The 56,851-nt window shown below is 74.7% G+C and carries 47 protein-coding genes (2 of these 47 only partly in view); 19 read left to right on the top strand and 28 right to left on the bottom strand.

Translation table 11 applies throughout. The features are described 5' to 3' along the window. On the bottom strand, positions 1-440 hold the 5' portion of the coding sequence (locus tag C1N80_RS08620; RefSeq protein ID WP_103384781.1) for a hypothetical protein. 100 nt of this gene lie to the left of the window's left edge; 440 of the gene's 540 nt are visible here — the first part of the coding sequence; its start codon is at positions 438-440; its stop codon lies off the left edge, out of view. Between the two features lie 327 nt (positions 441-767). On the opposite strand from C1N80_RS08620, the gene C1N80_RS08615 reads away from it, so the two are divergent. Beyond that, entirely contained in the window at positions 768-1,760 is a 993-nt protein-coding gene (locus tag C1N80_RS08615; protein WP_137770385.1) for a LysM peptidoglycan-binding domain-containing protein, read from the top strand. Then, the gene (locus C1N80_RS08610; RefSeq protein ID WP_137770384.1) at positions 1,757-2,164 is read left to right on the top strand and encodes an Rv3235 family protein; all 408 of its coding nucleotides are present in this window, start codon (positions 1,757-1,759) and stop codon (positions 2,162-2,164) included. The genes C1N80_RS08615 and C1N80_RS08610 overlap by 4 nt, the downstream gene beginning before the upstream one ends. 88 nt (positions 2,165-2,252) lie before the next feature. Here C1N80_RS08610 and secA read toward each other — a convergent pair whose 3' ends face one another. The 7 genes from secA to mtrA form a co-directional block, all read right to left on the bottom strand. After that, positions 2,253-5,297 carry a preprotein translocase subunit SecA gene (gene secA, locus C1N80_RS08605; protein WP_137770383.1) on the bottom strand — a complete coding sequence of 1,015 codons (3,045 nt, stop codon included), beginning with the start codon at positions 5,295-5,297 and terminating at the stop codon, positions 2,253-2,255. A gap of 149 nt (positions 5,298-5,446) precedes the next feature. After that, complete coding sequence (locus C1N80_RS08600) at positions 5,447-6,805, bottom strand: winged helix-turn-helix domain-containing protein (protein ID WP_137770382.1); 1,359 nt, start codon at positions 6,803-6,805, stop codon at positions 5,447-5,449. 93 nt (positions 6,806-6,898) lie between these two features. After that, positions 6,899-7,558 (bottom strand): ribosome hibernation-promoting factor, HPF/YfiA family, encoded by a 660-nt coding sequence (gene hpf / locus C1N80_RS08595; RefSeq protein ID WP_137770381.1) that lies wholly within the window; start codon positions 7,556-7,558, stop codon positions 6,899-6,901. 224 nt (positions 7,559-7,782) lie between these two features. Further along, a complete protein-coding gene (locus C1N80_RS08590) occupies positions 7,783-8,688 on the bottom strand; it encodes a ComF family protein (RefSeq protein ID WP_137770380.1) in 906 nt (301 codons plus the stop codon). Positions 8,689-8,784: 96 nt separating this feature from the next. Further along, positions 8,785-10,518 carry an LpqB family beta-propeller domain-containing protein gene (locus C1N80_RS08585; protein WP_137770379.1) on the bottom strand — a complete coding sequence of 578 codons (1,734 nt, stop codon included), beginning with the start codon at positions 10,516-10,518 and terminating at the stop codon, positions 8,785-8,787. Next, positions 10,515-12,185, bottom strand: coding sequence for an MtrAB system histidine kinase MtrB (gene mtrB / locus C1N80_RS08580; protein WP_137770378.1), 1,671 nt, complete (start codon positions 12,183-12,185; stop codon positions 10,515-10,517). Before mtrB ends, C1N80_RS08585 begins: the two co-directional genes overlap by 4 nt. Before the next feature lie 56 nt (positions 12,186-12,241). Further along, entirely contained in the window at positions 12,242-12,937 is a 696-nt protein-coding gene (gene mtrA, locus C1N80_RS08575) for an MtrAB system response regulator MtrA (RefSeq protein WP_137770377.1), read from the bottom strand. 218 nt (positions 12,938-13,155) lie between these two features. Here mtrA and C1N80_RS08570 point away from each other — a divergent pair, with 218 nt between their 5' ends. Genes C1N80_RS08570 through C1N80_RS08550 form a run of 5 tightly spaced genes read left to right on the top strand, consistent with a single transcriptional unit; the run spans position 13,156 to position 18,449 of the window. After that, positions 13,156-14,346 (top strand): glycerophosphoryl diester phosphodiesterase membrane domain-containing protein, encoded by a 1,191-nt coding sequence (locus tag C1N80_RS08570; protein WP_137770376.1) that lies wholly within the window; start codon positions 13,156-13,158, stop codon positions 14,344-14,346. Further along, positions 14,343-14,978, top strand: coding sequence for a DUF4129 domain-containing protein (locus C1N80_RS08565; protein ID WP_137770375.1), 636 nt, complete (start codon positions 14,343-14,345; stop codon positions 14,976-14,978). Before C1N80_RS08570 ends, C1N80_RS08565 begins: the two co-directional genes overlap by 4 nt. After that, complete coding sequence (locus C1N80_RS08560; RefSeq protein WP_240811066.1) at positions 14,975-16,156, top strand: DUF4350 domain-containing protein; 1,182 nt, start codon at positions 14,975-14,977, stop codon at positions 16,154-16,156. Before C1N80_RS08565 ends, C1N80_RS08560 begins: the two co-directional genes overlap by 4 nt. After that, the gene (locus C1N80_RS08555) at positions 16,153-17,154 is read left to right on the top strand and encodes a MoxR family ATPase (RefSeq protein ID WP_240811065.1); all 1,002 of its coding nucleotides are present in this window, start codon (positions 16,153-16,155) and stop codon (positions 17,152-17,154) included. The genes C1N80_RS08560 and C1N80_RS08555 overlap by 4 nt, the downstream gene beginning before the upstream one ends. Continuing rightward, on the top strand, positions 17,151-18,449 hold the full coding sequence (locus C1N80_RS08550; RefSeq protein ID WP_137770374.1) for a DUF58 domain-containing protein: 1,299 nt from the start codon (positions 17,151-17,153) through the stop codon (positions 18,447-18,449). Before C1N80_RS08555 ends, C1N80_RS08550 begins: the two co-directional genes overlap by 4 nt. A 90-nt stretch (positions 18,450-18,539) precedes the next feature. On the opposite strand, the gene C1N80_RS08545 is transcribed toward C1N80_RS08550, so the two are convergent. Continuing rightward, complete coding sequence (locus C1N80_RS08545) at positions 18,540-19,535, bottom strand: stage II sporulation protein M (RefSeq protein WP_137770373.1); 996 nt, start codon at positions 19,533-19,535, stop codon at positions 18,540-18,542. A gap of 116 nt (positions 19,536-19,651) precedes the next feature. On the opposite strand from C1N80_RS08545, the gene C1N80_RS08540 reads away from it, so the two are divergent. Next, positions 19,652-20,497 (top strand): RDD family protein, encoded by an 846-nt coding sequence (locus tag C1N80_RS08540; protein WP_137770372.1) that lies wholly within the window; start codon positions 19,652-19,654, stop codon positions 20,495-20,497. A 14-nt stretch (positions 20,498-20,511) separates the two neighbouring features. On the opposite strand, the gene C1N80_RS08535 is transcribed toward C1N80_RS08540, so the two are convergent. Continuing rightward, positions 20,512-22,173, bottom strand: a complete 1,662-nt coding sequence (locus C1N80_RS08535; RefSeq protein WP_137770371.1) for a phosphomannomutase/phosphoglucomutase — start codon at positions 22,171-22,173, stop codon at positions 20,512-20,514. Next, complete coding sequence (locus C1N80_RS08530) at positions 22,166-22,552, bottom strand: DUF3499 domain-containing protein (protein ID WP_168198068.1); 387 nt, start codon at positions 22,550-22,552, stop codon at positions 22,166-22,168. The genes C1N80_RS08535 and C1N80_RS08530 overlap by 8 nt, the downstream gene beginning before the upstream one ends. Positions 22,553-22,671: 119 nt before the next feature. Here C1N80_RS08530 and C1N80_RS08525 point away from each other — a divergent pair, with 119 nt between their 5' ends. Continuing rightward, on the top strand, positions 22,672-23,127 hold the full coding sequence (locus C1N80_RS08525) for a metallopeptidase family protein (RefSeq protein WP_137770370.1): 456 nt from the start codon (positions 22,672-22,674) through the stop codon (positions 23,125-23,127). Positions 23,128-23,180: 53 nt separating this feature from the next. Here C1N80_RS08525 and C1N80_RS15520 read toward each other — a convergent pair whose 3' ends face one another. Genes C1N80_RS15520 through C1N80_RS08510 form a run of 3 tightly spaced genes read right to left on the bottom strand, consistent with a single transcriptional unit; the run spans position 23,181 to position 28,551 of the window. Beyond that, positions 23,181-24,902: a DUF5719 family protein gene (locus C1N80_RS15520; protein ID WP_168198067.1), complete on the bottom strand. Its 1,722-nt coding sequence runs from the start codon at positions 24,900-24,902 to the stop codon at positions 23,181-23,183. After that, the gene (locus C1N80_RS08515; protein WP_137770369.1) at positions 24,895-28,245 is read right to left on the bottom strand and encodes a glycosyltransferase; all 3,351 of its coding nucleotides are present in this window, start codon (positions 28,243-28,245) and stop codon (positions 24,895-24,897) included. Before C1N80_RS08515 ends, C1N80_RS15520 begins: the two co-directional genes overlap by 8 nt. 12 nt (positions 28,246-28,257) lie before the next feature. Then, the gene (locus tag C1N80_RS08510) at positions 28,258-28,551 is read right to left on the bottom strand and encodes a WhiB family transcriptional regulator (protein ID WP_137770368.1); all 294 of its coding nucleotides are present in this window, start codon (positions 28,549-28,551) and stop codon (positions 28,258-28,260) included. Positions 28,552-28,754: 203 nt separating this feature from the next. On the opposite strand from C1N80_RS08510, the gene C1N80_RS15945 reads away from it, so the two are divergent. Both C1N80_RS15945 and C1N80_RS08500 read left to right on the top strand, forming a co-directional pair. After that, complete coding sequence (locus tag C1N80_RS15945) at positions 28,755-29,825, top strand: coenzyme F420-0:L-glutamate ligase (RefSeq protein WP_137770367.1); 1,071 nt, start codon at positions 28,755-28,757, stop codon at positions 29,823-29,825. Then, positions 29,822-30,493: a TIGR03089 family protein gene (locus C1N80_RS08500; RefSeq protein WP_137770366.1), complete on the top strand. Its 672-nt coding sequence runs from the start codon at positions 29,822-29,824 to the stop codon at positions 30,491-30,493. Before C1N80_RS15945 ends, C1N80_RS08500 begins: the two co-directional genes overlap by 4 nt. An 81-nt stretch (positions 30,494-30,574) precedes the next feature. Here the strand turns inward: C1N80_RS08500 and C1N80_RS08495 are convergent, their stop codons facing one another. The 6 genes from C1N80_RS08495 to C1N80_RS08470 form a co-directional block, all read right to left on the bottom strand. Continuing rightward, positions 30,575-31,345, bottom strand: a complete 771-nt coding sequence (locus tag C1N80_RS08495; RefSeq protein WP_137770365.1) for an ABC transporter ATP-binding protein — start codon at positions 31,343-31,345, stop codon at positions 30,575-30,577. Between the two features lie 13 nt (positions 31,346-31,358). Continuing rightward, positions 31,359-32,291: an ABC transporter permease gene (locus tag C1N80_RS08490; RefSeq protein WP_137770364.1), complete on the bottom strand. Its 933-nt coding sequence runs from the start codon at positions 32,289-32,291 to the stop codon at positions 31,359-31,361. After that, positions 32,288-34,297 (bottom strand): glycosyltransferase, encoded by a 2,010-nt coding sequence (locus C1N80_RS08485; RefSeq protein ID WP_137771709.1) that lies wholly within the window; start codon positions 34,295-34,297, stop codon positions 32,288-32,290. The genes C1N80_RS08490 and C1N80_RS08485 overlap by 4 nt, the downstream gene beginning before the upstream one ends. Before the next feature lie 118 nt (positions 34,298-34,415). Beyond that, complete coding sequence (gene glf / locus C1N80_RS08480; protein ID WP_137770363.1) at positions 34,416-35,576, bottom strand: UDP-galactopyranose mutase; 1,161 nt, start codon at positions 35,574-35,576, stop codon at positions 34,416-34,418. Positions 35,577-35,711: 135 nt separating this feature from the next. Continuing rightward, entirely contained in the window at positions 35,712-36,560 is an 849-nt protein-coding gene (locus C1N80_RS08475; protein ID WP_137770362.1) for a glycosyltransferase, read from the bottom strand. Beyond that, positions 36,557-37,531: a glycosyltransferase gene (locus C1N80_RS08470; protein WP_137770361.1), complete on the bottom strand. Its 975-nt coding sequence runs from the start codon at positions 37,529-37,531 to the stop codon at positions 36,557-36,559. Before C1N80_RS08470 ends, C1N80_RS08475 begins: the two co-directional genes overlap by 4 nt. A gap of 279 nt (positions 37,532-37,810) precedes the next feature. Between C1N80_RS08470 and C1N80_RS08465 the strand changes: the two genes are divergently transcribed. Continuing rightward, positions 37,811-39,046, top strand: a complete 1,236-nt coding sequence (locus C1N80_RS08465) for an LCP family protein (RefSeq protein ID WP_240811064.1) — start codon at positions 37,811-37,813, stop codon at positions 39,044-39,046. A 58-nt stretch (positions 39,047-39,104) separates the two neighbouring features. On the opposite strand, the gene C1N80_RS08460 is transcribed toward C1N80_RS08465, so the two are convergent. After that, the gene (locus C1N80_RS08460; RefSeq protein WP_137770360.1) at positions 39,105-39,821 is read right to left on the bottom strand and encodes a glycosyltransferase family 2 protein; all 717 of its coding nucleotides are present in this window, start codon (positions 39,819-39,821) and stop codon (positions 39,105-39,107) included. A 156-nt stretch (positions 39,822-39,977) separates the two neighbouring features. Between C1N80_RS08460 and C1N80_RS08455 the strand changes: the two genes are divergently transcribed. The 4 genes from C1N80_RS08455 to C1N80_RS08440 all read left to right on the top strand — a co-directional run bounded on the left by C1N80_RS08455 (position 39,978) and on the right by C1N80_RS08440 (position 44,839). Continuing rightward, entirely contained in the window at positions 39,978-41,303 is a 1,326-nt protein-coding gene (locus tag C1N80_RS08455; protein WP_137770359.1) for a nucleotide sugar dehydrogenase, read from the top strand. 4 nt (positions 41,304-41,307) lie between these two features. Beyond that, complete coding sequence (locus C1N80_RS08450; protein WP_137770358.1) at positions 41,308-41,733, top strand: DUF2304 domain-containing protein; 426 nt, start codon at positions 41,308-41,310, stop codon at positions 41,731-41,733. Beyond that, positions 41,730-43,718, top strand: a complete 1,989-nt coding sequence (locus tag C1N80_RS08445; RefSeq protein ID WP_137770357.1) for a DUF6541 family protein — start codon at positions 41,730-41,732, stop codon at positions 43,716-43,718. The genes C1N80_RS08450 and C1N80_RS08445 overlap by 4 nt, the downstream gene beginning before the upstream one ends. Positions 43,719-43,837: 119 nt before the next feature. Next, positions 43,838-44,839, top strand: a complete 1,002-nt coding sequence (locus tag C1N80_RS08440) for an acyltransferase family protein (protein ID WP_240811063.1) — start codon at positions 43,838-43,840, stop codon at positions 44,837-44,839. Positions 44,840-44,887: 48 nt separating this feature from the next. Here the strand turns inward: C1N80_RS08440 and C1N80_RS08435 are convergent, their stop codons facing one another. Then, complete coding sequence (locus tag C1N80_RS08435; RefSeq protein ID WP_137770355.1) at positions 44,888-46,060, bottom strand: glycosyltransferase family 4 protein; 1,173 nt, start codon at positions 46,058-46,060, stop codon at positions 44,888-44,890. Beyond that, entirely contained in the window at positions 46,057-47,124 is a 1,068-nt protein-coding gene (wecB, locus tag C1N80_RS08430; RefSeq protein WP_137770354.1) for a non-hydrolyzing UDP-N-acetylglucosamine 2-epimerase, read from the bottom strand. The genes C1N80_RS08435 and wecB overlap by 4 nt, the downstream gene beginning before the upstream one ends. Positions 47,125-47,205: 81 nt before the next feature. Between wecB and C1N80_RS08425 the strand changes: the two genes are divergently transcribed. The 3 genes from C1N80_RS08425 to C1N80_RS08415 are packed head-to-tail and all read left to right on the top strand — an operon-like array spanning position 47,206 to position 50,779. Continuing rightward, positions 47,206-48,594 (top strand): glycosyltransferase, encoded by a 1,389-nt coding sequence (locus C1N80_RS08425; RefSeq protein ID WP_137770353.1) that lies wholly within the window; start codon positions 47,206-47,208, stop codon positions 48,592-48,594. Beyond that, positions 48,591-49,691: a glycosyltransferase gene (locus C1N80_RS08420; protein WP_137770352.1), complete on the top strand. Its 1,101-nt coding sequence runs from the start codon at positions 48,591-48,593 to the stop codon at positions 49,689-49,691. The genes C1N80_RS08425 and C1N80_RS08420 overlap by 4 nt, the downstream gene beginning before the upstream one ends. Continuing rightward, positions 49,688-50,779 (top strand): glycosyltransferase family 2 protein, encoded by a 1,092-nt coding sequence (locus C1N80_RS08415; RefSeq protein WP_137770351.1) that lies wholly within the window; start codon positions 49,688-49,690, stop codon positions 50,777-50,779. The genes C1N80_RS08420 and C1N80_RS08415 overlap by 4 nt, the downstream gene beginning before the upstream one ends. Positions 50,780-50,806: 27 nt before the next feature. On the opposite strand, the gene C1N80_RS08410 is transcribed toward C1N80_RS08415, so the two are convergent. From C1N80_RS08410 to C1N80_RS08390, 5 genes are all read right to left on the bottom strand, one after another. Next, a complete protein-coding gene (locus C1N80_RS08410; RefSeq protein ID WP_137770350.1) occupies positions 50,807-51,439 on the bottom strand; it encodes a Type 1 glutamine amidotransferase-like domain-containing protein in 633 nt (210 codons plus the stop codon). Further along, positions 51,436-52,563, bottom strand: coding sequence for a glycosyltransferase (locus C1N80_RS08405; RefSeq protein WP_137770349.1), 1,128 nt, complete (start codon positions 52,561-52,563; stop codon positions 51,436-51,438). The genes C1N80_RS08410 and C1N80_RS08405 overlap by 4 nt, the downstream gene beginning before the upstream one ends. Next, positions 52,560-54,398: an ABC transporter ATP-binding protein gene (locus tag C1N80_RS08400; protein WP_137770348.1), complete on the bottom strand. Its 1,839-nt coding sequence runs from the start codon at positions 54,396-54,398 to the stop codon at positions 52,560-52,562. Before C1N80_RS08400 ends, C1N80_RS08405 begins: the two co-directional genes overlap by 4 nt. 79 nt (positions 54,399-54,477) lie before the next feature. Then, on the bottom strand, positions 54,478-56,481 hold the full coding sequence (locus C1N80_RS08395) for a DUF6541 family protein (protein ID WP_137770347.1): 2,004 nt from the start codon (positions 56,479-56,481) through the stop codon (positions 54,478-54,480). After that, positions 56,478-56,851: the final stretch of a glycosyltransferase gene (locus C1N80_RS08390; RefSeq protein WP_137770346.1), read on the bottom strand. 1,120 nt of this gene lie beyond the right edge of the window; the window shows 374 of its 1,494 coding nt (coding positions 1,121-1,494); its start codon lies beyond the right edge, outside the window; its stop codon occupies positions 56,478-56,480. Before C1N80_RS08390 ends, C1N80_RS08395 begins: the two co-directional genes overlap by 4 nt.

Genomic DNA, 56,851 nt, shown 5'->3' with positions numbered 1-56,851 from the left:
AGGGCGTCGGCGCCGACGGTCGAGATGCGTCCGGTCACCTCTCCCGCGATCGTGGTCACCCGGACCACTCCGCGGTCCCGCGCGAGCGCGCGCAGCACTGAGGTGAGGGACTGCTCCGGCGCCGCTCCCTCGGCGCGGGGACGAGCTCGCGCGCCGAGCCCCTCGACCATGCCCACGGCGGGCAGCGGGACGAGCCGTCGCGCACCTCCCTCGGTGAGGAGGACCCATCCGTCGGTGGCCTCGGTGAGGCGGCCGCCGATCCTCCGGCCGCCGCGGAGATGGAGCACGAGCTGCGCCCCGATCGCCGCGCGCATCCTGTCCGCGAGCAGCAGCTGCGAGCGCTCGGCACGGGTGAGGTCCTCGGCGAGGGCGCGCATCTCCTCCCGCTGCTCGTGGGCATGACGGCCCTCGATGTCCTCGAAGATCCGCTCGAACCGCATGGGCTCACTGTACGGAGGCGGCGCCCCGGCGGGAACGGGTCAGTCCCTGACGGCGACCGTACCCGCTGCTGCACCCATGACACCCGATACGGACGTTCCCCTCAGAGCGTGAGGCATCACCCATTCCGGTCGTACCTAGGGACGAACGATCACGCGCCCCTCGTCCTTTGGTGCTGTTGACCTGCGGTGATGGGGCCGGATTTTCGTACCGATGACCGATTGTGCGCCGTGTCGCCCGTCCGTAGATTCCTGGACTACGACGTCATCGACACCAAACGGCATCAAACGCACGGGTCGAGGGGAACCGGCCATCAGAGGAGAAGAACCATGGGGGAATCGCAGGTCGCCGAGGCGGCACCGGGACGGACGGGAGCCGTCCGCACCGGGCTGACGGCGGTGCTCGCCGCGGCCGGCACCCTCGCCATGGCGGCGGCGGCACGCACCCTGGTCGAGCCGGCCCTCACCGGCAGCGGGGAGCAGGCGCTCCTGAACGGTGTGCTGCTGGTGCTCGCGGCCGCCGGCGCCCTGCTGTGCCTCTACCTCACGGTCGTGTGGGCCCTCGCCACGCTCGTCCTCGTCGCCGGGCCGGCCACCGCCCTGGGCCGCACCCTGCTCGGCGCGCTCCGTCTGATCGCTCCCCAGCTGGCGCGTCGGATCACCGTCGCCGCCGCTCTCGGCACCGCCGCGACCGCGATGGTGCTGGGTCCCGCGAGCGCCGCGGACCAGGGGACGGGGTTCCTCGACCTCTCGGGCGTCGGGGCCGGCGCCGCGCAGGAGCTCACCGCTCCGGTGGACCCTGCCCCCTCCGACGGCGGAGGCGAGGCCGGGGGCGCAGCACCCACCGAGGAGGGCGAGCTGCCCCCGCTCGGCTGGGAGAGCGCTCCGAGCTCGCAGGATCCGGGCACCACCGAGGACGAGGCGCCCGTCCAGCACGAGGCGCACGAAGGCGACGACACGTCCGATGCCGACCCGGAGCCCTCCGACGCCCCTGTCCCCGCCGACCCCACCGCACCGGCGGAGGGTGCGAGCGACCCTGCGGACGGCGCCGACTCCACCGACGCCACCGACGCCACGGATTCCCCCGGCGCCACCGATGCCACGACCCCGCCGCACACGATCGTCGTCGGCGCCGGGGACTCGCTGTGGACCCTCACCGACGAGGCCCTCGGCCCGGGAGCGGATTCGCCCCAGGACATCGCCAGCTCCTGGCCCCTTCTCTACGAGGCCAATCGACATGAGATCGGGTCCGATCCCGATCAGCTCACCCCCGGGCAGGTCCTCACCGTGCCCTCCGCCCTGACCGACGAGGAGTCGTCATGACCACCACCGACCAGCGACCCCTGCCCGCCGCCACGCTCACGGACGGCGCGGCGCTCGCCCCGGAGGACCCCCGCAGCGTCGAGCGGATGGTCGAGCCCGTCGCCCGGTTCGCCGTCGAGATCGTGCGGGACATGCGGCCCGAGAACGCGCTCGCGCGGGTGGTCACCCCGGAGGTCGCGACCATGCTCGCGCGGCGTGCCCGGCTCACCCGGCGTCTCCGCGACTCCACCGGGCACACGCCCTCGCGCCGGATGCAGGTCACCGGTGTCCACACCTGCATCGTCAACGAGACCACCGTCGAGGCCAGCTGCGTGATCCGCGACCTCGACCGCGCCCGCTTCCTCGCCATGCGCTGGGAGCTGCGGCACACGGGCTGGCGGGTGACCGTCCTCGAGATCGGCTGACCGAGCGGCGCACACGAGAACGAGGCCCGTCCTCCCCGAGGGGAGGACGGGCCTCGTCGTCAGCGGCGGGACCGACCCCGCGCCCTGCTCAGGCCTTGCGGCGGCGTCGGCGCTCCGCACGGTTGGGCTTGTCGCGGTCCTTCGGACCGTGATCCGCCTCGGTGTGGTCCGCACCGTGCTTGGCGTCATGGCGCGCCTGGCGACGACGCTGCGCACGGGACATGGTCCCGGGATCCGTCCGGCCCGAGCCCTCCGCGGAGCTGTAGCTGAGCCGGCGCGGATCGGGCCCGTCACCGAGGCCCTTCGCGGTCACCACGACGCTCCGCTCGGCGGCGAGCTCGTCGGCGTCCTCGAGCTCCGCCTCCTCCGAGCCGGCCTCTGAGTCCTCGCCCTCCCGGTCGTCCAGGAGGCTCTCGAGCTCGCCCTCGTCCTCGGCGGTCCCGTCGTCGGCGGTCCGGTCCCCGGCCTCGGCGCTCTCGCGATCGACGACGGCCTCGTTGGCCGATCCCCCGGCCTCCTCGGTCTTCCCGGCCTTCTCGTCCTCCCGCGCGGCCGAGGCGGTCGCCGCCTGGGCGGCGGCGGAGGTCGTGCGCAGGAGCTCCGAGACGGCCTGCGGCACCACGGGCGAGGCCTGCTGCACCTGCACCTCGAGGTTGAAGAGGTAGCCGACGGCGTCCTCCTTGATGCCCTCCATCATCTCGTTGAACATCAGGTGGCCCTCGCGCTCGTACTCGACGAGCGGATCGCGCTGGGCCATCGCCCGCAGCCCGATGCCCTCCTTGAGGTAGTCCATCTCGTAGAGGTGCTCGCGCCAGCGACGATCCATGACGGAGAGCAGCACGCGCCGCTGCAGCTGGTGGACGGCCGCCTCGCCGAGCTCGTCGGCTCGACGGTCGTAGGCCAGCCGCGCGTCGGAGAGGATCTCCTCGCGCAGCATCGCCGCGGTGAGGTCCTCCTTGCCGCCGGCCTCCTCGATGAGCTCCTCCGCGGTGACCGAGATCGGGTAGGCGCTGCGCAGCGCCCCCCACAGCTCCTCGAGCTCGAAGTCCTCGGGGTTGGATCCCTTGGTGTGCTCGGTGACGATCCCGCCGATCACCTCCTCGATGAAGCGGTCCACGTGCTCGTCGAGGTCCTCGCCCTCGAGGATCCGCGAGCGCTCCTCGTAGAACTTCTTGCGCTGCTTGGTCAGGACGTCGTCGTACTTCAGGACGTTCTTGCGGATCTCGGCGTTGCGCGACTCGATCGAGTTCTGCGCGCGCTGGATCGCGCCGGAGACCATGCGGCCCGTGAGCGGGATCGCCTCGTCCACGCCGCCGCGGGCGAGCAGCGCCTCGGCCGCTCCCGCGTTGAACAGGCGCATGAGGTCGTCCTGCAGCGAGAGGTAGAACCGGGACTCGCCCGGGTCGCCCTGACGCCCGGAGCGGCCGCGCAGCTGGTTGTCGATGCGCCGGGACTCGTGGCGCTCCGTGCCGAGCACGTACAGGCCACCGAGCTCGGTGACCTCGTCGTGCTGCTCCTCGACGGCCGCCTTCGCGCGCTCGAGCGCCTCGTCCCAGGCGGCCTCGTACTCCTCGGCCTGCTCCTCGGGGTCCAGCCCCGACTCCTGGACCTCGGCGTGCGCCATGAACTCGACGTTGCCGCCGAGCATGATGTCGGTGCCGCGGCCGGCCATGTTGGTCGCGACGGTGACGGCGCCCTTCGCGCCCGCCATCGCGACGATCGCGGCCTCACCGGCGTGGTTCTTCGCGTTGAGGACCTCGTGGGTGACGCCCTGTGCGGTCAGCAGCTTCGAGAGGTACTCCGACTTCTCGACGCTCGTGGTGCCCACGAGCACGGGCTGGCCCTTCTCGTGACGGGCGACGATGTCCTCGACGACCGCGTCGAACTTGGCCCGCTCGGTGCGGTAGATCCGATCGGCCTGGTCCACGCGCTGCATCTCGCGATGCGTCGGGATGGGCACCACGCCGAGGCCGTAGGTGTTCATGAACTCGGCGGCCTCGGTCTCCGCCGTGCCGGTCATGCCCGAGAGCTTCTCGTAGAGCTTGAAGTAGTTCTGGAGGGTGATCGTGGCGAGGGTCTGGTTCTCCGCCTTGATCTTCACCCCCTCCTTGGCCTCGATGGCCTGGTGCATGCCCTCGTTGTAGCGGCGACCGGCGAGGATGCGGCCGGTGTGCTCGTCGACGATCATGACCTCGCCGTTGAGGACGACGTAGTCCTTGTCCTTCTTGAACAGCTCCTTGGCCTTGATGGCGTTGTTGAGGAAGCCGATCAGCGGGGTGTTCAGCGACTCGTAGAGGTTCTCGATGCCGAGGTGGTCCTCCACCTTGTCGATGCCGGCCTCGAGCACGCCGACGGTGCGCTTCTTCTCGTCGACCTCGTAGTCGCGGTCGCGGCGCAGCTTCTGCACGACCTTCGCGAACTCGGAGTACCACTTGTTCGCGTCGCCGGAGGCGGGGCCGGAGATGATCAGCGGCGTGCGGGCCTCGTCGATGAGGATCGAGTCGACCTCGTCCACGATCGAGAAGAAGTGGCCGCGCTGCACGCGGTCCTCCGGGGTGAGCGCCATGTTGTCGCGCAGGTAGTCGAAGCCGAACTCGTTGTTCGTGCCGTAGGTGATGTCCGCGGCGTACTGCTCGCGGCGCTCCGCCGGGGTCAGGCCCGCGGTGATCACGCCCGTGGTCAGGCCCAGGGCACGGAAGACGCGGCCCATGATGTCGCTCTGGTAGGTCGCGAGGTAGTCGTTGACGGTCACGACGTGGACGCCCTTGCCGGCGAGCGCGTTGAGATAGGCCGGCAGCGTCGCCACGAGGGTCTTGCCCTCACCGGTCTTCATCTCCGCGATCCGGCCGCGGTGCAGGGCCGCGCCGCCCATCACCTGGACGTCGTAGGGGCGCTGGCCCAGCGTGCGCTCGGCGGCCTCGCGGACGGCCGCGAAGGCCTCGACCTGGATGTCGTCGAGGGTCTCGCCGTCGGCCAGGCGCTCACGGAAGCGGGAGGTCTCCTCCCTCAGCTCCTCGTCGCTCAGCTCGGTGAAGACGTCACCGGCGGCCGTCACCCGCTGGGCGATGGACTCGAGCCGACGCCGCTCGCGGCCCTCGCCGGCGCGCAGGATCGTATCGAAGAGGTTTGCCACACGTGCTCCCGTTGCTGTCGTCTGCGCCCGGGTGGGCGCGTCGTGCCGGACCCATCGTAAGCGCCGCGCCCCTGGACGGCGCCTGCGCGGTCCCGGACGGGCGTCCTGGCCGTCGCGGATCACTCCGCGCGGCGCCCCGTGCCCGCCCCTCAGACAGGGCCCGCGGTCCCCGCTCTCCCCGTGGTCCCCGCCGGCCGCTCCCCCGGGCCGCCCTCGCGGACGGCCTCCGCGAGCACCCCCGACAGCTCCCCCGTCCCGCTGCCGGTGCTCACCTCGATCCCGTCGAGCCCCTGCCAGCGGGCGGCGCGCGCGAGCTCGCCGGCGAGCGCGGCGGCGAGCTCGTCGGGGCCCGTGCGCAGGTAGCGCCCCAGGCGCGGCAGGGGCTCCGCGTGCACCCCGCGCACCTCGAGGACGCCGCGGGCGCGATCGGCCCGCAGGTCCACCCGCAGCGGGAAGCGGTCGCCGTGGAGGAAGGGCAGCGCGTAGTAGCCGGTGGTGCGCTTCGCGGCGGGGGTGTAGATCCCGATCCGGTACTCGACGTCGAAGAGCCCCTGCAGCCGGGGCCGGAAGAAGACGATCGGGTCGAAGGGGCTGACCAGGGCGGCGGTGCGCAGCGGCGCGGGCTGCGGCGCGTCGCGGTGCAGGAGCATCGTCACAGGGCCGTCGGGTCGCCGGACCTCGACCTCGGTGACCTCGCCCCGCCGCCGCAGCTCCGCGATCGCCGGTCGGGCGTCGGCGGCGCGCAGGCGGAAGTAGTCCGCGATCGCGGCGGGATCGGCGACGCCGAGCGCGCGGGAGGCGAGGCGGGTGAGCGCGAGGACCTCGGCGTGGTGGTCGCCCGGGCCGGGCGCGGGACCGTCCCGCTCCGCCCCGGCGGCGCGGGTCCAGGCCTCGTCGTCCTCGGCGGGGAGGTAGAGCCGCTCGAACTGCACGCTGCGGCCCACGCAGTCCAGCGCCCCGGTCCGGAAGAGGTACTCGACGACCCATTGGCTCGAGGTGCGTCGCCATCCCCATCCCTCGCCGCGCTCCTCGTCACCGAGCAGCCGGGAGATCGCGGCGGCGCTGAGCGGACCGTGCTCCTCGAGCAGGCCGCGGACGTGCTCGACGAGGTGCGGCGAGCGCGCCGCGGCCTCCCGCACCGCGCCCCAGTCGCGGGTCCCGGCCGCGCGGCGGCGGAAGCGCAGCAGGGCGTGGACCTCCTCCGTCGTGAACGTCGCCTCGTGGGCGAGCGCCTCGCGCAGCAGCCGCTCGTGCCGGGTGCCGGGCATCGAGAGCTGGTCCAGCGCGCTCACGTCCCAGCTGCCGCTGCGGGTGAAGACGGGCAGGTGGTGGGCGCGGGCGAAGACGCTCACGGAGTCGATCTGGAGCAGGTGCGTCACGGCGACCGTCCGTCGCAGCGCCTCCCGGCTCACGGCCGGCGAGGGGACGGCGGTGCGGCGGGTGCCGCCGATGCCCTGCGAGCGCAGGGCGATGCGACGGGCCTCGGCCCAGCTCAGGGTGGTCGTCATGGGATGGGGCGTCCTCGGCGTGGGACGGGCGGGAGGCGCGAGGGGCGCCTCCCGCCCGGGGCGGTCGGTGGCTTCAGATGGTGCGGGGCGGGATCAGGAGGGCGTCAGCTCGCCGTCCAGCTCGATGACGCCGTAGTGCCATCCCTTGCGGCGGTAGACCACCTTCGGGTGCCCGGTCCCGGCATCCACGAAGAGGTAGAAGTCATGGCCGACGAGCTCCATCTGGTAGAGGGCGTCGTCGATGCTCATGGGGGTGGCGGGGTGCTTCTTCTCGCGGATCACCACCGGGCTGGCGGGATCGTCGGCACCGGTGCCCTCGAGGCCGGTGGGGGCGTCCTCCACGGTGCCCTCGGGCTCCGTCTCCTGGAGGGGGGCGGGCAGCTCGGCGTCCGCCGGCATGGTGCGCACCGAGGCCGCACCGGGGCTGTGCGCGCGGTCGCGGCCGCGGTGGCGGTCCTTGCGACGGTCCCGGGCGCGGCGCAGGCGTTCCAGGAGCTTGCCGTAGGCGACGTCGAGCGCGCCGTAGAGGTCGTCCGCGCGGGCCTCGGAGCGGATGACGGATCCGTTCTCGAACACGGTCAGCTCCACGCGATCGCTGAGCTCGGCCTGCCGGGGGTTCTTCTCCTGCGAGACCTCGACGTCGACCCGCAGCGCCGCGGGGGCGAGCTGCGTGACCTTGTCGAGCTTCTCGGCGAGGTGGCGGCGGAATCGATCCGGGACGTCCATGTGGCGTCCGACGACATTGATCTCCATGAGTACTCCTCAGGTTCGGTGGGCGGCCGCTCGGAGCCCGGCCGCAGTGGCTCGTGGGCTGGGTTTGCGCACCTCCTCCGGTCCAGAGGGGTCGTCGGTGTGACGATTCGCACCAGTGTGCCACGGATTCCCTGCGTGTGTCCTGGGCCTCCCGGAGGTCTCCTCCCTCGGTTCCGGGGACACCGCGCGGCGCGTGCCGCAGGCGCCTCTGGGACCGGCGGGCATCACCGCACGTCCGGCGGGGACGGCAGCCGTGACGCCGCCACGACGACCGCGCCGAGCACCTCGGCCCCCTCCGCGACGAGCGCGTCGTGCATCGCCCGGAGCGTCGCGCCGGTCGTGACGACGTCGTCGACGATCACGAGGCGGCGACCGCGCAGGGCGCCCGGCCGTTCCCGGCGCCGGGAGAGGGCGAGCTCGATCCGCCGCTCGCGCCGGCCGCGGCGCCCGCGTCCCTCCTGCGCCGTCGTGGGACGCGAGCGGAGCAGGAGCGCGGTCCCCGCGCCCTCGCGCTCGAGGGCGCGGGCGAGCTCCGCGGTGTGGTCCTCCCCGCGTCGCAGCCGCGCCGCGCGGCGGGAGGGCACGGGGACCAGCTCGACCGGCGGCGGATCCGCCGCCCCGTCCGATCGCCGACGCCCGTGCCCTCCACCACCTCCCGTCCTCTCACCGGCGGCACCCGCGAGCAGCGCGACGGCCGGCGCGAGACCCTCTGCGATCGGGGCCGTCAGGTGGGCTCGGCCCCCGTTCTTCCAGGCGAGGACGAGCGACTGCAGACCGGCCGTGTACTCCCCCAGCGCGAGCACCGGCATCACCGGCCGGTGGTCGACGCCTGCGGGGAGCTCGACGCCCTCCGCCGTCGTCCCGGCACGGATGCGGGCGGCGGCGAGCACCTGCAGGGCGTCGCAGCCGTCCTCGACCCGCGCGCACCCCCCGTGCAGCAGCGCGGCGCAGTCCGGGCACAGCCAGTCCCCCTCCGCGCCGCAGGGGCAGTCGCGGGGCGCGACGAGATCCGCGGTGCGCCGCAGCAGCTCCAGGAGAGCGGCGCGAGCGGCGAGCGCGGCACGGAGGATGCCGGGCGGGAGCGGGTCAGGGGACGGGAGCGGAGCAGTCGCTCCGGCATGTGCGGTCATGCGCCCATCCCAGCCGGGCGGCGTCCCACCCGCCTCCCCGGCTCCCCCGCGGTGGACGGCGCTGCGCTGGGGAGGGACGACACCACCGCCCTGGGATCAGTAGAAGGCCGGGTCGGTGGACCGCACGCCGATGTCGGTCCAGCCCTCCCCGTCGCTGCGCAGCAGTGTCCCCTCCACCGTGCCCGCCCAGAAGGCCTCGGCGACGGCGGTGCCGGCGAGGCTCTTCACGGCGGTCTCGAACACCGGGAGCAGGTCCCGGCCCGTCGCGAGGTCCAGGACGGCGCCTCGCACCTGCTCGGCGCTGGTGTCCGTGCCCAGCACGATGACGGCGATCTCGTCGTACCAGGTCGCCCGCGTGAGGTCCCCGAGCAGCGGGGTGGGGACCTGCCGGGGGTCCGTGAGCCCGCTCGGCGCACCCGAGGCGTCGCGGACGATCGCGCACAGGTCGAGCCTGGTGCCGGTCGCGTCGGCGGAGAGCACGATCAGGCGCGTCGCGTCCGCCGCGACGTCGAGGGCCCGCACCTCGCGCCCCTCGAGCCATGGCGCGTCGATCTTCACGTCCTCCTCGGCGGCGCGCCCCGAGAGGGCCAGCAGCACGCCGCCGCTGCCCCGGCTCGCGGTCCACACGTATCCGGCGTCGTCGATCCGCGGGGCGACGAAGCCCGCGCCCGTCGCGGCCTCGCGCAGCGGCACCGAGCCGTCCGTCGCGGTCACCAGCACGACCTTCTCCTCCGGGGAGAGCGCCGCGACGAGCAGGCCGTCCTGCGCGATGACGGGGGCGTGCACGGTGCGGTCCGAGAGCGAGGGCACCAGCTGCGGGAGGGCCGTCGTGGCGCTCGCCTCGGCGAGGGAGACGACGCCGGTGTCCCCCGCGGCGATGGGCCGGTGCCCGGGCAGCGCCCGCTCGATCCGCGCCTCCTGGGTCGCGCTCAGATCGGCGCCGTCCCACACGAGCTGGACCCCGGAGAGGGTGCGCAGCGAGCGGAGGGACGCCTCGAGCTGCGCCAGGGCGAGGGCGCGACGCTCGTCGGACAGGTCCCCCAGGGCGGAGGGCACGGTCACCTGGACGCCGCCGTCGGCCCCCGTCGTGACGCGGGCCTCCGCGACCTCCTCCGTGTCCGGCACCTCGGAGCTCACCGCCCCCGCGAGGAAGTCCGAGGGGCCGTCGGCGAGCCGGGCGAGCACGCCGCTCGCCCCGTCGAACAGGGAGAACCAACGGTGATCGGGCACGAGGTGGCGGGCCCGGGCGTCCACGAAGTACAGCCGGCCCGGGGCGAAGAGCGACTCGAACACGGCCTCCGAGAGGAAGATGCCGTCCGGCGGGTCGACGATCCGCCAGCTGTCGCCCTCCTGCGAGAGCTCGACGGTGATCTCCCGCATCGCGGGGACCGCGAGCGTCGTGCGCACCCCGTCCACGTCCACCGTGTCCACCGCCTCGGCGATGAGGCGGACGTGGGTGTCGTCCACGGGCTCGGCCCGCAGGTCCTGGCTGCCCGAGTAGATCGTGACGCCGGCGCCCGGGTCCCACGAGGTCGAGGCCTCGGAGGTCAGGAACTCCCGGGCCACGGCGTAGTCGTCCTCGGGTCCCACGCCGGCCTGGACGAAGCCGAGCACGATCTGCGCGGGGGTCGCGCCGTCCGCCGGGGGCACCGCCTGCACGTACGGGGCGCCGCCCTGGGCCTGGTCGCCCAGCGGGCGCACGGAGACGGTCGACGAGGAGGGGATCCGCGCGCAGGCCGCACCGAGCCCGAAGAGGCCCGCGGCGCCGAGCGCGCCGAGCACCTGCCGTCGGCGGGGTCGGGGCGCCGGGCGGGGACGAGGCGGGGTCATCGGCCCTCCTTCTCGGTCGGGGACGGGGCCGTCCCGGGGCCCAGGTCCGGCAGACGATCGGGGCCGATGGGGATCTCCCCGGTGAGGGTCGAGGGCTCGAACTCCGGCGCCTCCCGGTCGAAGGAGCGCTCCAGGCGCAGCGGGGAGCGGGTCGGGGAGGTGCCCGGCCGGCGCGGGAGGGTCAGGCGGAAGACGGCGCCGCGCCCCTCCTGCCCCCAGGCCTGCAGCCACCCGCCGTGCAGGCGCGCGTCCTCGACGGAGATCGACAGGCCCAGGCCCGTCCCGCCGAGGGTGCGGGCGCGCGAGGGGTCCGCCCGCCAGAAGCGGTCGAAGACGCGCCGGGCGTCCTCGGGCGAGATCCCCCGGCCGAAGTCCTGGACGACGACCGCGACGGTGTCGGCGTCCGCCGCCGTCTGCACGAGCACCGGTCCCCCGGCGCCGTGCTCGATCGCATTGGTGAGCAGGTTCCGCAGGATCCGGTCGATCCGCCGGGAGTCCACGACGGCGGAGGTGCCGCGGCCCGCGAGCCGGAGGTCCAGGGAGCAGCCGCGGGCCTCGGCGAGCGGGGCGGCGTTCTCCGCCGCGTGCCGCACGAGGTCGTCGATCTCCTCGCGGTGCGCCTCGAGCTCGGCCGCGCCGGCGTCGAAGCGGGAGATCTCCAGGAGGTCCGCGAGCAGCGAGTCGAACCGCTCGACCTGGGTGGAGAGCAGCTCGGCGGTGCGGTGCAGGTCGCCAGGCAGCTCCTCACGGCGCCCGTCGAGCACGGCGGCGGCCATCCGGATCGTGGTCAGCGGTGTGCGCAGCTCGTGGGACACGTCGGAGACGAAGCGGTGCTGGACCCGGGAGAGCTCCGTGAGGTCGTCGATCTTCTGCTCGAGGCTCAGGGCGAGATCGTTGAAGGACCGGCCCACCTGCGCGAGCTCGTCGCCGCCCGAGACCTGCACCCGCGTGCGCAGGTCGCCCGCGGCCATCCGCTCCGCCGCCTGGGCCGCCCGGCGCAGCGGCACCGTCACGAGCCGGGCGACGACGATCGCGATGCCCACCACGAGGGCGAGGAGCACCGCGCCGCCGCCGAGCATCACCCGCTGCACGAAGGAGAGGGTCTGCTGCTCCTCCTGCAGGGGGTAGAGCACGTAGAGGTCGTAGGTGCCCACCCCGGCCACCGTCACCCGCGAGCCCACGAGCAGGGCGGGCGTGGTGCCGTGGGCGCCGTCGGGCAGGCCCACGGAGCGCCAGGCGAGGGAGTCCGGGTGCGCGGCGACCTCGTCCTCGAGATCGGGGTCCACGAGGGAGAGGAGGTCCTGGTCCGAGGCCACGGAGAGCACGGTCCCGGACGGATCCGCCGGCACGAGCGCCACCTCCCGGCGGGTCGCGTCGCCCTGGCCGCCGGTGTCCTGCACGAAGGCGAAGGCGGCGTCCTGCTGCTGGGTGGTCGTGGCACCGGGGAGCTGGGTGAGGGTGTCGGTGAGCGCGCCGCGCACGTCGACCGTCTCCTCGAGCACGCGGTCGCGCCGCTGCTCGTACAGGCCGTCCGCGATGACGGTCGAGAGGTAGACGCCGACGGCGAGGATCGCGAGCAGGGCGAGCAGCGTCGTCACGGTCACGACGCGCAGCGCGAGCGGCCAGGTGCGCACGTCCACACCGCGCCGCAGCCGCTCCCGGATCACCGCGGGGCGTCCCGCACCGCGCTCCGGGGCGGGCTCGGAGGGGCTCCGCTGCTCGCTCAGACCGCGCCGCCCGCGCGGTAGCCCACGCCGCGCACGGTCACGACGATGCGCGGGTTCTCGGGATCGTGCTCGATCTTCGAGCGGAGCCGCTGCACGTGCACGTTGACGAGGCGGGTGTCCGCGCTGTGGCGGTAGCCCCAGACGTCCCGCAGCAGCACGTCGCGGGTGAACACCTGCCAGGGCTTCCGGGCGAGCTGCGTCAGGAGGTCGAACTCGAGCGGGGTCAGCGGGATGACCTCGCCGGCGCGGCGCACCTCGTGGCCGTCGACGTCGATCTCGAGGTCGCCGATCGCGAGGGACTCGGTGGTGGGCGCGTCCGCGCGGCGCACGCGCGCCTTGATGCGGGCGACGAGCTCGTCGGGCTCGAAGGGCTTGGTGAGGTAGTCGTCGGCCCCGGCCTCGAGCCCCTCGACGACATCGGCCGTGTCGGAGCGCGCGGTGAGCATGATGATGGGCACGCCGGACTCGCGCCGCAGGCGGCGGCACACCTCGATGCCGTCCATGCCCGGGAGCATGAGGTCGAGCAGGACCAGGTCGGGCTTCAGCCGCGGGAAGGTCTCCAGCGCCGAGGCGCCGTCGGGCGAGGTGGCGACCTCGAAGCCCTTTCCGCGCAGCACGATGCCGACCATCTCGGCGATCGCCTGGTCGTCGTCGACAACGAGGATCCGTGAAGGCGTCGTCATGAGGGTCATTGTGCCACCGTCACGCCCGCACCCCGTGCAGGTGGGGAGCTCGCGCGCCCTCACCCTCGGGGCAGGGCCCGATCGACGTTCGTCGGAGGGCCCGCGCCCGCCGAGGCCGTACGTTGGAGCGGCACGACCGTCGCCGTGCCGGCGCCCGCCCACATCCGCGCCGCCCCGGACAAGACACCGACCCCGACCCGCAGCAGCTGCCGAGGAGGCACCATCCCATGAGCACCGGCTGGACCGCCCCCGGCGCCGCAGGACCAGAGGGACCGCAGGAGGGCCAGGGCGCCCCCGACGACCAGGACCCTCTCGGCGCCGTGCCCGCGGGGGCCCCGCGACCGGGGGGCCTGCCCACGGGGCCCGCCCGCGAGCTCGCCCTGCACCTCCCCCTCTTCCCGCTGCGACCGCTGGGCGTGGGCGAGATCCTCGGCGCCGCCGTCCGGATCTACCGCCTCCGCGCGCGTCCCGTGCTCGTGCTCTCCGCGGCCGTGTTCGGCGGCGCGACGATCCTCACCGGCCTGCTCACCGGGGTGGGGCTCGCGCCGATGGTCGGCGACCTCCGGGCGATCATGCAGGAGACCTCGACCTCCGCCGCGGGCAGCTCCACCGACGTCTTCGGCTCCGTCGGGGACATGGTCCTCACGGCGGTCAGCTCCGTGGCCACCTCCCTCATCATGCTCGTCGCGACCGCCGTGGTGCTCGCCCCGCTCAGCCGGATCGCGATCGACGCCGCGACGGATCCCTCCCCGGACGCCCCCGTCGACGTGTGGGCCGCGGCCCGGCGCCTCGCCCCGACCGCCGTGCTCACCGCGCTGCTGACGAACGTGCTCCTGGTCCTCGCGATTCTCGTCCCCGCGGTGCTCGGCGCGCTCCCGCTGATCCTCACGGGCAGCGCTGACGCCGTGACCGTGTCTCTGCTGGTCGTCGGCCTCGTCATCGGCCTGCTCGCCACGGTGTACGTCTGGGCGCGGACCGTGCTCGCGGTGCCCGCCCTCGCCGTGGAGGGGCTCGGCCCCGTCGCCGCGCTGCGACGCTCCCTGCACTTGACCTCGGGCCGCCGCCAGTGGCGCGTGCTCGGCGTCTCGGTGCTCGTCACCGTGCTGTTCACGATCGCGGTCCAGGTCGTCTCCGGGGTCTTCGGGACGATCGGCACGATCGCCTACCTGGCGGTGCTGCTCGCGAGCTCCTTCGAGGCGATCGTCCTCGGCATCACGCTGCTCACGATCGCGACGATGCTCGGCTCCTTCGTCGCCCAGGCGCTCCTGGCCCCCTTCGGCGCCGCGGCCTTCGCCGCGCTCTACGCCGACGTCCGGATGCGCGACGAGGCCTGGGACGTCGAGCTCGCCCGCACGGCCCGTGAGCGCGCCGGACTCGGCGAGCACAGCGGCGCGGGCCCGCTCGGCGGGCACCGGTGACCCCCGAGGAGGCGCGGCGGCGCCTGCACGAGGAGCTCGCCAAGCGCGAGTACGCCGACTCCGAGGGATTCGTGGCCTGGGTGCTGCACCGCCTCGAGCTGTGGTTCACCGCGCTCATGGACGGCGTCCGCGCGAGCTCCGTGATCCAGGGCTCGCTCGCCGTGCTCTCGGCGCTCGTCCTCGTCGCGGTCGTCGTGCTCGTCCTTCGCCGCACGGGACTGCTGCGCCGCAGCGCGGGCCTCGCCGTCTCCTCCTCGCTCGTCGCCGAGTCCGCCCTCACCGGGACCGAGCTCCGGGAGGCCGCCGCCCAGGCCCTCACCGAGCACCGCGCCGACGACGCCACGGTGCTCGCCCTGCGCGCCCTCGTCCGCGACCTCGACGAGCGCACCCTGCTCGAGGCCGACGAGGGCCTCACCGCGCACGAGGCCGCCGCGGTCGCCGCACGCTTCTTCCCCGACCTCCGCCACCGCCTCGAGCGCGGGGCGACCGCCTTCGACACCGCCGCCTACTCCTCACGCAGCGCGCAGCTCAAGGACGGGGAGGACCTGCTGCGGCTCGCCGAGTACGTCGCGCAGTCCGCGCCGGACCTCGACGCGGCCCCCGCGCCCTCGCCCGCGGTGACCGCCCCGTGACCGCGCCGACCCCCACCGGCGTGCGCGCGATCCCGCGCTCCCGCGTCCTCCTCACGGCGGCGATCGCGATCGCGCTGATCGCGACGGTCGCCGTGACCGTGCTGCGCGGCTCCTACCGCGACGGCGCGCTCGAGCCGGACGCCCCCACGCCCCAGGGCAGCCGGGCGGTCGTGCGCGTCCTCGGGGACACCGGGACCGAGGTCGGCACCGCCCGCCATACGAGCGACGCCGCCCGGGACCTGCGCGGCGGAGGCACGGTGCTCCTCGCGGACGCCGAGGGCCTCTCCCCCGCCCAGCTCGACCTGCTGGCCTCGTCCCTCGACGCACCGGGGGCCGGGCACCTGGTCCTCGTGGCACCGGACGCCCTCACCCTCGCCGCGCTCACCGACGACGTCGAGCCCGCGGGCTCGATCGCCGGGGAGGCGACCGTCCCCGCGGGCGACTGCGGGGACCTCGCCCACGGGGCCCGCGCCCTCGCCGTGCGCGGCGAGGACGGCGCGCTCGCCGACCAGGGCCGGCTCGGCGCCGCCCGCACCTATGCGGTGCGCGGGGACGCCGAGGGCTGCTTCGACGCCGGCGGCGGCTCCCTCCTCGTCTCCGACGGGTCGATCACGGTGCTCGGCGCGGCGGACGTCCTCACCAACGAGTGCATCACCGGGGCCGACGACGCCGCGCTCGCCCTGAACCTGCTCGGCGCGGAGGACACGCTCACCTGGTACGTGCCCTCCGCGACCGATCCCCTCGCCCTCACCGCGCCGTCCCTGCTCACGCACCTGCCGCGCTGGACCGGCCCCGTCGCGCTGTGGCTGATGGCGCTGGTCGTCGTCGCCCTGGTCGCGGCCGGCCGACGCCAGGGACCGGTCGTCGTCGAGCCGCTTCCCGTCACGGCGCGCGGCGAGGAGCTCGTGCTCGGCCGGGCGCGTCTGCTCGAGAGGGCCTCGGAGCGGACGGCCGCCGCCTCCGCGCTGCGCGCCGCCGCCGCCGGCCGTCTCGCGGCCCGCCTCGGCCAGCGGCACGAGACCTCCCTCGACGCGCTGCTCGCCGCGCTCGCCCCGCACACCTCCCTGTCCCCCGACCGCCTGCGGGCGCTGCTCGAGCACCGTCCGGTGGCGGACGACCAGCAGCTGCTCCGCCTCGCCCACGACCTCGACGCCCTCGAGAAGGAGATCGACCGATGACCACCCCCGCCCCCTCCCCCGAGCCTCCCCTCGACCGGACCGCCGGATCCGCTCCCGCGCGCGACGCCCTGCAGGGCCTCGCCTCCGAGATCCACAAGGGCGTGGTGGGCCAGGACGCCGCCGTGACCAGCCTCGTCGTGGCGCTCCTGTGCCGCGGCCACGTGCTGCTCGAGGGCGTCCCCGGCGTCGCCAAGACCCTGCTCGTGCGCTCCCTCGCCGCCGCGCTGGACGTGCGCATGCGGCGCGTCCAGTTCACCCCGGACATGATGCCGGGCGACATCACCGGCTCCCTCGTCTACGACAACGCGACGAGCGACCTCGTCTTCCGCGAGGGCCCGGTCTTCACGAACCTCCTGCTGGCCGACGAGATCAACCGCACGCCCCCGAAGACGCAGTCCGCGCTGCTCGAGGCGATGGAGGAGCGGCAGGTGACGGTCGACGGCGTGCCGCGACCGCTCCCGGACCCGTTCCTCGTCGTCGCGACGCAGAACCCGATCGAGTTCGACGGTACCTACGCCCTGCCCGAGGCGCAGCTGGACCGCTTCCTGCTCAAGGCCGTCATGCCCCTGCCCGAGCGGGACGACGAGATCGACGTGCTGCGCCGCCACGCGGACGGCTTCGACACGACCGACCTCGCCGCCACCGGTCTGCGGGCCGTGGTCGACGCGGAGGCCCTCCACCGGGCGCAGGCCGACGTCGCGACCGTCGCCGCGGAGGAGCCGGTCGTGCAGTACATCGTCGACGTCTGCCGGGCGACCCGCCGCTCCCCGAGCCTCGCCCTCGGGGTGTCGCCGCGCGGGGCGATCGCGCTGCTGCGCACCTCGCGCGCCTGGGCCTACCTCGCCGGTCGCGACTTCATCACCCCGGACGACGTCAAGACGCTCGCGCCCGCGACCCTCGGGCACCGGGTGCGCCTGACCACCGAGGCCGAGCTCGAGGGGACCCAGGTGGACTCGGTGCTCGCGGCGACCCTCGCCTCGGTCCCGGTGCCGCGGTGAGGATCTCGCCCACCCTGCGCGCCGCACCGGCCGGGCTGCTCGCCCTGCCCGTGCTCGTGCTGTGGCCGTCCTGGGGCACCGTGCTCGCCTGCGCCGCGGTGTGGCTGCTCGTGGTCCTCGGCGACGCGCTCGCGGCCCCCTCCCCCCGCCGGCTGCAGGTGGTGCGCCGCTCCCCCGCCCAGGTGGTGCTGGGCGGGACCGGCACGGGCCGCCTGCTGCTGACGAACCCCGGCCCGCGACGCGCGCGCCTGCAGGTGCGCGACGCCTGGAACCCGACCGCCGGCCTCGACTCCCCGCGCGCGGCGGTCGACGTCCCGGCGCACGAGCGCCGGGAGATCGCCCAGCGCTTCACGCCCACCCGCCGCGGCGAGCACTCCTCGCGCGCGCTCGTGATCGACTCCCGTGGACCGCTCGGCCTCGCGCGGCGCAGCGCACGGATCGACGCCCCGGGCAGGATGCTCGCCCTGCACCCCTTCGGCGCCCGCCGCCACCTGCCCTCGCGCGTGCGGCGCCTGCGGGAGATCGAGGGGCTCGCCGCGGTCCACCAGCGCGGGCAGGGCACCGAGTTCGACTCCCTGCGGGACTTCGTGGACGGCGACGACGTGCGCTCGATCGACTGGCGCGCCACCGCCCGGCGGCGCAGCGTCGTGGTGCGCACCTGGCGCCCCGAGCGCGATCGGCACGTGCTGGTCGTCGTCGACACCTCGCGCACCGGAGCCGTGCGCCTCGGCGAGGGGACGCGCCTGGACGCGGCCTTCGACGCCGCCCTCCTGCTCACCGCGCTCGCGGGCCAGGCCGGCGACCGCGTGGACCTGCTGTGCGTGGACCGCGTGGAGCACCTCTCGGTGATCGGCTCGCGGCGCGGCACCGCCCTGCACGACATGGTCTCCGCGACCGCGCCCGTGCACCCCGCGCTCGTGGAGACCGACTGGGAGCTCGCCGCGGCGCGGATCCGCGAGCGCACCCGCCGCGGCTCCCTCGTCGTCCTGCTCACCCCGGTGGACGCGACGACCGTGCACGGGGCCCTGCTCCCGGTCACGGCGCGCCTCGCCGCCGATCATCCGGTGGTGATCGGCTCCGTCTCCGATCCCGCCCTCGACGAGCTCGCCGCGGGACGCGAGGACGTCCCTGCGCTGTACGCCGCGGCCTCCGCGGAGACCGCCCGCGCCCGGGCGGCGGGCACCGCGCGGGCCCTCGAGCGCACGGGCGTGCACGTCGTGCACGCCCCGCCGGAGCGCGCGCCGCAGGCCCTCGCGGACGCCTATCTCGCTCTCAAGGCCGCCGGCCGGCTCTGAGCCGCCGGCCGGCCCCGAGCCGAGGGTCGGCGCTGCGCCGTCGGCCGTCACCGATCCGCCGGCCGGTCTCGACCCGCCGCAGGTCGCTGCTCAGCCGGCGACCGCGACGCGGGCGCCCACGAGCTCCTCGGAGAGGTCGCCGCGGGCACCGGCGCGGTGGGCGCGACGGCCCAGCACCAGCATGTACGCGAGGAAGGCGATCCACACGATCGCCCCGATCCCGAGGCGCACCGGCGCGGGCAGCGCGCTCGGCGTCACGAAGCCCTCGACGAGGCCCGAGACCAGCAGCACCGGCACGAGCCCGATCGCGACCGTCACGAGCGCCCGCGAGGTGCGTGCGAGCGCCCAGCCCCGCGGCAGCACCCCCGGGCGCACCCACGCCCAGAAGGTGCGCAGGCCGGCACCCGCGCCGACCATGAGCGCCGTGATCTCGAGCAGCCCGTGCGGGAGCAGGTAGACGAAGAAGGTGGGCAGCCCGCCGTAGGCCCCCATCACCCCGGCGGAGAGGCCGACGTTCAGCCCGTTCTGGATCAGCATGAGCACCGGCCACACCCCGGTCACCCCGAGGACGACGGCCTGCACGGTGATCCACGCGTTGTTGGTCCACACCTGGGCGGCGAAGCCCGAGGCCTGGCCCTGGAAATAGTACGCGACGAAGTCGTGCTCGACGAGCTCCTCCTGCGCCTCCTGCGGGAGCACGAGGTCCCGGGCCGAGGCGTCGAGGCCGAACCACAGCCCGGTGACCACGGTCGCGAGGAGGAAGATCCCCGCCGCGAGCGCCGCAGCGCGTCGGGAGGAGTACAGGGCGGCCGGGAGGTCCACGAGCATGAAGCCGCGCAGCTGCGCCCAGGTGCCGATCCGCACACCGGTGATCCGCAGCCGGGCCCGGTGCAGCAGCAGCGAGAGCTCCGCGGTGAGGGACGGGTCCGGCGTCGTCGAGCGCACCACCGAGAGGTGGGTCGCGGTCTCCTGGTAGAGGGCGACGAGCTCGTCGATCTCTGCCGCGTCGAGGCGGCGGAGGGAGGTCAGCTCGCGCAGCCGCTCCCACTGCGGGCGGTGCACGGCGATGACGGCGTCGATGTCCACCGGCCCAGACTAGGACCGCGCCGCCGTCGCCGAGGCCGACGAAAGTCGCATGCGCCCCGGCCGGAGGCCGACGCTCGATGCGTGCCCGGCGCCGCCCCGCCTGCCAGGATGGGCGCATGGTCACCACGGGGGCCGCCCCGGCGGCGGCGAGCACGCGCGATGCGCTCATCACGGGTGAGGCGGTGCTTCTGGACCTGCGGCCCGCCTCCTTCGCCGTGCGGATGCTCTCCGGAGCGATCGACGGCGCCGTCCAGCTGCTGCTGCTCATCGGCGGGTCCGTCGCCGTGGCCTGGGCGGCCACGGCGCTGTCCCTGGACACGGGACTCGCGACCGCCGCCCTGCTGGTCACCGCGGTGAGCGCCTACGTGGGCTATCCGCTGCTGTGCGAGACGCTGGGCCGCGGCCGCTCCCTGGGACGGCTCGTGGTGGGCACCCGGGTGGTGCGGGACGACGGCGGCCCGCTGCACGTGCGCCAGAGCCTCCTGCGCGCGGTGTGCGCGATGCTCGAGATCTGGGCGACGGCGGGGGCCCTGGCCCTGACCTGCTCGGTCATCGATCGTCGGTCCCGCCGGCTCGGGGACATGATGGCGGGCACCCTCGTCCTCCAGGAGCGCATGCGCCACCGGAGCGCGGAGCCGCTGACCCTGCCGGCGGCGCTCGAGCCGTGGGCGCGCGCCGCGGACCTGGGGCGTCTGCCCGCGCCGCTCGTCCAGGAGATCCGGTCCTTCCTCCCGCGGGCGGAGAGGATCCATCCGGAGTCCCGGCGCGCCCTGGCGCGCGACCTCGTCCAGCGGACGCTGCCGCACGTCGCGCCGGCGCCTCCCCCGGGGACGGACCAGGAGGCGTTCCTCGCCGCGGTCGTCGCCGAGCGCGCCTTCCGGGACGAGACCCGGCTGCGCCGCTCGGACGCGCGCCGGCGCGAGCTCGGCGCGGAGATGCGGGCGCTGCCCTTCAGCCGCTGACGGCGGCGCGGGGGTCAGGCACCGTCGGGGGCCTCGGCGCGACCGGCGATGAGGACGGGGATCCCACCCTCGACCGCGTGCACACGGCCGCAGTCCTCGCAGCGCAGCCCCACGGTCGCGTCCTGCAGCGAGCCGCCGCAGTCCGGGCAGCGGAGCACGGCACGCACCCAGGAGGGCACGTCGACACCGCTCGCCCCGGCGGGCAGCGAGCCGCCCGCCCCGGCACCTGCAGCACCACCAGCACCCGCATCGGCATCGGCATCGGCATCGGTGACGATCGCGAGGACCTCGTCGCGGACGGACTCCATCAGGGCGGCCTCCTCGGCCTCGACGTTCAGACGCAGCAGCGGCTCGGTGTTCGAGGAGCGCAGGGACAGCCACCAGCGCTCCGCGGCGGGCACGTCATCGCCCCAGTGGGTGAGGGTGAGCCCGTCGAGGTCGTCGGCCTCCACCCCGGGACGCGCGCCGAGCGCCGCACGCACGCGCTCGCGCGCCGCCGAGGGGTCGGCGACGGTCGTGTTGAGCTCCCCGCTCGCGGCGTAGGGCTGATGCTCCGCGACGAGCGCGGAGAGGGGGCCGTCGGACTCCTCGAGCGCGGCGAGCACGTGCATCGCGGCGAGCAGGCCCGAGTCGGCGAAGAAGAAGTCCCGGAAGTAGTAGTGCGCCGAGTGCTCCCCGCCGAAGACGGCGCTCCGCTCCGCCATGATCGCCTTGATCAGCGAGTGGCCGACGGGCGAGCGCACGGCCTCGCCGCCCGCGGCGGCGATCACCTCGGGCACGTGGCGCGAGGAGACGAGGTTCGCGACGACCACGGGCCGCTCCTCCCCCGCGGCGCGGGCGCGGGCGATCTCGCGGCCGGCGATGAGCGCGGTCACGGCGGAGGGGTCCACCGGGCGCCCCTGCTCGTCGAGGACGACGCAGCGGTCCGCGTCGCCGTCGAAGGCGAGGCCCAGATCCGCCCCCTCGGCGAGGACGGCGTCGTGGAGGTCCACGAGGTTCGCGGGGTCCAGCGGGTTCGCGGGATGGTGTGGGAAGGTGCCGTCGAGCCCGAAGTGCAGCGGCACGACGTCCAGGTGCTCGAGGCTCCCGAGCACGGCCGGGACGGTGAGGGAGGCCATGGCGTCCGCCGCGTCGACGACCACGCGCAGGCGCCGGCGGCCGCCGAGCGGGACCAGGCGGTGCAGCAGCGCCGTGTAGTCCTCGAGCGTGTCGAGCTGTGCGCGACGGCCGCCCTCACGCTCGGGGATCACGCCGGCGGCGAGGTAGGCCTCGGCGCCGCGGCGCACGTCCTCGAGCCCCGTCTCGCGACTGATCGCGCGCGCCCCGGCCCGGGTGAGCTTGAGCCCGTTGTCCGGGGCGGGGTTGTGGCTCGCGGTGATCATCACGCCCGCGGCGTCGTGCTGGCCGGAGGCGCAGTACAGCTGGTCCGTCGAGGACAGTCCGGCCTCCGCGACCGTCGACCCGCGGTGCGCGGCGCCCTCGGCGACGGCGGCGGCCAGGGCCGGCGAGGAGAGGCGCATGTCATGGGCGACGATGATCGGCGCCCCGTCGAGGAGGTCCGCGAAGGCCGCCCCGAGGGCGCGCGCGATCTCCTCGGTGAGCTCGGTCCCGGCCACCCCGCGGACGTCGTACTTCTTGACGATGCCGCGGAGGTCCGCGGCCTGCTGCTCAGTCATCGGCGCTCCTGACGACGCGGAGGTGGCGCCCGCCGTCGGCGGCGGGGGCGGACGGTGCGGTGCCGGCGCGTCCCGCACGCTCGGCGCGGTCCGTGCGCGGCGCGGGGCCGGGCACGTCGTCGACCGGACGGGGCGGGCGCAGGGCGTCGGCGAGGGCGACGAGCTCGTCGGGCACCTCGTGCCCGCCCTCGACCCGCAGCAGCTCCCAGCCGCGCGGGGCGGTCGTGCGGGAGGCGTGCTCGGCGCAGAGGTCGTAGGTGTGCGGCTCGCTGTGCCGCGAGAGCGGTCCGAGCACGGCCGTGGAGTCCGCGTAGACGAAGGTGAGCGTGCTCACCGCTGGTCGCGAGCAGGCGGTCCGGGAGCATTCACGTGCAGGCACGCCCCGGATTCTACGCAGGCCCGCGGGGTCGCAGGCCGCATCGCCCGCCCGGTCCGGGGTGTCGTGCGGCACCCCGTCCGGATCCGGGGCGCGCAGGAGGGAGGGCTAGAGTGCCGCCCATGGACAGGGACCTCGCTGCACGCGCCGTGCCCGATCCGCGCTCCGCGCCCCGGCGGCGGGACCGCCACGGGCGGGGGTTCCGCCGGGACCTGATCCCCGCGCACCTGCCCGGTCACCGCAGCCGCCGCGAGCGCTTCGACGACCTCGTCGCGGACTCCGTCGCCACGATCGCCGAGCGGTTCCCGCGCCGCCTCGCGCACCTCCAAGTCATGGTCGAGGAGGTCCCGCCGGAGGACCCGGCGCCGTGGGAGGACGCCCCTGTCGTGCTGGGTCGTGCACTGCCCGCGACCCGGGAGAACCCGCCGCGGGTCGTGCTCTACCGTCGGCCCGTCGCGACCCGCTGCACGGGTGACGAGGAGCTCGAGGCGCTCGTGCGCCAGGTGGTCTCCGAGCAGATCGGCTCGCTGCTGGGCATGGCCGCGGAGGACGTCGACCCGGAGGCCTGGGAGGACTGAGGGTCCGACGAGCTCCGGGGACCCGCCCCCCCCCCCCCCCCGCGAGGTGGGGGTCAGTCCTCGACCCGGATGCTCGTGCCCTCGCCGGTCGCGGCGCTCGGCACGACGGTCACCGCGGAGTGCAGCACGCCGCCCGCGCCGTCCTGCTCCCGCTGCATCCAGGCGGCGCGGACCGCCCCGGGCTGGTCCGGCACGACCACCACGGCCACCGGCTGGGCCCCGCCCGCGCGCAGGGACGGGTCGGCGACCACGGTCGAGGTGTCGGCGGCGAGCTCCCGCACGATCGGCTCGGAGGTGGTGGCGTCCGCCGCGACCGTGATGAGCGTGCAGGTGGTGTCCGCCTCCGCCGCGAGGGTGAGCCAGCCGTGGCCCCCGCCGGGCGGGAGCGCGACGATCCCGCTGCTCGTGAGCGAAGGTGCCGGCACGAGCACGGCGAGGTCGACAGGGGCGCCGAGGGTGCTGCCGGCGAGATCCGCCCCCGCGATCGGGGAGCGGACGGCGGCGCAGATCGCGGCGTCCGCGCGCACCCGCACCGTGACGGCGCCGTCGGGGAGGGACTCGAGGGCGAGCGTGGTCACGGACTCCCCCGTCACCGGGACCTCGCCCGGGGAGCCCTCGTCGATCACGCCGTCGGGTCCGAGCACCTCGACCTGCGCGGTCGTGTCCTGGGCGCGGAGGTTCGCGAGCACGAGCGTGGGGGCCGTGCCCGCCACCTCGACGCCGGGGATGACGAGATCGCGGTCCGGCGCGGCGATCGGCGTCAGGATCTCGACGCCGCCCGGGGTGAGGCCGCTGCGCTCGGAGAGCTGGAGGTGCATGGCCAGGGGCGAGCCCTGCACGGCGACCTCGAGGGCGAGGGCCTCCTGGTCCGGGACGATCGACTCGAGGAGCACGGACTGCTCCTCGCCGGGGGCGACGACCACCTGGCTGCGCCCGGACATGGCGGCGGGGCCGTCGGGCGTCCAGACCTGGAGCGCGGCGGTCGCGGGGCGCGAGGAGGGGTTGCGGAGCACGAGCTGGGCGCTCGAGCCGGCGGTCGTCGTGAGACCGAGGAAGATCCCCTCGGCGCTCGGCGGGAGCGCGCGGGTGAGCGCGAGCGAGCGGTAGTCGCCGCTCGGGGTGAGGGTCGACTGGACGGCGTCGGCCACGGGCCTGTCGTCCTCGGCGGTCGCCGCGCCGATCCGTGCGGCCCCCTCGACCGCGGAGGCGCCGAGCACGGTGTTCCCGACCTCCCCGGCGGTCACCGTGGCGTCCAGGGCGCTCCCCCCAGTGTTCACAGCGTCCTCGAGCGTGAGCGCGGGGGCGCTCGCCTCCCCCTGCTCGTCGCGCCGGGTCTCGGAGCCGCTCACCCGGCCGAACAGCAGGGACGAGTCCGTCTCGAGGGCGATCGCGCCCACGGCGACGGCCGTCGAGGGCGGTGTGACGGCGAGGTCGGCGTCGGTCGCGGTGTCGAGCACCTCCTGGGGCACCTGCACCGGTCCGGGGACCAGGAGGGTCAGCGGCCCGGGGCGGGCGGTCGTCGCGGCGCGCTCCGCCTCCGGGGCGCCGCGCGGGGGCAGCTCGACGACGGCGGCCGCGGCGGCCGCGAGCGGGAGCAGCGCGCCGAGCGCGAGCAGGGGGCGGCGGCGGGTCCCGCCGGAGGCGTCCTGCCCTGCGCCGGTGCGCGGGCTCCCGGCCCCGCCGTCGTCGGCGGCGTCGGCGGCCTCCCCGGGGCGGGGCGCCCCGTCCTCGGAGAGGGCGTCGGCGAGCTCGTCGCGGTCACGGCTGTCAGGCATGGAGCTCCTCCGCACTGCGGGTCCGGGCGCGCCAGGGGATCGCGATGAGGGCGGTCAGGCCCGTGCCGGCGTACAGCAGCACCTGCCAGAGCGGCCGCCAGGGCGTCGAGCGTCCCACCTCGAGGTCGCCCTCGGCGCACGCGGGGAGGACGAAGCCCTGGGACCAGCCGTCGACGAGGGTCGGCTCGAGACGCTCCCCGTCGAGGGTCGCCGTCCAGCCGGTGTCGTAGCGCTCGGCGAGGACGACCGTGCGCTCGGCGGGCGCGGCGGCGACCGTGCCCCGCGCGTCGACGACCGTGCTCGCGAGAGGTGTCGCGTCGTCCGCGGAGCGCACGACGGCGCGGGCCGGGGCCTCGACCACGCGCCAGAGCCCGCCGGTCGCGGAGACGGTCACCTTCTCGAGAGCGGGAGAGGAGTCGAGGGCGGCGACGAGATCCGCCTGCGCGGCGGGGTCGCCGGGGACCAGCACGTAGGAGACGGCCGGGGAGGTGGCGGCCTCGTCGGCCGCGCCGGCCTCCCCCGAGACCAGGCCGGCGACCCAGGTCCGCAGGGCGGTCGAGCCGGGGTCCGCCCCGAGCTGCTCCCCCGCCTCCACGGTCGCGACATCGCGCGCATCGGCGACCCCCGCCCGCTGCAGCGCGCTCTCGCCGCCGTGGACGACGAGACCGGCGCTCACCGCGCCGTCCTCGTCCTGTGTGAGGGTCAGCACCCGGGTGCGGGCGTCGGTGAGGCCCTGGTCCGCGGCGGCGGCGGGGACCTCGACGGCCTCCGTGCGCTCGACCTCGAGAAGGCCCGGCAGCAGCACCGTCCAGCCGACGACGGTGACGAGGCATGCGGCGGCGACGCCCGCGGCGAGCACGGTGGTGAGCGTGCGGCGCGGCCCGGAGACCGTCGCGTCGCGGCGCGCGAGGGCGTCGAAGGAGGCGGCCGCACCCACGGACAGCGCGAGCAGGAGCACCGAGAGCAGCGGCAGGAGCTCCGCCGTCACGACCCGGTCGCCGTCCACGGCGACCGCGACGGAGCGGGCGATCTGGCCCGCCGCGAGCACCGCGGCGGCCAGCAGCAGGGAGAACCGGCCGGCGCGGCCCGCGGGCCCCGCGAGGAACGGGGCGACGAGCGCGCCGAGCACCACGGGCACGAGCGGCAGCAGGGGCAGCAGCGGGAGGAAGGCCGCCGCCGTGGGCCCCGTGAGGCCGGCGAGCGGCGCGAGGGCGCTGCGCACGGCGTCGACGTCCGGCAGCCCGGGGCCGGTCGCGGGCATGCCGCCCACGGCGAGCAGCGTGCGCGGCGCATCGGCGTACACGCCCAGGTAGGGCAGGTGCAGGGCGAGGGACGGCACGAGCACCCACAGCAGCCGCCAGCGACGACCGCGCACCGCGGGGGCCAGCAGGGCGAGCCCGAGCGCCGCGACGAGGACCAGCACCGGCTGCACCGCACCGATGACGAGCAGCAGCAGGCCCGCGGCCGCCGCCGCGGAGACGCTCGCCTGCGAGATCTTGTGGGGCAGCCCGATCGCCCGTCCCACGGCGAGGGCGAGCAGCGGGAGCAGAGCGTGCACGAGCAGCAGCGGCCAGGCGCCCGCGACGAGCCCCGTGAGCAGGACCGGGGCGAGCGCCCAGGCGACGGTCAGGGCGAGCCGGGCGCCGATCGCCCGGGTGATCGCCCCGGCGGCCCACCAGGCGGCGAGCGCGGCGACGGGCACGGAGGCGAAGACGATCGCCTCGACGAGCAGGTCGCCGTCCACGGGGAGGTGGCCGAGCAGCCGGATCAGCGGGTCGGCCGGGCCGCGGGTGCCGAGACCGCCGGGGATCCAGCTGGACCAGGCCGCCTCCCAGGTCGCGCGCCAGTCCGCGGGGAGGGCGAGCAGCCCGGGGCCGCGCAGCTCGCCGCGACCGAACAGCGCCCGCAGCGAGACGAGCCCGAGCACCACGGAGGCGAGCGCCACGACGGCGGTCCAGACGACGTGCCGTCCGTAGTCGGCGTCGTCGATGCCGTGGCGTGTGCCGGCGATCCCCCAGGTGGTGCGGCGGATGCGGCGGGTGCGGTCGTCGTCCGCGAAGAGCCGGTTCCAGACGTCGGCGGCCGTGCGGCGCAGGCTCTCGCCGAGCGGCAGGTAGAGCGGGGCGAGGCGGCCGCGGGGCACTCGGGCCCGGTGCCGGGCGCGCATCCCGCGACGCATGACGCCGGGAGCGCGGTGCATCGCCGAGGCCCAGGCCCGCAGCTCCACCGGGAGCCGGCGCGGCTGGACCGCGGCGACGTCCCCCGCCATCCGCAGCAGCGTGATCAGCGGGAGGAGGACGAGGAGCAGCACGGCCGCCGGGAGCGGGCGGTGCTTGAGCTGGACGAGGATCCGGCCCGTCCGCTGCTCCTGGAGGCGCTCGAGGAAGGGTGTGCTCGGCGCGGGGACCTCGGTCCGGGCGGCGGGCTGGACGACGACCCGCTCCCCCGCGCGCCAGACCCGCTGGCACAGGTCGATCTCCGCCCAGGGGGCGGGCAGCACGGGGTCGAGGCCGCCGAGCTCGCGCAGGGTCCGCTCCCGCACGAGCATGCCGGAGAGGGCGACCGCGAGGACGTCGTGGCGCCAGTCGGACTGCCCCTGGTCGATCTCGCCCGGGTCGACGCCCGTGACGATGCGGCCGGTGCGGGACAGGCTGAGGCCGACGTCCACGAGGGTCGCCGCACGGGCGAAGCGGCCCTCCCCGGGGGCGTCCTCGTGGCGCACGCGCTTGGTGCCCACGACCGCGGTGGACGGGGAGCGGGTGAGCAGCGCGAGCTGCTGCTCGAGCGCGTCGGCGGAGGGCAGGGAGCCGTCCTCGACGATCCACAGCCAGTCGTCGCGGTCGGCGGCGGCGGCACGGCGGCCGCCGCGTCGTCGGCGTCGGCGGAGCCGCTCGGGGACGCGGGCGAGGTCCTCCGCCTCCTGGGTGCGACGTCGCTCGAGCTCGTCGACGTCGACGTCGGCCGCCCGGCGGCCGGCCGACGAGGCGCCTCGGCCGTCGGCGTCCTGGTCCTCGGACGGGAGGGTGGCGTCGGCGGTCGCGGGGTCCTGCGCGGCGTCCCCGTCGTCATCGGGGCTCGCGGGGGTGAGCGTGTCGAGGAGGTCGAGCGCCTCGCGCAGAGCCCCCGCGCGTCCCACCCCGGCGGAGGTGGTGAGCAGGTGGTCGGCGCCGGCGGCACCCTCGAGGGCGGTGAGCACCTCGGGGTCCAGCGCGGCGGGCGCGACCGCCACGAGGAGATCGGCGGGGTTCGTCTGATCGCGCACGGCCTGCACGGCGGCGCGGGAGGAGTCGACGGACGACGTCCCGGACAGCAGGACGACGGCAGTGATGCGGCGCGAGGTCACCTGGACAGGATGTCAGACCGCCCGGCGCTTGAGCTTGCGCCGCTCACGCTCGGACAGTCCGCCCCAGATGCCGAAGCGCTCGTCGTTCTCCAGCGCGTACTCGAGGCACTCGGAGCGCACCTCGCACGAGACGCACACCTTCTTCGCCTCGCGGGTGGATCCGCCCTTCTCCGGGAAGAAGGCCTCGGGATCCGTCTGCGCGCACAGGGCGCGCTCGTGCCACGTGAGCTCCTCCTCGGCCTCGGTCGGCGCATGATCCAGCAGGGTCAGCTCGACACGCCCGTCGGGTTCGACCTGATCGTCCATCACCAGCCGCTCCTTCCTCTCGAGGGTGACCCCAGTGGCCTGGTCCGCCCCTAAAATACACCCGTGTAACTCTCCCCCGTCAAGCGGGCGGCGCCCGCCGAGGTCCCCGTCACCCCGGCGGGGAGCACCTCGTGCCCACCTCCCGCCGACCACCCGCCGACCGCCCGTCGGCCACCCGCCGGCCCCGATCGGAGACCCCGCCGATGACCCAGCCCCCTCCCACGACCCGCCCCGTCGAGCCCGGCCACGTCGAGATCGTCCCCGTCCCCCACCTGCCCGAGGTCACCGCCGGCGACGACCTCGTCGCCCTGCTCGCCCCCGCCCTGCGCGCGGCCGGGCCCCGCGACGGCGACGTCGTCTGCGTGTCCACGAAGATCGTCTCCAAGTCCCTCGGCCTCACCGTCGATCCCGCCGACCGCGACGCCGCGATCGAGCGGGTCGCCGTGCGCACCGTCGCTCGGCGCCTGCACACCCTGCGCGTCACCTCGATCGTCGAGATCCCCTCCGGTCCGGTCATGGCCGCCGCCGGGGTGGACGGCTCCAACGCTCCCGGGGGGCCGCTGCTGCTGCCCGAGGATCCCGACGCCTGCGCCCGCACGCTGCGGGAGGGCCTCGTCGCCGCCCTCGGCGTCGAGCTCGGCGTGCTGCTGACCGACACCTCCTCTCGGGTCTGGCGGGTGGGCGTGGGGGACGTCGCCCTCGGCGCCGCGGGCATCGCCTCCCTCCAGGACCTCCGCGGGGAGGCCGACGACACCGGCCGCACGCTCCACGTGACCGTCCGCGACCTGGCCGACGAGCTCGCCGCCGCTGCTGACCTCGTCAAGGGCAAGGCGAGCCGCGTGCCCGTCGCGATCGTGCGCGGGGTCGCCGGCGCGGTCGTCGCGGATCCCCGCGACGAGGTGCCCGCCGCACGCCTTGCCCGCACAGGCGGCGACGACTGGTTCCGCCGGCCGAGCCTCGAGTCCGTCTGGCAGGCCCTCGGCCTCGCCCTCGAGGACGAGCCCGTGGCCCGCATGTCCCCCGAGCCCGACGACGAGCGCATCGACCGCGCCGTCGCCGTCGCCGCCCTCCCCCGCCGCGGAGCCGCCCCGCTCGCCGCCCGCGCCGAGCGCACGGCCCCCGACCGCATCGACGTGCACCCCACCGCACCCGGGACCGCGGGTCTCCTCGACGCCGCGACCCTCGGCGAGCGGGTGCGCACGGCCCTGGCCGCCGAGGAGATCGCCGTCCCGCTCCCCCCGCTGCACGTGAGAATCCACGAGGAGACCGCATGACCACCGCCCCCTCTCTGCGCCGCGGCACCGAGCTGCTCGCCGCCCTCGAGTCCCTCGGCCCCCGCCCCGCGCTCGCCTGGCACGAGGAGGGCGGCCGCATCGAGCTGTCCGGCCACGTCCTCGCGAACTGGGTGACCAAGGCGATCGGCCACCTCGACGCGGAGGTCGCCCTGCAGAGCGGTGACCTGCTCGTGCTCGACCTCCCGCCGCACTGGAAGCGGCTCGTGCTCGCCCTCGCCGGCTGGTCGCTCGGCGCCCGGGTCGAGATCCTCCCGACGGGGGCCGACGACGTGCCCGATGACGGGATCCGCGTGCTCGCCACCGACCGTCCCGGCTCGGATCTCGCCGACGACGCCGAGGACGTGCTCGCCCTCGCCGCCGTCTCCCTCGCCCCGCGCTTCGCGGGCGTGCTGCCGCCGCTCGCGCACGACTGGGTGCAGGAGGTGCGCGCGCACCCCGACCGCCTCGCCGCCGCCCTGCCCGCCTGGTCCGGCCCGCAGCCCGGGGGCGACCACGAGGGAGTCCCGCGGCTGCTCGTCCCCGGCGACGGCCTCGGCCACGTCGGGGCCGCCCTCGGGGCATGGCTCGCCGGGGGCGGGATCGTCGGCCCCGCCGAGGAGCTCGACGAGCGGGCCGTGGCCGACGAGGCGGTCACCGGCCGCGCATGACGGGGCCGGGCCCGCCCGGGGAGATCCCCGGACGGGCCCGGCCCGATCCGCTCCTGCGCTCCCGCACGGGGAGCGGAGCGCTCAGCTCGCGCGGAGCACCGCGACGGCCTCGGTGGGGTCGCCGTCGAAGATGATCTTCCCCTTGCGCAGCACGACGATCCGCGTGCAGAGCTTCTGCAGCATCTCGAGCTCGTGGGAGACGACGACCATCGTGCGGCCCGCGGCCTGCAGCTCACGGATCCGCTCGAGGCACTTCTTCTGGAACGGCTCGTCGCCCACGGAGAGGATCTCGTCCACGAGGAAGATGTCCGGGTCCGTGTGCACCGCGACCGAGAACGCGAGCCGCAGGAACATGCCCGAGCTGTAGTACTTCACCTCCGTGTCGATGAACTCCTCGATCTCGCTGAACGCGACGATGTCGTCGAAGCGCTCCTCGAGCTGCTCGCGGCTCATGCCGAGGATCGCGCCGTTGAGGAAGACGTTCTCGCGACCCGAGAGATCCGGGTGGAAGCCCGCGCCGACCTCGATCAGGCCCGCTACGCGTCCGCGCAGCATCACCCGGCCGGCGTCCGGGAAGAGCACCCCGGAGATCGTCTTCAGGAGGGTGGATTTGCCCGAGCCGTTGAACCCGATCAGGCCCACCGTCTCCCCGGCGTGCACCGTGAGGTCCACGTCGTCTAGGGCCATGAAGGTGTCCGCGAGCTTCTTGCGCTGCAGGGCCGAGAAGACGAGCTCCTTGAGGGAGCGGTCGTGGCGGAGGGAGAAGCGCTTGGAGACGTGCTCCACGCGCACCATCTCGCGGTCCGTGGGGACCGCGGCGGAGGTGGGGACGTCCGCGATGTTCGGGGTCATCGGTGCCCTCCTCTCACAGTTCCTGCGCGAAGCGGCGCTTCGAGCGCTCGAAGACGATCGTGCCGACCACGAAGACCGCGACGGCGATGAGCAGCCCGGCCCACCACAGCCCGTAGGGCTCCCCCGGCTGGGCGAGGGTGTAGGCGAACGGGTGGTCCGTGGCGAGCTCGTCGACGACCGGCTTCGAGTACCGCCAGAAGGCGACGTGGAACAGCTGCACCACGATCGTCAGCGGGTTCAGCTGGTACAGCCACCACCAGATCGTGCCGTCGAGCGACTTCTGCACCATGTCGATCCGGTACAGCACCGGGGACAGCCACGTCGCGACCATGACGATGAGGTCCACGAAGTTCTCCACGTCGCGGAACGCCGCGTTCAGCGCCGCGGTGAGCATGCCCAGTCCCATCGTGAACACGAGCAGGATCAGCATCCCCAGCAGGAAGGCCACCGCCGCCGTGGGCGAGGGCAGCCAGCCGTTGAGCACGGCGCCCACCACGAGCACGAGCAGCTGCGGCAGGAAGTGCACGAGGGCGACCATCATGCTCGCCCACGGGAACAGCTGGCTGGGGATGTAGATCTTCGCGACGAGCGCCCCGTTGCCCGTGATCGAGCGGGTCGCGTTGCCGAAGACCTCGCCGAACAGGTTCACCACGACGATCCCGCTGAAGAGGTACACGGCATACGCCGGGGTGCCCTTGTTCAGCTCGAGGAACACACCCATCGCGATGTAGAACACGAGGAACTGCACGGCGGGCTTGACGTAGCTCCACACCATGCCGAGCACGCTGCCGCGGTAGCGGACCCGCAGCTCCTTCTTCACCAGCAGGCGCAGCAGGAACCGCTCCTTGAGCGGGTTCAGCCACCCGGCGTCCTGGCCGGGGGCCTTCCACCCCTCGGCGCGCTCCGCGGCCGAGGGGGTGCGACGCGTCGGGGCGGTCGCCGTCACGCGGAGGCCCCCTCCGGGGTGGACGGCGCGGCGGTGTCGACGTCGTCGATGCCCGGGCGCACCGGGGCCGGGTTCTCGCTGAAGGTGCGCTCCCAGGCGGCGAAGGAGGTCAGGCCCTCCGCGGCGGCGCGGTACTCGTCCCGCAGCCGGTTCCACTGGCGGTACAGGTCCAGGTGGGTGCGCGCCGTGCGGACGAGCATCGAGCGGACCTGCTCCGGGCGGCGGCGGTACCAGGCGAGCTTCGTGCCCTCCGCGTTGGAGACCACGGCGCTGTCGTAGTGGCTCAGCGTCCACCACTTCGCGTCCTGGTGGGCGATCGCGGCCTGTGGGTGCGCGGCCGAGCTCTCCGGCGGCGCGGCGATCAGCTGCCGCGCCATCGTCTTCGCGGTCCACAGCGGGAGCATCGAGCGGCGCGGGGCGGAGAACGCCCGGCCCTTGCGCGGCGGCTTGTGCATCCGCACCTCGGGGAACTGGTCGGCGTCCGCCTTGGTGAGGGAGTCGTCGTAGGTCTGCGCCATCGCCCGCAGCTCGGGCAGCTTGGTGCCGATCTCGTCGTGCAGCACGCCCGGACCGCGCAGGACGTCCTCCTGGGCGATCAGACGTGCCGCCTCGGTGTAGTACTGCATGGACATGAGGTGCTTGACATCGATGCCCTGGGACTCGGTGAGCACCTTGCCGCCGCGCTCGTAGACCGAGTGCAGCAGCGCCGTGATGATGCGGTTGCGCTCGTGGAAGTAGATCTGCCAGTCCAGCGCGTCGTTCTTGTCCGTCCACGTGATGTGCCAGACGGCCGCGCCGGGCATCGAGACGGTCGGGTATCCGGCCTTCTTCGCGCGGAGGCCGTACTCGGCGTCGTCCCACTTGATGAAGACGGGCAGGCTCAGGCCGATCGCCCGGACGGTCTCGGTGGGGATGAGGCAGGTCCACCAGCCGTTGTAGTCGACGTCGGCGCGGCGGTGCAGCCACGGGGTGGAGCGCAGCGGCTCGACGGCGAAGTCGTGGCCCAGGCGCCCCTCGGGGATCGTCACCTTGGGCTGGATCGCCCACGGGTCCACGCTCTCGCCGAAGGCGTGCAGCACCGAGCGGTTGTTGAGGTCGAACATGTGCGCGCCCACGAGCATCGGCGTGCGCGCGAAGTCCGCGAAGGTGAGCATGCGCAGGAGCGACTCGGGCTCGATGTCGATGTCGTCGTCGCAGTTGATGACGTAGGTCGAGGAGCCGTTGGTCGACGCCTCGTACATGCCGCGCGAGAAGCCGCCGGAGCCGCCGATGTTGCCCTGCTCGATGATCTGCAGCTGCTCGCCCATCGCGGCCTGCAGGGGCTCGATCTCGTCGTGGTCGTTCAGGCGGTCGGTGCCCTGGTCCACGACGTACATGACGTCGAGCTTCTCGCGGAGGTCCGTGTCCTTGCTGATCAGCTCGATGTTGTCGAGGCAGTAGGAGACCTTGTTCATCGTCGTCATGGCGATCGAGAAGGTGCCCTCGGTGCGGGCCGCGGAGGCGTCGGCCGTCCACTGGGCACCGTGGATCGTCAGCGGGTCCGGGCCGGAGATGACGTCGAACCAGTACCAGCCGCCGTCGCCGAAGGCCGTCAGCGGCAGGTCGAAGCGGGTCTCGCCGGGGCGGGAGACGATGGCCATGTCGTGGCGCTGGATCGCACCGCGCGCGTTCGAGCGGTAGACGATGATCTGCCCGCGGCCGCTCGTCGCGATCGTGAGCGTCACCTCGCGCACCGGGGTCCAGCGGCGCCAGTAGCTCGCCGGGAAGGCGTTGAAGTAGGTGCCGAAGGAGCGCAGCGACTGCGGCGGCACCTCGACGCCGTGGCGGGCGCTGAGCTCCTCGAGGTCGAGCTGCGACGCCCCGGTCGTGCCGGTGGCCCCGGCGGCGGGCTCCGCGCTCTCCGCGGTGGCGGTGCCCAGCCCGAAGGAGCCGGTCTGGGCGCCCGAGCGGGCGGCCTGCGACTCGATGTACAGCGGGATCACGTCGGGCGTCGGCGCGAGCGGCATGATGAGCCGCTGCAGGATCCGCTGCGGGGCGCTCTCAGCCGACTCCGCGGACTCGGCGGACTCGGTGCTCTGGGGACGGGTCGTGCTCACGATCGGTGTCTCCTCCTCGGGGACGCGCTCAGCGGCGCAGCAGGTCGGCGAGCTTGTTGTCGGCCATCGACAGCGCGGCGCCGATCGCCATGTGCATGTCGAGGTACTGGTAGGTGCCCAGGCGGCCGCCGAACAGGGTGCGGGGCTCGGCGTCGGCCATCTCGCGGTACCGCAGCAGCGAGTCGCGGTCCGTCGACGAGTTCACGGGGTAGTACGGCTCGTCCTCGCGCTCCGCGAAGCGCGAGTACTCGCGCTGGATGACGGTGCGGTCCTTGGGGTACTCCCGCTCGGGGTGGAAGTGGCGGGGCTCGATGATGCGCGTGAAGGGCACCGACTCGTCCGCGTAGTTCATGACCGAGGTGCCCTGGAAGTCGCCGGTGGTGTCGAGGTGCTCGGTCTCGAGATCGATCGTGCGCCACTTGAGGTCGCCGAGCTCGTAGTCGAAGTAGCGGTCCACGGGGCCCGTGTAGACGACCGGGAGCTGGCCGCGCACGGCCTTCTTGTTGAAGGGCTGGGACTCGTCGAAGTAGTCCACCCCCAGCTGCACCTCGATGTTGGGGTGGTCCGCCATGCGCTCGAGCCACGCGGTGTAGCCCTGCTGGGGCAGCCCCTCGTGGGTGTCGTTGAAGTAGCGGTTGTCGTACGTGTAGCGCACGGGGAGGCGGGAGATGATCCCGGCGGGCAGGTCCTTGGGATCCGTCTGCCACTGCTTGCCCGTGTAGTGCTTGATGAACGCCTCGTAGAGCGGGCGGCCGATCAGGGAGATGCCCTTGTCGTTGAGGTTCTCGGGATCGGTCCCGGCGAGCTCCCCGGCCTGCTCCTGCACGAGCGCGCGCGCCTCGTCCGGCGTGTACGCGGAGGAGAAGAACTGGTTGATGGTGCCGAGGTTGATCGGCATGGGGTACACGATGCCCTGGTGGTTCGTGTACACCTTGTGCACGTAGCCCGTGAACGCGGTGAAGCGGTTCACGTACTCCCACACCCGCTCGTTCGAGGTGTGGAACAGGTGGGCCCCGTACTTGTGGACCTCGATCCCGGTGGCCTCGTCGGCCTCGGAGTACGCGTTGCCGCCCAGGTGCGGCCGCTTGTCGATGATGGTGACCTTGGCGCCGTGCTCGGTCGCGGCGCGTTCGGCGATGGTCAGGCCGAACAGGCCGGAGCCGACGATCAGCAGATCAGGAGTGGCCACGGGGGTTCCTTTCGAAGCGGTCGGACGGTCCTCGGCGGACCAGCTCACAGTAGCGGAGGCGGGTGGCGGGGGCGGTGCCCCCGGGGACGGCGCGTCGGGCGATGTGCGCCCTGTCATGCGCCCGCCCGTGCGGGCTCAGCGCATGGGCTCCACGAAGCGGCGGTAGCCGAAGCGACGCAGCCGCCACGGGGCGAGATGGTACCCGCCGCGCAGCACGATGTTGGTCAGGAACGCGCGGGGACCGATCACACGGTCCAGCAGGAGCGTGCGCTGGAGGCGCAGGTCGCTCGTGAAGAGCGTCCAGCCGCCGCGACGCTCGAAGAGGTGCTCGTCGACGCGGTAGTCGACGACGACCTCCTCGACGTTGCCCATGCGCGCCCCGCCGAGCATCATCCGCTCCCACAGCCAGTAGTCCTCGAGCAGCGGGAGGTCGCGGTAGCCGCCCACGGCGAGCGCGACCGAGCGCCGCAGCACGATCGTGGGGTGGTGGAAGGGCGAGTGGCGGCCCAGGTAGCCCACGATCTGCTCGTGCTCGAGGGGGCGGGTGCGCAGCGGCCCCTCCCCCGGGGCGACCCGGTCGCTGAACTCCTGCATGGACCCGCCCAGCAGATCGGCGCCCTCGCCGTCCTCCGTGCGCGCCATCCGCGGTATCTGGACGGCGAAGCGCTCGGGCCGGCAGAGGTCATCCGCGTCGGCCCGCGCGACGATCTCGTGCGGGGAGGCCTCGAGGCCGTCCTGGAGGGTGAGGGCGATGCCCCGGTGCTGGGGGTGGCGCAGCACGCGGGCGGGACCGAACTCCTCGGCCTCGACCCTCGCCACGAGCTCCTCGAGCGCGCTCGAAAGCGGGCCGTCGACGGTGAGCAGGAACAGGTCCGGGCGCAGGGTCTGGCCGGTCGTCGCGGAGGCGATCGCCGCCTCGACGCGCGCGGGCTCGTCGCGGCCCCAGAGGGGCATGAGCACCGCGAACGGGGGGACGGCGCTCATCGCCCGGCCGCCCGCTCGATGCGGCGGACGTCCGCCGCGGCCTCCGGGTCCGTCGCGAGGACCGCGGCCGACGGTCGCGGACCGCGGCGCAGCGCGGCGAGCAGCCCGCGCGCACCGACGCCCGTGAGCTCGCCGCGGTGGCGGGCGAGCCGGCGCAGCCAGCCCAGCACGGTGCTGCCGCCGTAGAGCACCTTCTCGGACGGGGTGAAGGAGGTGGTGCGCAGCAGCGCCCAGGTGCGGTTGCGCACGTCGTAGTAGAAGCGCGAGCCCGGGTTGGACTGGGCGTCGCCGAAAAGCACGGTGCGGTGCTCGACCACGGAGGCGGGGACCTGCAGGCCCCGGCCCCGGCGCAGCAGGCGGCCGGTGTGCTCGAAGTCGTCGGACCAGATGAAGTAGTCGGCATACGGGAGGCCCAGGCGGCGCACGTCCTCGCCGCGCAGCAGTGCGGAGACGTAGCTCGCGGTGCGGATCGGCCGGCCGCCCGCGGCGGCGGCGTCCCGCTTCTCCCCCGCGCTCGCCCGGAAGCGGGTGCGCTGGGTGTTCATCGGGTGGTCGCGGCCGTCGGTCCAGACGGCGCGGGAGCTGAGCACGCTCAGCCGCACCGGCGACGCCTCGATCGAGCGCAGCAGCTCCGCGAGGGCGGAGGGCGTGGGGACCGTGTCGTCGTCCATGAGCCACAGCCAGTCGGCGTCGTGGCGCACGAGCGCGCGGGCCATGCCGGCCGCGAAGCCGCCCGCCCCGCCCACGTTGCGGCGCAGGTGCAGGACGTCGGCGCCCAGGGGGTGGGCATCGGCGACGCGACCGGAGCCGTCCGAGGAGGCGTTGTCCACCACGACCACGGCATCCGGGCGGCGCTCCTGGGCGGCGAGGCCGTCCAGGCACTGCTCGAGCAGCTGCTCGCGGTTGTAGGTGACCACCACCGCGACCACGCGCGGGGCGCTCTCCTGCCCCCGTGCTGCGGTGCTGTCCACAAGGCCTCCTGCTGGTGCGTCGTCGTGGCGCCGGGGTCCCCCGGCGGCGCCGGCGGGCGCCTCGGACCAGTGTACGGAGAGGTCCCGGGCCGATCCCGGGAGCCCCGCGCACGGCGTGTGAAGGTTCGCAGGAGGTTCCGCGACGTCATGGACCCGGTGCGGTCGCGCGGGAGGGTTGGGGCTAGCCTGTCGGGCGCCATCACCCGTCAGCACCCGCCGGCCCGCGCCGCGACGGGCCCCCGAACAGACCCGCGCCACGCGAGCGAGAGGAGACGGCACATGAGCGATCAGCAGCCCCCGCGCTCCCCGCGACACGGAGGACCGCGCCGCCCCCGGGGCCATCGCGCCCGCGCCGGCGGCAGCGCCCGCCCCGTCCCCGCGCCGGGACGCGGCGAGCGCGAGGAGACCCCGACCCGCGCCTACCCGGCCGTCGATCCCTGCACGGCCCCCGCCCGCGACCGGGCTCCGGAGCGCCATGCGGCGCCCGCCCGCGACGCCTCCGATCCGCTCCTGGCCGGCGCGCCCGTCGGGGACGTGCCGGACGGCGCTCCCCGCCGCCACGCGCGCCGGCCCGGCCGCCGCTCGCGCCTGCCCCGCCCCCTGCGGCTTGGGCTGACGCTCGTCGCCCTGGTCCTCGTGATGCTCCTCGCCTGGGGCGCCGGCCTCGCGCTGTGGACGAACTCCCGGATCGAGCACGTCGACGCGCTCTCCGGGGCGGAGGCCACCGAGGGGCAGACCTACCTCATCGCCGGATCCGACGCCCGCGGCGGCGACGCCGTGGCCGACGACGGCACGACCGGCCAGCGCACCGACACGATCATGCTGCTGCACAAGGCCCCGAACGGCCGCAGCTACCTCGTCTCCCTGCCCCGCGACACCCTCGTGGACATCCCCGGGCACGGGAGGTACAAGCTCAACGCCGCCTTCGCCTTCGGCGGCGCCCCGCTGCTCGTGAAGACCGTGGAGCAGTTCACCGGCATGACGATCGACCACTACGTCGAGATCGGCTTCGACGGTGTCGAGGGCATGGTCGACGCCGTCGGCTCCGTGAACCTCTGCATCGACCAGGACGTGGACGACGAGAAGTCCGGGCTGAAGATGACCGAGGGCTGCCACGACGTGGGCGGTGAGCAGGCGCTCGCCTTCGTGCGCGCCCGCTACTTCGACCCCACCGCGGACATCGGCCGCCAGGCCCGCCAGCAGCAGTTCGTGGGCGCCCTCATGTCCCGCGTCGCCTCCCCCGGCGTGCTCCTGAACCCCGTGACCCAGGTGCGGCTCGCGGGCGCCGGCACGGACGCCCTCGCGACGAGCGAGGGCACGGGGATCGTGGACCTGGGCCGGATGGCGCTCACGGCGCGCAGCGCGATGAAGGCCGGCACGGTGACCATGCCGATCGAGGACCCGGCCTACCGGACGAAGCACTCCGGTCAGGCGATCCTCACGGACGACGACGACACGGCCGCGTTCTTCGGCTCGATCGCCGACGGCAGCGCGGAGCCGAAGGCCGCCTCCTGACGACCGCCAGAGCCGGCGCTCCCCGCTGATCCGTCCCGTCGCGAGAGGACGGATCGGATCAGCGGAAGAGCATGTCGATGACGATGTTCACGGAGTTGAGCACCGACTGGCCCTTCGAGCGGGAGTAGTCCGTGTAGAGGATGTGCACGGGGTGCTCGCGCACGGTCAGCTCGTGGCGGCCGATCTCCTCGACGATCTCCGAGGCGTGCGCCATGCGGTTCTGCTCGATCGCGATCCTCTCGCACGCCTCGCGGCCCAGGACCCGCAGCCCGTTGTGGGCGTCCGTGAGCCGCACGCCGCTGGTGACGTTCGAGTACCAGACCGCGCCGCGCAGCACGATGCGCTTGATGAGGCCGGGGCGCGTGCGCCCGTCGAGGAAGCGGGAGCCGAGAACCACGTCCACGCCCTCCTCCTCGCGCAGGGCGATCATGGCGGCGGCGTCGTCGACCTGGTGCTGACCGTCGGCGTCGAAGGTGACGACCTGGCGCATCCCCGGGTCCCGCAGCGCGTAGTCGATGCCGGTCTTCAGCGCGGCGCCCTGGCCGAGGTTGAAGGGATGGCGCACGACGGCCGCACCGGCCTCCTCGGCGATCCGCGCGGAGGCGTCCGCGCTGCCGTCGTCGACGCAGACCACGAGCGGGTAGCGGGTGCGCAGGGCGCGGATGACGTCGCCGATGACCTCACCCTCGTTGAACAGGGGCACCACGAACCAGGTGCGCTCCGCGCCGGGGCTGTCGGCCTCGGGCGCCGGCTCCGGATGCTCGGTAGAGGTCATGCAGGGCTCCTGGGGACGCGGGACGTCCGGGACGACGAGGCAGGGCATCCGGGTCCAGGCCCGGGACAACGACGGACGATACCCTGTCACGGTGGATCGCCCCCGGGCGACCGTCCCTCGCAGAAGTGGCGCAGTGCGCCGGAAGGAAGATCTCACGTGAAGACTGCTGTCGTCGCCCTCGGCAAGATCGGGCTCCCGCTCGCCGTCCAGTTCGCCGATGCCGGCCACGAGGTCGTGGGCGTCGACGTCAATGCCCGCCAGGTCGAGCTGATCAACCAGGCGAAGGAGCCCTTCCCGGGCGAGGCCCAGCTCGCCGAGAAGCTCGCCGAGCTCGTCCCCGCCGGCCGCCTCCGTGCGACCACCGACTACGCCGAGGCGATCCCCGGCGCGGACGCCGTCGTCATCGTCGTCCCCCTGTTCGTGGACGACGCGAGCTGGGAGCCGGACTTCGGCTGGATGGACGAGGCGACCCGCTCGCTGGCCGAGCACCTCACCCCCGGCACCCTCGTCTCCTACGAGACGACGCTCCCCGTGGGGACCCTGCGCACCCGCTTCGTGCCGATGATCGAGGAGATCTCCGGGCTGAAGGAGTCGCAGGACTTCTTCGCCGTCTTCTCCCCCGAGCGCGTGCTCACCGGCCGCGTGTTCGCGGACCTGCGCAAGTACCCCAAGCTCATCGGTGCGATCTCCGAGGAGGGCACCGCGCGGGCGCGCGCCTTCTACGAGTCCGCGCTGACCTTCGACGAGCGCCCTGACCTGCCCCGCCCCAACGGCGTGTGGGACCTCGGCTCCCCCGAAGCCTCCGAGCTCGCGAAGCTCGCCGAGACCACCTACCGCGACGTGAACATCGCGCTGGCCAACGAGTTCGCGCTGTTCGCGCAGGACCACGGCATCGACGTGTACAAGGTCATCGAGGCCAGCAACTCGCAGCCCTACTCCCACATCCACCAGCCGGGCATCGCGGTGGGCGGCCACTGCATCCCGGTCTACCCGCGCCTGTACCTCTCGGGCGACCCGAGCGCGACGACGGTCCGCACCGCCCGCCAGCTCAACGCCTCCGTCCCCGCGTTCCTCGTGGAGCGCGCCGCGGGCCTGCTCGGCTCGCTGAAGGGTCTGAAGGCCGTCGTGCTCGGCGCCTCGTACCGCACCGGGGTGAAGGAGACCGCGTTCTCCGGCGTGTTCCCGGTGGTCGAGGCCCTCCGTGCCCAGGGCGCCGAGGTCGCGGTGCACGACACCTACTACGACGACGAGGAGATCGCAGGCTTCGGCTGGGCGCCGTACCACCTGGGGGAGGCCGCGGATCTCGTGATCGTGCAGACCAACCACCCGGAGTACGCGGAGCTCTCCGCCGCGGAGGTCCCCGGGGTGAAGCTCGTGGTCGACGGCCGCAACATCACGACCGCCGAGAACTGGGCCGGCACGCCGCGCCTGGTGCTCGGCGACGGCTCCGCCTCCACCCACCAGCAGGCCGAGGAGGCCTGAGCCGGTGGGCGCCCACGAGCTGATCCTCGCGCTGGGGCCCACGATCCCCGCCGGGAGCCGCACGCTGATCATCCAGATCCTGCTGGTCCTGGGGATCCTCGGGATCATCGCCTGGCTGTTCATCACCCGCGGGGCGAAGCAGCTGGCCGTGCGCCGCCTGCTGATCCTCGGCTTCGCCGTGTTCGCGGTGCTCACGGTGATGTTCCCGCGCGTGCTGACCTCGGTCGCGCACGTCGTCGGGGTGGGCCGCGGCGCGGACCTGCTCCTCTACGCGACGGTGATCGTGCTGCTGGGCTCGCTCGCGCTCGCGGAGGCCCGCACGAAGAACGCGGAGAAGCGCACCACCGTGCTCGCCCGCCGCCTGGCGCTGGACGAGTCGGAGCAGCCCCTCGCCTACCGCGAGCGGATGCTCGGCACCGACCGCGGATGACCGACGTCCTGCTCCTGCTGCTGAGCGTCCTGCTGGTCCTCGCGGCGACCTATCTGCCCGGCTACGCGGTTCCGCGCGCCCTCGGCGGCTCGCGCCTGCTGTCCCTCGCGATCGCCCCGGCGGTCGCCGCCGGGATCGCGGGCACCGCGGCCCTGATCGCCCCGTTCGTCGGGGTCGGCTGGTCGCTGCTGCCGCACCTGGGGCTCGCCCTCGTGCTCGTGGGCCTCGCGGTGCTGCTGCGCCGGTGGGGCGTGCGCCTGCCGGGCGCGGCCCTCGAGGGCCGTCTGATGCCTCCGCGCACGGTGCTGCTCGCCCCGGTGTGGGTCACCCTCGCCGCCGCGCTGGCCGTCGTGCCGATCGCGGTGCGGGCACGGACCCCCGGCGTGGTCCTCGAGCGCTGGGACACGCTCTACCACCTCTCCGCGCTGCAGCGGATCCGGGAGACCGGCACGGCCTCGAGCCTCGACGTCGGCTCGGTCTCGAGCACGGTGGGCGAGGCGACCGCGTACCCGGCGGCGTTCCATGCGCTGGCCTCCCTCGTGCCGGGGGTGCCGGTGCCGATCGTGCTGAACGGCGCGGTGCTGGCCCTCGCGCTCGTGCCCTGGCTGCTGGGCTCGGCGCTGCTCGCAAGGGCCGTGTTCCCCGAGGTGGCCTGGGCGCCGTTCGCCGTCGCGATCGGCGCGGCGATCGTGCCCGCCGCCCCGCTCGACGAGTGGATCCATCTCTCCGCGATCCCGAACCTCGTGGGCTTCGCGGCGCTCCCGGGCGCCCTCGCCGCGGTCCTCGCGCTCTGGCAGGCGCTGTTCCCCGGGCCGACCCCGACGGGGCCGACGTCGGCGCTGCAGGAAGGGCCGGCGGTCGACGCCGCCCCCACGGCCTCCGGGTGGCGGCCGGCCCTCGCGGCCCTCGCGATCGCGTGCCTCGCGGCGCTGGGTCTCGGCCTGCTGCACCCGAACGTCGCCGTCATGGCGCTGCTGCTGACGACCGTGCTCACCGCGGCGACCGCGCTCCGCGAGCGGCGTCGCCGGCGCCTGCTGTGGCTGGTCCCCGTCCTCTGCGTGATCCCCGTGCTGCTGCTGGCCCTGACCCCGCTCGCCGCGGCCGTCACCGGCTTCCAGGGCGGCCTCCAGGTGCCGTGGTGGTCCGCGCTCGGCGAGATCCTGCTGGGCCTGCTGACCGTGTGGCCGATGGCGCTCGGCATCATCCTCGCGGCCCTGTGGTGGCCGGGGCTCGTGCGCACGCTGTGGCGCGGACCGGCCCGCTGGGTGGGCGTCGCCTGGATCGTCGTGGCCGTGCTGTACCTCGACTCCGCGGTGGACTCCCCGCTGGGCCTCTCGACACTCTGGTACCGCGGGCAGGACCGCCTCTCGATGCCGCTCGCCATGCTCTCCGTGCTGCTGATCGTGCCGGGCCTGCAGGTCTGGGGCCGGCTGCGCGGCCCCCTCGACGCCGACGGCCGCCGCCCGCGCCCCTCGCGCCCCGTCATCGCGCTGCTCGTGGTGCTCGCCCTCGCGGCGGGGGCGAGCTCGATCCCGACCCGCCTCGACAACGCGGCGAAGAACCTCTCCGCGGAGTACTCGGGCCGCGGCCGCTTCCTCCAGCAGGACGAGCTCGAGGCCTGGGCCGCCGCCGATCCCACGATGGACCACTCCCTCAAGGTGCTCGCGAGCCCCTTCTCCGGCGCCTCGCACATGTACGCGATCCACGGTCAGCAGGTGTACTTCCCGGTCGCGGGCATGGCGCTCGAGAACCAGGACCGGGCCCTGCTCTACGCCCTCTCCGGCTCGAACGGCGAGGTGCCCGCCGCCCAGGTGTGCGATCTGCTGCACGAGGCCGGCGTGGGCTACGTCTACCAGGAGCAGATCACCTACCAGTGGTCCTCGACGTTCGACCTTGTGAACCGGGCCGATCCCGCGATCGGCACCGTCGTCTTCGAGACCGACCACTCCCGACTCATCGCCGTCGACTGCGAAGGGACCACGTGACCTCTCCGGCCCCGGACCCCGCTCAGCCCGCGACACGACCGCCGGCTCCCACAGCGCCTCGGCGACGGGAGTACGTTCCCGCGCTCGACGTCATCCGGATCGTCGCGATCCTCGGCGTCGTGGCGGTGCACGTGGTGGGCGGCGGCGTCGAGGACGGCTCCGCGCCGCTCGGGATCACGGCGGTGGACATGGCCGCCTCCGCGGCCGTGCCGGTGTTCCTCATGATGGCGGGGGCCCTGAACCTCCATCCCTCGGCGCTGCGCCGCGGCCCGGGCACCTTCTGGCGGCAGCGGGCGGTGCGGATCCTGCCCGCGCTCGTGGTGTGGTCCGCGCTCTACATGCTCGTCATCGGTCCGCTCGCGGGGGCGGAGATGAGCGTCGGCACGGCGATCGACCAGGTCATCACCGGCAAGACCTTCACCCACCTGTACTTCCTGTGGGCGATCGCCGGGCTGTACGTGATCGCGCCCGTGATCGCCGCCTTCCTGCACGCGGTGCCGGAGCAGGAGGGTCGGCGCGCGTGGGGGCTGGGGCTGCTCGCGTGCGCGTGGACGGCGCTCGCCTTCGCGGTGCCGTACCTGACCCGGCAGCCGAGCATCGAGGGGCTGGACTCCCATCGGCCGATCGAGCCCGGATCGCTCACCTACTGGATGGCCTTCGCGGGCTACTTCGTGATCGGCCGGGCGGCGATCGTGGCGCCCGTCGCGCGGCGCTGGGCGCTCGCGGCCCTCGCGACGACGCCCGTCGCGATCGCGGCGCTGACCTGGCTGTACGAGGCGGGCCGGGACGACGGCGGCTCCCTGCTCGTGCGCACGCTCCGGCCGGACTACTCCTCGCCGAGCGTCATGGTCTACGCGCTGCTGCTGTTCCTGGCGCTCGCCTCGCTCACCGGTTCATGGCGGGTGGGACCGCGCGCCCAGGCCTGGCTGCGGGCGCTCGGCAACGCGACGTTCGGGGTGTTCCTCGTGCACTTCGCGGTGCTCGTGCTGCTGCGGCAGATCCCCGCGCTCGAGGGCTACGACCTGTGGCAGATGGCGACGGTGTGGCTCGTCACCGTGCCGGTCTCCTTCGTGATCGCGCTGGTCGCGCAGCGGGTGCCGGGTCTGCGGCTCATCTTCTGAGCCCGGCGCCCGTGCCGGGCGCCGCCACGGCCCCGCCGCGCGGGGCGCTCAGCGGCCCGCGGCCTCGATGACCGCGGCGGCGGCCCGGGCGGCCGCCCCCTGCAGCGAGGCGTGCTCGAGGGTCCACTCCCGCAGGTGCTCCGTCGTGGGGCGGTCCTCGCCGTCGAGGGCGGCGCGCATCGCGTGCGCGACCTGCGCGGGGTCGTACGCGCTCGCCCAGCCGAGCCCGCCGCCGCGGATCCGTTCGGAGGCCGCGCCCTCGCCCGCGTGGACGACGGGGGTGCCGGAGGCGGTAGCCGCGTAGATCTTCGTGGGCAGCGCGAACTCGTAGCCCAGCCCCGGGGTGATCGAGCTGAGCCCGGCGACGGCGCCGCGGAGCATGCGGGACATCTCCGCGGGGGCGAGCCGGCCGCGGAACTCGATGCCCTCGATCCCCTGCCGCTCGACCATCGCGGCGAGCTCCTCCTTGCCGCTGCCCTCCGAGAAGAACAGCAGCCGCGCCTCGGGGCGCTCGGCGCGGAGCCGGGCGAAGGCCTCGACGAAGATGTCCGCCCCCTGCCACTCCGAGACGGTGCCGCCGTAGACGAAGTAGGGGCCGGGCTCCTCCGGGGCGGGGCCGTCGGCCGTGAAGGTGTCCGTGTCGATGCCGTTGCCGACCATGGTCAGCGAGGGGCGCCGGCCGATCAGCGCGGCGACCCGGTCGTCGACGCCCGTCGAGATCGTGAGGACCTTCGCGGCGCGCCGCCAGGTGGTGGTTTCCATGAACCGCACGCCGGCGACGACCGCGCGGGGCACGCTGTCGACGCTCTCGGAGGCGTCGGACCAGATGTCCGCCGCGTAGAACACGGTGGGCACGCGCCGGAGCACGCCGAGCACGGTCGCGACGATGCCGGTGGTGGGCGGCGGCTCCGCGACGATGACGTCCGGCCGACGCCGCAGCAGCAGGCGCAGCGTGAGGGGCACGTCGAAGCTCATGTAGGAGACGTAGCCGCGCACCTGCTGCTGGTGGTCGCGCTTGACGGGGAAGCGGGAGACGCCGTGCACGCGGTCCTTGCCGACGGTGCCGCGCGGCGGGCGCGTGGTGAGCACGGACACCTCGCAGCCGGCCTCCTCGAGGGCGCGCACGAGCGCCTCCTGGCGGAACGCGGCGGCGACCGGCTCGGGCGTGAACACGCGGGTCGCGACGACGACGCGCGGCGGGTCGGTGGGGCGGCGGCTCATCGGGCGCGCTCCTGCAGCAGCGCGACGACGCGCTGGGCGGCCTGCCCGTCGCCGTAGTGGTCCGGGCGGTCCGCGGTGGGGCGGGGGCGGCCGACGGCCGCGGGGAGGTCGGCGGGATCCGCGACGAGCTGGTTCCAGCCGTTCTCGAGGGTCTCGACCCATTCGGTCTCGGTGCGGACGGTCGTGCAGGGCGTGCCCAGGAGGTACGCCTCCTTCTGCAGACCGCCGGAGTCGGTGACGACGGCGCGGGCACGCTGCACGGCGGCCACGAGGTCCGGGTAGGCGAGCGGCTCCCCCACGCGGACGGCGCCGCCGGCGAGGTCGATGCCCGCCGCCTCGGCCTTCGCCACGAGCCGCGGGTGCGCGAGGAGCGCGAGCGGCATGTCCAGGGACTGCAGACCGCGGACGATCGCGCGCAGCCGCTCGGGGTCGTCGGTGTTGTCGGCCCGGTGGATCGTCGCGACGGCGAAGTCCGCGGCGGGGTCGATCCCCTCGGGGAGCCGCAGCGGCTGGTCCCGGACGGCGGCGGCGACGCGCAGGCAGACGTCGGTCATGACGTCGCCGACGACGACCGTGCGCTCCGCGAGACCCTCCGCGGCGAGGTGCTCGCGCGCGACCTCGGTGGGGGCGAGGAGGAGGTCGGCGGCGTGGTCGGTGAGGACCCGGTTGTGCTCCTCGGGCATGCGCCGGTTGAAGGAGCGCAGGCCCGCCTCGAGGTGGGCGACCCTGAGGTGCATCTTCACCGCGGAGAGCGTGCCCGCGAGGGTCGAGTTGGTGTCGCCGTAGACGAGCACCCAGTCCGGGCGGTGCTCCTCGAGCACCTCGTCCATCGCGGCGAGCATGGAGCCGGTCTGGCGGCCGTGCGTGCCGGAGCCGCTGCCGAGGTTGACGTCGGGGGCGGGGATCCGGAGGTCCGCGAAGAAGACGTCGCTCATCGCGGCGTCGTAGTGCTGGCCGGTGTGGACGATGACGTGCTCGACGCCCTCCGCCTCCGCGGCGGCGTCCGCCACGGCGGCGAGCTTCACGAACTGGGGCCGGGCTCCCACCACGGACAGGATCTTCATCGGGCGGGTCCTCCTGGACGGCTCGGGTGCGGGGCGCGCGTTACAGTGTGCCGGACCCACGATATTCGTCCCAGGAGCACCATGCCCTCGTCAGGGAACGCCCCGCGCGTCGCGGTCCTCGTGCACAACGACGCGACGAACGACTCCCGGGTGCTGAAGGAGTCCGCCTCCCTGCGCGAGCAGGGCGCCCGTGTGAGGATCGTCGCCGTCGAGCGGCGGCTCAAGGGCCGCGCCGCCGGGACCTCCGAGCTCGCCCCCGGCCTCGACCTGCACCGGGTACCCGAGTTCGCGCTCGAGCGGATCGCGCCCGCGCTGACCCGCCTCACCCGGCGTCCCGCCGCGACGGTCCCGGAGGGCTCGCCCGCCCCGTCGGCCGATCCGGCCCCGGCGAGCGCGACCTCCGCGCCGACGCCGCCGCATGCGGGCCGCCCGTCGCCCCTCGCCGTGGCGCGCCGGCTCGGCACCCGCGCCGCCGGGGACCTGGGCCGCCGCGCATACCGGACCATCGAGCTGGGCACCTGGTGGTGGCGCTCCGCGCGCGCCGCGCACGCCTTCGCCCCCGAGATCGTCCACGCGAACGACACCAACGCCCTGGTCCCCGCGCTCGCGATCCAGGCGCTCGGCCGCCGCGAGGGCCGCCGGGTGCATCTGGTCTACGACTCCCACGAGCTGTGGCGCCACCGCAACGTCGAGGGGCGCCGCCTGCTCGCGCCGCTGCTGGACGCCGCGATCGAGCACGTGGCGATCCCCCGGGCCGACGTCGTGATCACCGTCTCCCCCTCGATCGCCGAGTGGCTGCGTCGCACCTACCACCTGGACCGCCTCCCGCTCGTGGTGCGCAACGTGCCCGTCGCCGGTCCCCTGCCCGATCGGGGCACCGGGGTGCTGCGCGAGCGGGCCGGTCTCTCCGCGAGCGACCGGGTCATCGCCTACGGCGGGCGGATCACGACCGCCCGCGGCATCGAGGAGACCCTCGCCGCGCTCCCCCACCTGCCCGCCGACGTCCACCTCGTGCTGCTCGGCTACGGCGAGGAGGACTACCTCGACCAGGTGCGGGCCCGCGCCGCCGAGCTCGGCGTCGCCGGCCGCGTGCACCTCGTCGGCGCGGTGGCCCCCGCGGAGGTCTCCTCCGCCCTCGCCGACGGCGACGTCGCCGTGGTCCACGTGCGGCCCGTCTGCCTCTCCTACCGCTACGCGCTGCCCAACAAGCTCTTCGAGTCGATCCGCGCGGGGCTCCCGATCGCCGCCGCGGACCTCCCGGACATGCGCGCCGTCGTCGAGGAGCTCGGCGTGGGCGAGGTGTTCTCCGGCGAGGAGCCCGCGGACCTCGCCGCCGCGCTGCTGCGGATCCTCGAGGACCCCGCCGCCTACCGCGAGCGCGCCCGCGCCGTCGCCCCGCAGCTGACCTGGGAGGCGGAGGCCGCTCCCCTGCTCGAGGCCTATGCCCGACTCCCCGAGGAGGCCCGGTGACCACGACCCTCGTCACCACCTGGTTCCCGACCGCGACCGCGCCCTCCCGCGGCGCCTTCGTGGTCCGCGACGCGCTCTCGATCGCGGAGCACCTGCCGATCCGGCTCGTGCACCTCGTGCCGCCCGCGGACGACGACGGCACCCGTCGCCTCGTCCACGCGGACATCGACGTGCTGCGGATCCCCATGGACCCCCGCAGCCCGCTCTCGGTGCTGCGGGCCGCCCGCGCCCTGGGCCCCGCCCTCGAGGGCTCCGAGGCCGTGCACACCATGGCCTTCTCCACGCTGCTGCCCTTCGCGCTGCGCCGGCCGCGCGTCCCGTGGCTGCACACCGAGCACTGGTCCGCGCTGACCACGCCCGCGACGCTCCCCGCGCCGGCCCGCGCGGCGCTGCCCGTGCTCTCCCGCCTGCTGGCCCTCCCGGACCGCGCGACCGCCGTGTGCGAGTACCTCGCCGCGCCGCTGCGCGCCGTGCGCGGCGCCCGGCCGACGGACGTCGTGCCCTGCATCGTGGACCCGGGGTCGCTGGTCCCCCGCCGTGACCGGTCCGACGGCGCCCTGCGCCTGGTCTCCACGGGCGGCCTCATCGACCGCAAGGACCCGCTCGTCGCCGTGCGCACCCTCGCGGCGCTCGAGCGCCGCGGCGTCGACGCGCACCTGACCTGGCTCGGCGAGGGCCCCCTGCGTGAGCAGACCGCGGCGCTCGCCCGGGAGCTCGGCGTCGAGGACCGCCTGGACCTCGCCGGCACCGCGGATCCCGCCGGGGTGCGGGAGGCGCTCGGCGCGGCGGATCTCTTCTTCGGCCCCACGAAGGCGGACAACTTCTTCGTCTCCGCGGCGGAGGCGCTCGTCGCCGGCCGGCCCGTCGTGCTCGGCGCGACCGGCGGCCAGGGCGAGTACACGCGCCCCGAGGTCGGGGCGCTCGTCGACGTGCAGGACCCGGAGGCCTACGCCGAGGCGATCCTCGACGTCGACGCCCGCACGCGCGAGCTCGGCAGCGAGGAGATCGCCGCGACGATCGGCGACCGCTTCTCCACCCCTGTCGTGGGCGCCGCCTACGCGGGGCTGCTCACCACGCTCGCCGGGGGTGCCCGATGAGGCCCGTCACGATCGTCATCGCGTGCCACACGCCCGAGCGGCCCGTCGGCCGGGCGGTCGCATCCGTCCTCGAGGGCAGCGGGGAGCACGCCGAGGTCCTCGTCGTCGCCCACAACCGGCCCGCGGAGGAGATCCGCGGGGCGCTGCGCCCCGAGCACCGGCAGGCAACGCGGATCATCGAGCACCGCGACGCCTTCCGCTCCGCCTCCGGCCCGTTCAACGCCGGGATCCGCGCGGCGACCACCCCGTTCGTCGCGATCATGGGCTCCGACGACGAGCTCGCCCCCGGTGCCGTCGCCTCCTGGCTCACGGTGCAGGAGCGCACCGGCGCGGAGTTCGTCATCACCCGCCTCGCGCTCGGCCGCGCGGGCCGCGGCGTGCCCACCCCGGCCGTGCGCATGCACCGCGGCGGCCTCGTGGACCTCGCCCAGGACCGCCTCGCCTACCGCTCCGCACCGCTCGGCCTCATGAGCCGCGCCATGCTCGAGCGCACCGGCGCCGCCCTCGTGGAGGGCGCGACCGTCGGCGGCGACGTGGGCATGGTGACGGAGCTGATGGCCACCGTCCCCACCGCCTACGACCGGTACGGCCCGCCCTACGTGATCGGCGAGGACGCCGGGGACCGCGTCACCTACGTCGTGCGGCCGATGACCGAGCAGCTGGGCTTCTTCCCCGACCTCCTGCAGGCCCCCTGGGCGGCGCGGCTGTCCCGCACTGCCCGCGCCGCGATCGGCACCAAGCTGCTGCGCATCCACGTGTTCGGCGCCGTGTTCTACCGGCAGGACGAGGAGATCTGGACCGCCGAGGAGCGGGAGTCCCTCGCCGCGATCACCGCGGACGTGCTGGACCGCGCCCCCAGCTGCGAGCGCCCGCTCTCCCGCGCCGACCGCCGCCTGCTCGACGCCTGCCTGGACCCGGCCGTCCCCGCCGCGGAGCTCATGGCCGCGGCCCGGGACCGTCGGCGTCACGGTCGCCCGGCGACGCTCCTCCCCCGTGAGCTGACCCGGGCGCTCCACCGGGAGGCGCCGCTGCGCTTCATGGCCGCCTCGCTCGCGGTCCAGCAGCTGCCGCGCCTGCGCCGCGGCTGAGCGCGGGGCGCCCGACGGCCCGGCGCCTCACACCACGGCGGTGCGGTCGCCGTCGACCACGAGCGCCTCGCCGTCGCGGAGCGCCCAGAAGGCCTGGCCCCCACGGGCGTAGCGGGCGGCGACCTCGCCGAGCAGCGCCGTCTCCGGATGCCCCGGGGAGTCCAGGTGCGGGACGACGGGACGATCGAGCACGCCCAGTCCGTCCCATCGGACCTCCCCGTGCAGGCGGAGGGCCTCGTCCACGCCGTCGCAGTGCTCGAGCCCGGCGAGGGAGGGAGCGAGCACGCAGGCCCCGGCGCTGAACCCCGCGTGGACGAAGGCGTCCTCACGGATCCCCGCGACGAGCAGCGCGTCGAGCCCGGAGCGGGCGAGGGCCCCGCGCAGGGTGAACACGTTGCCGCCGCGGAGCCAGACGAAGTCCGGCTCCCCGACGGCGCGGGCGATCGTCGAGGGGTCGTGCTCGCGCAGGTCGAGGTCCCGCGCCCGCAGACCGATCCGGGCGAGGGCCGCGATCTGACGGGCGGTGTCGCGGGAGCGGCGCCCGGGGTCGCCGCCGTCAAGGGCATTGGCGACGACCCAGCCGCGGGCGCCCTCGCCCGCCATCCTCACCAGCTCCTCGGGGTGATCCCCGAGCTGGTACGAGGACAGGTAGAGCCTCATCGTCCCGACAGGATCCGCTCGATCGCGCGCTGCCAGGTGAGCACCTGCCGCTCGGCGGAGAGCACCTCGGCGGAGGCGTCGGCCGCGCGCTTCCAGGCATCCACGGTCGACGGCGTGAGCGCGGCGAGCTCCGCATGCATGGCCTCGGCGGTCGCGGCGGGCAGCACGGCCCCGAGGGAGTGCTCGCGCACCAGGTCCGCCATGTCCGGGGAGGGGCCGACGATCACGCCGGTGCGCCCCTGCACCGCCTCGTAGAGCTTGTTGGGCAGGGAGTGCTCGAGGTTGAAGGTCGAGTTCGGGAAGACGACGAGGGACACGTCGTACTCGGCGACGGTGTCCACGAGCTGCGCGTAGGGCACCGGGTCGCGGAAGGCCGCGCCGGGGACCTCGGCCGCGAGCGCGCCGAGCTGCTCGATGTACCCGGGCTCGCTGGGCATGAGCATGAGATCGAGGGTGACGGCGCCCTCGAGCCCGCGCACGGCCTCGATCATCGCCTCGAGGTGCCGGTTCGCGCGGGCCACGCCCGTGTGCAGCAGCCGGATCGGCGCGGAGGTGGGGCGCACGGGCAGGTCGCGGTGGGCGGAGGCGTTCGTGACGACCTCGACCTCGACGCCGAACCGGGCCGCGTACTCGCGCGCGAGCCCCGGGGAGACCGTCGTGACCGAGGCGACCTCGGGCAGGCAGGTGCGGCAGAGCCACCGCTGGTAGGGGGCGACGAAGGTCCGCCAGGCGAGCTGGTGCTCCTTCTCCCGGGGGGCGTACTCGTGGAGGTCCGCGTGCACGCCGCGGCGCGGGGCGAGCCACAGCGCGAGCGGCAGCGTGTTCGTGTCGTTGGCGAGGACCGCGTCCATCGTCCCCACCCGGTCCGCGAGCAGCTCTCGGGCCGCGGCGACCGCGCTCATCGACCAGTAGGCGCCGCGGTAGCGGCCGGTGAGCAGGTGCTGCTTGGAGCTGGGCCAGGCGCGGGTGCCGTCGGGGATCTCCACGTGCTCCACGCCGGGGTGCGGCCGCTCCCCGAAGCCCACGGTGGTCACCTCGTGCTGCTCGGCGAGCAGGGAGATCTGCCGCTGCACGCGCGGGTCGGAGGTGAGGGTGGAGAAGGACAGGATCAGCAGGCTGCTCATGCGGGCTCCTCGGTGGACTCGGACGGGGCGCCGTCGGCGGCGGCGTGGGCGAGGCCGGCGAGCGCGGCCTGCTCCGCGAAGGCGGGGACGGCGTCGACGACCTCCTCGAAGGTGCCCTGCGCGAGCACCTCGCCCTCCTGCATGTAGAACACGACGTCGCAGTGCTGGATGGTCGCGAGGCGGTGCGCGATGGTGATCGTGGTGACGCCCTCGCCGAGGTCGCGGATCGCGGAGGTGACCGCGGCCTCGGTCTTCGTGTCCAGGGCGCTCGTGGCCTCGTCGAGGACGAGCACCTGCGGGTCGGCGTAGAGGCCGCGGGCGATGCCGAGGCGCTGGCGCTGCCCGCCCGAGAGGGTCGTGCCGCGCTCCCCCACCCGGCCGTGGATGCCGCCGGGCCGGTCCTCGATCACCTGCAGCAGTTGCGCCCGCTCGAGCGCCGAGCGCACCCGGTCCTCATCGACCCCCGATGGGTCCCAGGTCAGGGCGATGTTCTCGCCGACGGACACGTCGAACAGGGCGACCTCCTGGGGCACGTAGCCCACCGAGGAGCGCCACTGCCGCAGCACCGTGGTCACGTCCTGCCCGCCCACGAGGATCCGGCCGGAGGTGGGGGTGAGCAGGCCCAGCAGGAGGTCCACCATCGTGGACTTGCCGGCGCCCGAAGTGCCCACGAAGGCGACCTGCGAGCCGGCGGGGATGCGCAGCGACACGCCCTTGACCGCAGGCTCCTCGCGGCTGGGGTACACGTAGCTGACGTCCTCGAGGACGATGTCGCGCGGACCCTCGGAGAGCACGCCGCTGTCCGGGCGCTCCGTGCGGGAGACCGCCTCCCGGGCGTGCTCGATGTCGTCGATGATGTAGTCGGAGAACGCGGCGTTCGTGAGGATCCGGTTCTGGGTGGACTGGAAGCGGGTGAGCGAGGGCAGCAGGCGGAAGCCCGCGACGGCGAAGAGCGCGACGGAGGCGAGCGCGCCCGTGGGGCCCGAGCCGAGGTAGCCGACCCCGCCGACCACGACGAAGCCGCCCACGAGCCCCGCCTCGAGCACGAAGCGCGGCATCTGGTTGTAGTACTGCGCGAAGGCGCGGGTCTCCGAGGCGGTGCCGCGGCGGTCCGCGACGATCGCCTCGACCTCCTTCTCGTTGCCCTTGAGGGTGATCTCCTTGAGGGAGGAGAGCACCTCGCCGAGCAGCTGCACCACCTGGATCGAGTTGTCGCGGTTCACGGCGCCGTTGCGCACGGCGAGCGGGGAGATGACCCGCGACAGCACGATCGCGACGATGCCCAGGTAGATCATCGTGGCGAGCGCCATCTTCCAGTCCGCGATGAACAGGCCCGCGGTGATCACGGAGATCGTCGCGAACTCGCTGATCACGGTCATCGAGGGCATGAGCACGTTCGCGACGACCGCGGCGACTCCGGAGTCGACCATGCGGATGATCTCCTGGCTCGAGCGCGAGGTGCGGTCCACCCACGGGGCGGACATGTACGAGCGGAAGAGCATCTGGCCGATCGCGACCTCGTGCTTCGCGAAGCGCCGGGTCGCGACGCGGATCGTGATGAGGTTCAGCACCGACTTGACGATCGTGAGCACCACGAACACGCCGACGAGGCTCGTCACCTGGCCGAAGCCCACGAGCTTCCAGCCGACGACGGGGACGGTCACCTCGGGGGCGCCGCCCGTGAGCCCGGGCAGGGCGATCGCGACGGCGCCGAGGGCGATGACGTCCAGCAGCGCGAGCAGGCTCATGACGACCGCAAAGGTCCACAGGAACTTCTTGGCGTCGCGGGGCAGCACGGACATCGTGCGCATCACGGTCTGGACGGTCTGTTTCACGGGTGGGCTTCCTCTCGGCGGGGACAGGGCGTCCCCGCGCTCGGTGGCTGCACGCTATCGCGGGGCGAGCCGGCGGGGCTCAGCACAGCGGCTCGATGCGGTAGAGGGCATAGGGACCGTCGCGGTCCACGAGCACGAGGCGGTCCTGCGGGATCTCCTGCAGTCCCTCCCACAGCTCGGAGGGGCCCGGGGCGATCGCCTCGCCGGACTCGGCGGAGGTGTCGACGTAGAGGTGGTCCGCACCCACCTTCTTCCAGGACTCGCAGACGTCGGGATTGGTCGCCGCCTCGTCGAGGTAGCGGGCCGCGCGGCGGGAGTCGAGGGTCTGCGGCTCGGCGAGGGTGGGGAACACCGTCTCCACTCCCCCGAGCGACCAGTAGAGCGCCTCGCCGTCGCGCGGGTTGCCGATGACGACGGCGCCCCCGGGCAGCTCCGCGGCGGAGCGCTCGATGAAGGCCCGCTCGCGCGGGGTGACGTAGGGCGCGAGCTGTACGCCGTACGCCGTGTAGGCGAGGGAGCCGACGAAGGGCAGCCGGTCCGGGACGGCGACGGCGCCGACGGCCGTCGCGCCCAGCAGGGCCGCCGCGACCGGGGTGCGCCAGCGCCGGCCCTCCCCGCCGCGGTCGCGGCGCAGCAGGGCGCGCAGCCCGAGCATCGCGAGCAGGGTGACGCCGCACAGCAGCAGTGGGGCGATCCGCTCGCGGGCCCCGTACCAGGGGTTCACCCAGGCACGGGCGAGCGGCGAGGGGACGTTGGTGAGGATGCTGAGGGCGAGCACGACGCCGAGCAGCGCGGTCGCGCTCGCCGCGAGGGCCACGGCGGCGGGGTCCGTGCGCCGGGAGCGGAGGCCGGCGAGCAGGCCGAGGGCCGCGAGCAGCCAGGGCACGAGCACGGGCCACGGCTGCACCGGGAGCACCGTGAGCCGGGGACGGTCGATGAGCACGGAGACGAGCAGCGCGGGCCAGCCCCAGGGGGAGGTCGTGGTGAGGTCCATCGAGGCGAGCAGCACCCCGGATCCCGCCGCGTAGAGAACGGCGAGCGCCGCGAGGGCCACGAGCAGTCGCACCCCGCGCCGGCGGTGGGCGGTGCCGAGCACGTCGACCACGGCGCGCGCGAGCAGCGCGGCGAGGACCGCCGCCCCGAGCGAGAACACGTTCGAGGGGTGGGCGAGGACGGCGCCGGCGAGCAGCACCGTCCCGAGCAGCAGCGTCCCCGCGGCCTGCGGGAGCTCCGCCCGCAGCCGGCCCGGCGCGGGCAGGACCGCCGCGATCCGCCACAGCGCGCCGAGCGCGACGGGCAGGCACAGCGAGCCGAGCACGAAGGGCCACAGCCCCATGACGAGGGTGATCACCGGGAGCGAGAGGAACAGGGGCGCGCACAGGGCGGAGGCGGCGGTGAGCACGCGCCGCTCGAGCGGCGGGGTCGCCGGTCCCAGGAGCAACCCGGTCATCGCGGCGAGCGCGGCGGGGAGCAGGGCGAGCATCGCGAGCGCCATCGCGTTCGCCGAGGTCACCGGCCCGAAGGGCAGGAGGGCCGTGAGCACGTCCCAGGCGGCCGGATAGAAGGTGGGCTCGTGGTAGATCCCCTGCAGCGCGGTGAGCAGGAAGGCGTCGCCGTCCTCGCGCACGAACTCGATCGCGGCGAGGTGGAAGAAGGAGTCGTAGCTGCCGTTGAGCGTGTCGATCGTGCCCATGCCGGCGCGCGCACCGGCCGCGGTCGCGAGGCCCGTGACGGCCGCGACGAGCACCGGGAGGCCGTCGAGCACCCGCGCCCGGAGCGGGCGCCGCTCCCGCTCCCCCGCCCCGTCCGCCGCGGTGCTCGCACGGCGGCGGCGCAGGAGGGCGCGCACGAGCAGCACCACGAGCACGGCGAGCACGAGGGAGCCGGTCGCCGTCACCGGGGACCACGGGAGGCCCACGAGCTTCAGGGCGGCCCCGGCAAGGACCGTCAGCAGCACGGTCACGGGCGGCGCGGCGCCGAGGCTTACGGCGATCCGCGCCCCGCCCGCGCGCAGCAGGAGCAGCCCGGGCGCGCTCAGCAGCGCCGCGGCCAGCAGGGTCGGCAGGATCCAGTCGGTGCTCATGGACGGCGGCCGGGGACGATCGCGTCCTCGTACCGCTGCACCACGTACTCCGGGGAGCGGCGGGCCACGACCCAGCGCCGGGCGTCCTGGGACAGCGCGGCGAGGTCGCCGCCCTCGAGCACGCTGCGCACGCGCTCCGCGGCGGCGTCGACGTCCGCCACGACCCAGTCCTCGCGGTAGATCGTGCGGGCGCCGCCGTACGCGCGGGCGCCGGGCCAGTCGCGCACGAGGGGCAGGCAGCCGGCGGCGAGGCCCTCCATGACGGCTTCGTGCACCCCCTCCACGAGGGAGGAGGAGACGATCCATCCGGCGCCGGCGAGCACGTCGGGGACGTCGTCGCGCGGGCCGAGGATCTGCACGGATCCGGCGG

Source organism: Brachybacterium sp. SGAir0954, assembly GCF_005490785.1.
In the GTDB taxonomy this organism is placed as follows: domain Bacteria; phylum Actinomycetota; class Actinomycetes; order Actinomycetales; family Dermabacteraceae; genus Brachybacterium; species Brachybacterium rhamnosum.
The sequence above is the reverse complement of the archived record's forward strand: the minus strand, read 5'-3'. Positions and strand labels throughout refer to the sequence as shown.

Bases quoted from the DNA above. Each gene is read 5' to 3' on its own strand.
- C1N80_RS08415 (WP_137770351.1), top strand. From the start codon at position 49,688: ATGAGGCCCGTCACGATCGTCATCGCGTGCCACACGCCCGAGCGGCCC.
- C1N80_RS08510 (WP_137770368.1), bottom strand. From the start codon at position 28,551: ATGGACGATCAGGTCGAACCCGACGGGCGTGTCGAGCTGACCCTGCTG.
- hpf (WP_137770381.1), bottom strand. From the start codon at position 7,558: ATGGAGATCAATGTCGTCGGACGCCACATGGACGTCCCGGATCGATTC.
- C1N80_RS08540 (WP_137770372.1), top strand. From the start codon at position 19,652: ATGGTCACCACGGGGGCCGCCCCGGCGGCGGCGAGCACGCGCGATGCG.
- C1N80_RS08465 (WP_240811064.1), top strand. From the start codon at position 37,811: ATGAGCGATCAGCAGCCCCCGCGCTCCCCGCGACACGGAGGACCGCGC.
- C1N80_RS08435 (WP_137770355.1), bottom strand. From the start codon at position 46,060: ATGAGCCGCCGCCCCACCGACCCGCCGCGCGTCGTCGTCGCGACCCGC.
- C1N80_RS08610 (WP_137770384.1), top strand. From the start codon at position 1,757: ATGACCACCACCGACCAGCGACCCCTGCCCGCCGCCACGCTCACGGAC.
- C1N80_RS15520 (WP_168198067.1), bottom strand. From the start codon at position 24,902: ATGCCTGACAGCCGTGACCGCGACGAGCTCGCCGACGCCCTCTCCGAG.
- C1N80_RS08405 (WP_137770349.1), bottom strand. From the start codon at position 52,563: ATGAGCAGCCTGCTGATCCTGTCCTTCTCCACCCTCACCTCCGACCCG.
- C1N80_RS08410 (WP_137770350.1), bottom strand. From the start codon at position 51,439: ATGAGGCTCTACCTGTCCTCGTACCAGCTCGGGGATCACCCCGAGGAG.
- C1N80_RS08535 (WP_137770371.1), bottom strand. From the start codon at position 22,173: ATGACTGAGCAGCAGGCCGCGGACCTCCGCGGCATCGTCAAGAAGTAC.
- C1N80_RS08500 (WP_137770366.1), top strand. From the start codon at position 29,822: ATGACCACCGCCCCCTCTCTGCGCCGCGGCACCGAGCTGCTCGCCGCC.
- C1N80_RS15945 (WP_137770367.1), top strand. From the start codon at position 28,755: ATGACCCAGCCCCCTCCCACGACCCGCCCCGTCGAGCCCGGCCACGTC.
- mtrA (WP_137770377.1), bottom strand. From the start codon at position 12,937: ATGACCCTCATGACGACGCCTTCACGGATCCTCGTTGTCGACGACGAC.
- C1N80_RS08590 (WP_137770380.1), bottom strand. From the start codon at position 8,688: ATGACCGCACATGCCGGAGCGACTGCTCCGCTCCCGTCCCCTGACCCG.
- C1N80_RS08600 (WP_137770382.1), bottom strand. From the start codon at position 6,805: ATGACGACCACCCTGAGCTGGGCCGAGGCCCGTCGCATCGCCCTGCGC.
- C1N80_RS08555 (WP_240811065.1), top strand. From the start codon at position 16,153: ATGACCACCCCCGCCCCCTCCCCCGAGCCTCCCCTCGACCGGACCGCC.
- C1N80_RS08485 (WP_137771709.1), bottom strand. From the start codon at position 34,297: ATGCCGCTCGCGCCGACGCCCGACGTGATCCCGCTGTACATCGAGTCG.
- C1N80_RS08475 (WP_137770362.1), bottom strand. From the start codon at position 36,560: ATGAGCGCCGTCCCCCCGTTCGCGGTGCTCATGCCCCTCTGGGGCCGC.
- C1N80_RS08585 (WP_137770379.1), bottom strand. From the start codon at position 10,518: ATGACCCCGCCTCGTCCCCGCCCGGCGCCCCGACCCCGCCGACGGCAG.
- C1N80_RS08525 (WP_137770370.1), top strand. From the start codon at position 22,672: ATGGACAGGGACCTCGCTGCACGCGCCGTGCCCGATCCGCGCTCCGCG.
- wecB (WP_137770354.1), bottom strand. From the start codon at position 47,124: ATGAAGATCCTGTCCGTGGTGGGAGCCCGGCCCCAGTTCGTGAAGCTC.
- C1N80_RS08570 (WP_137770376.1), top strand. From the start codon at position 13,156: ATGAGCACCGGCTGGACCGCCCCCGGCGCCGCAGGACCAGAGGGACCG.
- C1N80_RS08460 (WP_137770360.1), bottom strand. From the start codon at position 39,821: ATGACCTCTACCGAGCATCCGGAGCCGGCGCCCGAGGCCGACAGCCCC.
- C1N80_RS08445 (WP_137770357.1), top strand. From the start codon at position 41,730: ATGACCGACGTCCTGCTCCTGCTGCTGAGCGTCCTGCTGGTCCTCGCG.
- C1N80_RS08425 (WP_137770353.1), top strand. From the start codon at position 47,206: ATGCCCTCGTCAGGGAACGCCCCGCGCGTCGCGGTCCTCGTGCACAAC.
- C1N80_RS08495 (WP_137770365.1), bottom strand. From the start codon at position 31,345: ATGACCCCGAACATCGCGGACGTCCCCACCTCCGCCGCGGTCCCCACG.
- C1N80_RS08615 (WP_137770385.1), top strand. From the start codon at position 768: ATGGGGGAATCGCAGGTCGCCGAGGCGGCACCGGGACGGACGGGAGCC.
- C1N80_RS08395 (WP_137770347.1), bottom strand. From the start codon at position 56,481: ATGAGCACCGACTGGATCCTGCCGACCCTGCTGGCCGCGGCGCTGCTG.